Origin of the sequence: Burkholderia sp. Ac-20365 (assembly GCF_017104715.1) — a bacterium.
Lineage (GTDB): Bacteria > Pseudomonadota > Gammaproteobacteria > Burkholderiales > Burkholderiaceae > Paraburkholderia.
The window spans coordinates 115,344-157,937 of record NZ_JAAGPI010000023.1 but is presented as its reverse complement, the minus strand read 5'-3'; the positions used below and the strand labels follow the sequence as shown (position 1 = coordinate 157,937).

Here is a 42,594-nt window from a genome sequence, read left to right as displayed (position 1 = left end):
AGCGGCGCCTCGCGTTGCTCGACTGGGCGCATACGCGCGGCGCGCTCGTCATCGAAGACGACTACGACAGTGAATATCGTTTCGAAGGCAGGCCGCTCGCGGCGTTGAAGAGTCTGGACCATGCGGGCCATGTGATCTATTGCGGCACCTTCAGCAAGCTGCTGTTTCCGGCGCTGCGCATCGCGTATGCGGTGCTGCCCGAGCGTCTCGTCGAGCCGTTCGTGGCGGCGTGGTCATTGACGGGCCGGCACGTGCCGCTCGATCAGCAGGCGACGCTGCACGCGTTCATCGCCGAAGGGCACGCGGGCCGTCACGTGCGGCGCATGCGCGAGCTGTATGGCGAGCGGGCGCAAGCGCTGCACGATGCGGCTCGCCGTCATTGGGGCGGCCTGCTCGCGCTGCCGCCGATCGTCGCTGGTCTGGATGCGCCTGCATTTCTGCCCGCCGGGACGGACGATGCACTTGCCGCACGCCTGGCTGCCGATGCCGGTGTCGAGACGCGGCCGTTGTCGTCCTATGCGATTCAGCGCGCGGCGCCCGCGGGACTGGTGCTTGGTTTTGCGGGTGTCGACGCGGAGGAGATCGACGCGGGCGCGCGTACGCTCGCCCGCGTGCTGCAGAAGATGCTGTACAGGACGTGACGTCGATAATCAGGGTGGCAGCACGAGCGGGCCGCAATTCGAATCGGTGACGAACACGGCGAGCAGTTTCGCGGGCTTCGCGGGATCGGTGTTTTCGACGGAATCGTGCAGGGTGCCGGGCGGCTCGAACCATGTCTGGCCGCTGCGATAGTCGATGGCCGGGCCGCTGTCCAGCCGCGAACGCAGCGTGCCCGAGATCACGTAGGCCGTCACGGCGCCCGGATGCCGGTGCGCGCCTGTGTAAGCACGCGGCGGGAAGTCCACCAGCGCAGTCGTGATGGATTTGCCGGGCACGTTTGCAAGCGGTTCACACGACAGCACGCGCGAGCTTGAAGTCGGGCGCTGGGCGGCTGCATCGGGTGAGGCCGAAGCATCGCTCAACAACGGCGTGCTGCACAGTGCGTCGAGCCATGGCATCGCGGGGCGCGTCGGCAACACGGCGAGCGGCGCGAGCGCAAGCGCGGTGACGGTGGCGAACGTGCGCGCGTGCCTGCCGTTCGTGCTCGTGAACAGGTGAGCGGCATTCATCGCGCTGCGGCCTGTTCGCTTGCGGCGAGGCGCCGCCAGCCGGCGGACCAGCCTAGCTCGCGCTTCGCTTTTTCCGTCGATACGACGGCGTTGTCCTCGGCGATATTGAACACGCCGGCGCGCGCGTGCCGCAGTGCGAGCAGCGCCGCATGTGCCGCGGCATCGACATGGACGGGGCTTGCGCCTTTTGCGTGATCGGCACCGGTGCCGGGGCCATAGAGGTGCCCGTACCGCAGCACCGTGCCGATCAGCGGTGCGGTCAACACCTGCGTCTCCAGCGACACGACGCCGCGCACCGTAACGAGACGGTTGCCTTCGGCGTCCGTGTCGAGCAGGTGTGTTTCGTCGTAGGGTTGCGTGCCTTCGCGATACGCCCACGCAATGCTCTGCGCGACGAAGCGCTTGCTGCCCGCCTCGCGCGCCGCTGCAATCAGATTGCGGGTGCCTTCGTCGCGGATCCGCGCATTGGCAGCGACGGCCTGTGCCATTTTCGCGGGATCGAGTGCAGGCGGCAGGTCGGTCAGCTGGTGGATCACTGCTGCGGGGCGGATGCTCCGCAGTGCGTCGGCCAACTTGCGTGCGTCGAACACGTCGACGATCACGGCGGTCGCGCCCGCGCGTTCGATCTGCGCCGCGCGCTCTGCGCGGCGCGTACTGCCATAAACGGTGTAGCCCGCATCGACCAGCAGCGGTACGAGTGCGTTGCCGATCGCGCCCGCCGCGCCTGCCACGAATACTGTCGCGTTCATTCCGATCCTCTCCATGTGTGCCGGGCTTCGAAGCCCATAGTGGGAGATTACGAATGAAAATGGATGATAGAAAGATCCATTATCGACAGATTCATTGAGCCATTATCAATTGCGCTGCAAAGCAGACGGCGGCTTCGGTAGCAGCACGCTTTCGCGTGCCGCACGGAAGCCGCCGTGCAGAAACGTTCAGCTACGCTTAGAACTTGTGACGGATGCCGAGGTTGACCATTTCCTGATGGCTCGTGCCTGCATAGCCATACGAGCCAATCGACGCCTGCGCGTCGGTGATCGTGTTGGTGTTTGCGTCGCGCGTCTGGCCGCTGGCGTGCTGATACGCAGCCGTCATATAGAGATCGGTGCGCTTGGACAGGTTGTAGTCCGCGCCGAGCGAGACCTGATGGTACGTCGCCGACGTATCGCCGTTCGAGTGCGTGTAGCTATAGCCGACGCCCACCAGCGTCGCCGAGTTCACCTGATAGTTCACGAAGCCCTGACCTGTGTTGTAGCGCTCGTTGGAGCTGAAGATCGAGCTGTCGTCGCGGCGATACTGCGCGTTGCTGTAGCCGAGACCGAACGTGAACGAGCCGGCCGTGTACTGGCCGGCCACGCGTGCAATGCCGATCGAGTGAGCCGTCTGGTAGCCGAGGTTCACCGGGCCGTCGAACGTGCCGTCGGACGTGCTGTTCCAGGTCGTGCGAATGCCTTCCGATGCCGGGCTGTTGGTCGTGTAGTAATAGCCGGCAGCAAGCCCGATCGGGCCATTGTTGTAAGCGACGGCACCCGAATACGACTGCTCGGAACCCGTGCTGCCCGCCACGCCGCCAAACGAATACATCGCTTCGAATTGCAGGCCTGCGAAAACGGGTGACGTGTACTTCACGGCGTTGTTCACGCGGAAGCTGTTGTCGTAGTTGTCGACGTCGCCGGCTGTTGCGAATGCGCTGCCGAAGTAGTTGTCGGCCGTGATGCCTTGCACGAGATCGATCAGCGGATCATATTGACGGCCAAGTGTAATGGAACCGTATTGATCCTGCGTCAAGCCGACATAGGCCTGACGGCCAAACAGGCGGCTGCCCTGGCCCATCTTGCCCGTGCTCGGATCGAAGCCGCTTTCGAGTTGAAAGATCGCCTTCATACCGGCACCCAGGTCTTCGCTGCCTTTGAGGCCCCAACGCGTGCCTGACAGATTGCCTGCGCTGGTATTGCCAAGCGACCACAGGCTGTTATTGCCCGATGCGTTGTGAACGTAAGTGATCCCCGTATCGATCGTGCCATACAGCGTAACGCTGGTCTGTGCGTGTGCGGCGCTGGTGGCGGTGGCCAGTGCGGCCAGCGAGATCATCGAGAGGGCAGTGCGCTTCATTCTTCTCTTCTCCTGCGTGTGGTAAAGCGTTTGAATGATCGAGAGACTAATGGCGCACGCAACAAATGTAAAAAATCCAAAAAAACGGTATTAGTGTTATTCACAACACGAGTTCATGCGATTATTGCGGCCTTATACAAACAGTATTGCGGTGCTTATGTTTATTCAGGCATGGCGTGCTGGATTGTTTTTAGCGGACGAAGATTGAAGCGTATTGCGACCGCTATTTCGCTGCATCATGTTGTGAATGGGAATATTGCGGGAACAACGATAATGAATTGCACGTTGCGGGGTTTATCGTTTCGCGCAATGCTTTAGACTTGCCCGTGTTTCATCCTGTCTGCACGCAGCAGACAACACGCTTGAACGCGGCTTCTCGCCGCGTTTTTTTTCGTCCGCTGTTTTCGTGTGGATGAAGCGTAGCGCCGCGCACGAAGGGCTCGCGCGCGGTATGGAAAGACGTCAGCCCTGATCGCCGCCGCCCACGGGCAGCACGGTGCCCGTGATGTAGGACGCTTCGTCTGAAGCGAGAAAGAGAATCGCGCCGACCTGTTCGTCGATGGTGCCGTAACGATGCATCAGGCTGGTGGCTTTCGTCTGGTCGACAATGCCCTGATACCAGAGCGCTTCCTGTTCCGTCTGCTGTTCGGTGTTGCGCGGCACGCGGCGCGGTGGCGCTTCCGTGCCGCCCGTTGCAACCGCATTGACGCGGATGCCGTCGGCCGCATGCTCGAATGCGAGGCTGGCTGTCAATGCGTTGACGCCGCCCTTCGATGCCGCATAGGGCACCCGATAAATGCTGCGCGTTGCAATCGACGACACATTGACGATTACGCCGCCCTTACGTTCGATCATCGAAGGCAACGCGGCGCGGCAACACCAAAGCGTTGGAAACAGCGAGCGACGCACTTCCGCTTCGATCTGCGCTTCATCGTATTCCTGATACGGCTTGGCCCAGATCGTGCCGCCGACATTGTTGATCAGCACGTCGATGCGTCCGAATGCGCCGAGTGCCGCATCCGTCAGCTTGCTCGCGCCTGCATACGTTTCCAGATCGGCGATCACGGCGATGCAGCGCGCGCCCGGCGCAGAGATTTCGGCTGCGACTTCATGCACGAAATCGGAGCGGTCGCACAGCACGACCGTCGCGCCTTGCCTCGCGGCCGTGACCGCGACGCTGCGTCCAATACCTTGCGCCGCGCCCGTCACGACGACCACTTTTCCTGCGAAGCGTTGATTCATGATGGTCAGGCCGCGTTGGTGGCAGAGAATTTTTCGTAGTGAAAGCTTGCGGGCGTGACGCCGATATCGCCGAGCCAGCCACGCACCGCATCGACCATCGCAACAGGACCGCACAGATACACGTCGACGTCGCCGCCGTTCAGCCACGCGGGGTCGACATGCGCGGTCACATAACCTTTGAGCGGGTGATCGCTCGAAGGATCGACGACACAGGTCCGGTATTCGAAGTCCTGCAATTTGCCTTGCGCGTCATCGAGCTTGGGCAGCGCAACGAGATCAGTGTCGCTGGTCACGCCGTACACCATGCGCACGGGCTGCTTTGCGGTGTCTTTTGCCGCGAGCACGTCGAGCATCGACAGGAACGGTGCGATGCCTGTGCCGCCCGCGAGAAACAGCACGGGCCGCGTCGCATCGCGCAGATAGAACGCCCCATACGGACCGGAGAACGCGACGCGTTGCCCCGGCTGCGCATGCTCGCTCAGATACGTGCTCATCTTGCCTTCAGGCACGTTGCGCACGACGAACGACACACGCGATTCGCCAGGCGCCGAGCTGAATGAATAGGAACGCGACAGCTCACTGCCCGGTACCTCGACATTCACATACTGGCCTGCGAGAAAGCTCAATTGATCGGGTGCATCGACATCGATAGAAAATTCGATGGTCGAGTCGGACAGTTTCTGCACGTTGGCGAGCGTGCCTTCGTGACGCGCAACGCCCGTCTTGCATGCCGTCGATGAAGCGGGCACACGGATCACGCAATCCGAGCGCGGACGCGTCTGACATGCGAGCACATAACCTTGCGCGGCTTCTTCCGGCGTCAGCGCGTCTTCGATATAACTCGATTCAGGCAGATCGTACGAGCCCGATTCGCAGAAGCCGCGGCACGTGCCGCATGCGCCGTCGCGGCAATCGAGCGGGATGTTGATTTTTTGCCGGTACGCTGCGTCCGACAAGGTTTCATTGTCGCGGCATGTGATGAAGCGCGTGACGCCGTCTTCGAACTGGAGTGCGATGCGATGTTCCATGAACTGCTCCTGTGCTGCGGATTGCTGCTCGTGCTGCTGCCCAATGTGGCGAACGATGTAGCGGACGATGCAGCGCTCAGATGTGATAGATGTCGATGACCTGATTGATGTAGTCGTTCTTCAACACGACGTACTTGTTCAGGATGCGCGGTGACGCGCCATTGAAATCGATCACATAACGCGACATGCCGAAATAGCTGTAATTGGTTTTGTAGCGATGGCTCAGCGTGTGCCAGTTAAAGCGCACGGTGCAGACGCCATCGTCGTTGCTCTCAAGTTCTACGTTGCTGATGTTGTGGCTCGTGCGCGTATCGGGAATCGTCGCGCTCGATCGCTCGGTCTTGATGCGGAAGATGCGGTCTTCGAGGCCCTGGCGGCTCGGGTAGTAGATCAGTGAGATTTCGCGCTGCGGATCCGTGATCAACTGGTCGGTGTCGTCCCACGACGGCATCCAGAACACGGCGTCCGGGTGATACAGCTCGAGCCACTCATCCCATTGCTCGTCGTCGAGCAGGCGTGCTTCGCGGTACAGAAACGTCTGGATATCCGTGAGTGCCGGCGCAGTGATAGTCGTGCTCATGCCGCGCTCCCTTCTTTCGCGAGTGCATCGCGGATCGTTTCGACCCAATAGCGGTGCTGGATGGTGTAGAGACCTTCGTCCTCTGTCTTGACGCCGCTGAGCAGCGGCTTGAGACCGATCTTCTGCGCGCCTTCGTCCGCGCCTTCGATCCAGTGCGTCGAGCCGCGGCACATGTCGTTCCATTCGACCGAGCGTGCGGCATAGCCTTGCTGGCATGCACGGAATTCTTCGAGATCGTCGGGCGTCGCCATGCCGCTCACGTTGAAGAAGTCTTCGTACTGGCGGATGCGGCGTGTGCGCGCTTCATCGGATTCGCCCTTGGGCGCGATGCAGTAGATCGTCACTTCCGTCCTGTTCACCGACAGCGGCTTGAGCACGCGAATCTGCGAACCGAACTGATCCATCAGATACACGTTCGGATAGAGGCACAGATTGCGCGAGTTCTGGATCATCCAGTCCGCGGTTTCGCTGCCGCACCGTGCGGCGAATTCATCGCGGCGGGTGAAATTGGGGCGGTCTTCGGGATTGGCCCAGCGCGACCAGAGCAGCATGTGACCGTGTTCGAACGCGTAGAAGCCGCCGCCTTGACGGCCCCAGCCGCCTGCGTCCATGGCGCGGATCTTGTCTTCGGCAGCGTTCTTTTCCTTGCGCTGGTTGGTCGTCGCCGCGTAATTCCAGTGCACGGCCGACACGTGATAGCCATCCGCGCCGTTTTCGGCCGTCAGCTTCCAGTTGCCTTCGTACGTGTACGTCGACGAACCGCGCAGAACTTCGAGACCGTCTTCCGATTGATCGACGATCATGTCGATGATGCGCGCGGCCTCGCCGAGAAACTCGGTGAGCGGCTTCACATCGGGATTCAGGCTGGCGAACAGAAAGCCGCGATAGCTTTCGAAGCGCGCGACTTTCTTCAGATCATGCGAGCCTTCGTGGTTGAAGCATTCGGGATAACCCGCACCTTCGGGGTCTTTCACCTTGAGCAGCTTGCCGCTGTTATTGAAGGTCCAGCCGTGGAAGGGGCAGGTGAAGGTCGCTTTGTTGCCGCGCTTGTGACGGCACAGCATGGCACCGCGATGCGTGCACGAGTTGACGAGCGCATTGAGTTCGCCCTGGCGGTTACGCGTGATGACGACGGGCTGACGGCCCATCGTGGTCGTGAAGTAGTCGTTGTTCGACGGGATCTGGCTTTCGTGCGCGAGGTAGATCCAGTTGCCTTCGAAGATGTGCTGCATTTCCAGCTCGAACAGCGCTTCGTCCGTGAATGCGCTGCGGTGCAGGCGATAGTCGCCACGCGCGGTGTCTTCGACCAGATAGTCGTCGATGTGCTTGAGCTTCGGACTGCGGTCCGGGTAGATGGGGATCATCACGTGTCTCCTGTACGGGGTTTGTCGCAACCCGAAAGGTATAATTTGTGAGGGCGCTGCGTGTGAGTGAAGAGTAGTTGGCGGACATACGGTGCGTCCAACACTGATTTAGTATCAGTTCAATATCCAAGGGGTATCGTCATGGAGCTGCGCCATCTGCGTTATTTCGTCGCCGTGGCTGAGGAGCGCAACTTCACGCGGGCTGCGCAACGTCTGCACATTGCGCAGCCGCCGCTGAGCCGGCAGATGCAGCAGCTCGAAGATCTGCTCGGCGTGCAGCTGTTCGTGCGCAATTCGCGGCCTGTCGAATTGACGGATACGGGGCGTTTTTTCTACTCGCACGCGGTGCAATTGCTGGCGCAAACGGCCGAGCTCGAATCGATGACGCGGCGCGTGGGGAAGATCGAGCGGAGTCTTTCTGTCGGCTTTGTCGGCTCGACGCTGTACGGGATGTTGCCGAAGATCATCCGGCGCTTCCGTACCGAGCACAGCGCGGTCGAACTGACGTTGCACGAAATGTCGACGATGGACCAGATCAAGGCGCTGAAGGAAGGCACGATCGATGTCGGGTTCGGGCGCATTCGCCACGAGGACCCGAGTATCAGGCGGATCGTGTTGCGCGAGGAGCGGATGATCGTCGCGTTACCGCTGGGGCATTCGTTATCGGAGTTGAAGCCGGTTTTGTCGCTGCACGATCTGCTCAATGAGACCTTGATTATTTTCCCGAAGGCGCCGAGGCCGAGTTACGCGGATCAGGTGTTGGCTGCGTTTCGCGATCGCGGGTTGGAGCCGGCTCGAATCTACGAGACGCGGGAGTTGCAGATAGCGTTGGGGCTGGTCGCCGCCGGCGAGGGGATTTCTGTTGTGCCGAGTAGCGTTTATGGTCTTAAACGCGATGATGTCAGCTATGTCGAGCTTGATGATTCCAATCTGGTTTCGCCGATTATCATGAGTATGCGAGTGATGGATGAGTCAGAAGATTTGACTCAGATGCTAGAGCTGATTTATCGCCTCTATGAAGAGGCTCAGATGGAGTATTTGCCGCCGCATGAGGGCGGGTAGTGGTTTGGTTTTGGTTTTTGCTTTTGCTTTTGCTTTTGCTTTTGCTTTTGCTTTTGTCTTGCGACGCTGGGGTGGTTGCGCCTGACTTTACGCTGGCATCCGCGATATGACTTACCCCTTCACGCGTTGCCCCTGTGCGGGGCGGCACTTACTTTCTTTGCCGCCGCAAAGAAAGTAAGCAAAGAAAGCGGGCTAACACCGCCCGTTCTGGTTCTCGCCTGAGGGCCCCCAACAGTTCCTCCGCTTCAAACGGCGTTCTGCCATTCAATGCCCGTTGCCAGCGCCTTTGAATCGGTGCCTCACCCGCTTCACACTCCCGCGTTACCACACGTGCCATCAGATTGCCCACGTTCTATAGCGGCAAACTGTGTGTAGGCTTTCGCGGCGTACACACATCACTCCGGACTGGAAAACACGATCGGTGTCGTAAGAGCGCTGCCGGGTGAAGCACTACGACCTACACACAGTTTGCCACCTGGGCGGCGCAAACCATTCGCTGCCGCTGGCGGTGCTATGGGTGTTTGAAGTGGGTGAGGCGTTCATTCGAAGCGCGGGCAACGGGCGGAGACTGAGAAGTTGCCGTGTGAAGTGTAAGAACCGTTGGGGGCCCTCAGGCAATAACAAGGGCTGGCGGTGTTAGCCCGCTTTCTTTGCTTACTTTCTTTGCGGCGGCAAAGAAAGTAAGTGCCGCCCCGCACAGGGGCAACGCCTGAAGCAGGCAAGACAAATCGCGGATGCCAGCGACACCAAAAGCAAACCACAAAAAAAGCACCGCAAAGCCAAATCAAACAACCTCAAGCATGCACAGTAACAGCACCAGCAAGAGAATTAATCACTGCATGCGCCAACGGCGCAACCTGTTTCCGGCGCTCGCGCGTAGGCGCGGTCCCAAACGCATCACGATAGCTCTTACTGAAATGGCAAGCAGACTGAAACCCACAAGCCATGGTGATATGCATGATCGACATATCAGTCTGAAGCAAAAGCTCGCGAGCGCGCCGAAGCCGCAAGGTCAGATAGTAATGAGTCGGCGTCATCCCAAGATGCTCCCGGAACAACCGCTGCAACTGCCGCTGAGACATATTGGCCAAACGAGCCAGCTCCTCACGAGAGAGTGGCTCCTCGATATTGTTCTCCATCAAAGCGATAACTTCGAACAATGACTTGTTAGCGGACCCAAGCCGCGCCACCAACGGCATACGCTGCTGCGCAGAATTATCCCGCACATGCTCGACAATAAACTGCTCGGCAATCTGGGTCACCCGCGGCGTCCCCACGCGCGCCGCGATCAGATTCAACATCATGTCCAGCGGCGCTACGCCGCCAGTACATGTCACGCGATCGCGGTCGATCACGAAGAGTTCTTTCAGGAAACGGGTGTCGGGAAACTCTTCCTTGAGCGCCGACATGTTCTCCCAGTGAATCGCACACGCATAGCCCGCCAGCAAGCCCGACTTTGCGAGTGCATAAGTGCCCGTGCACAGGCTGCCCAGCGCAACACCCGCACGCGCAAAGCGGCGCAATGTCGATAGATGTTCGGGTGTGGTTTCGCGCTGCACGTCGATGCCGCCGCACACGAACACGATGTCCGGCGTGCCCACGCACTCGGCCGGGCCGGTGTCGACGGACAAACCATTGCTCGCGGTGACAGAGCCGCCATCAGGGCTGATGATCGACCAGCGGTAGAGCGTCTGGCCACTCAGGTAGTTGGCCATGCGCAGCACTTCGATCGCATTCGTAAACGCGATCATCGTGAAGTTGGGCAGCGGCATGAACGCGAAGTGCGACAACGACGCGGTTCGATCGGGCGACATGGTTCGGGCGTTCCTTCAGCTCGATGTTCTGTTACGGCCGAGTGGGGAAACGGCCTTTCTTATTCTGCGAGTGAGCGCAACAAGCATGCCATACGGCTAAACCCTGGCTGGATAAGGACCATGCGGCAGTGCATTCGCGCGATCGCACCGTCGCTGTGCAAGCTCCGCACTCTCCGCGAGCCCGTTGCGCTCTGATGCGGTGCCATGCCCGCCCGCCGGGCCGTCATCGGATCGCTGCAACGCACCATGACCAGAGCACTTCAATTTCAGCAATTGAAGTCGCGATTAAGCACGACCGGTCGCTTCTTGCCAACTTGTCCAAAACGGACTTGCATGGCGGAAAAGGCAAAGAACGCGTCTGAAATCGTAAATTGACCCGGCGGGCGAAAGACAAGAATAGAGCCGTCGGTGCAAGTGGTGCAAAGCCAGTCCAGTCAAGGGATAGCGCGGAATTGGACAGTTGGCCTCGCACGCTGTTTTCGCTTTTCAGCCACCAGTGCTCAACTGAAAGTCAACTGAACGGAAGCCATGTCGAACGCCAACCCTTTCTTCTCGCAGACCCTCGCCGAGCGCGACACAGCCGTGCGCAAGTCGGTGCTCAAGGAACTCGAACGCCAGCAGTCGCAGGTCGAACTGATCGCATCGGAAAACATCGTGTCGCGCGCGGTGCTCGAAGCGCAAGGCTCGGTGCTGACGAACAAGTACGCGGAAGGTTATCCGGGCAAGCGCTACTACGGCGGCTGCGAGTTCGTCGATGAAGTGGAAGCGCTGGCCATCGAACGCATCAAGAAGCTCTTCAACGCCGGCTTCGCCAACGTGCAACCGCACTCGGGCGCACAGGCGAACGGTTCCGTGATGCTCGCGCTGGCGAAGCCGGGCGACACGATTCTCGGCATGTCGCTCGATGCAGGCGGCCACCTGACGCACGGCGCGAAGCCGGCGCTGTCCGGCAAATGGTTCAACGCGGTCCAGTACGGTGTCGACCGCGAGACGATGCGCATCGACTACGACCAGGTCGAAAAGCTTGCGCACGAACACAAGCCGTCGATGATCATCGCCGGCTTCTCCGCTTATCCGCGCCAGCTGGACTTCGCGCGCTTCCGTGCGATTGCCGATAGCGTCGGCGCGAAGCTGATGGTCGATATGGCGCACATCGCCGGCGTGATCGCCGCGGGCCGTCACGCGAATCCCGTCGAGCACGCGCACGTCGTGACGTCGACCACGCACAAGACGCTGCGCGGCCCGCGCGGCGGCTTCGTGCTGACCAATGACGAAGACATCGCTAAGAAGATCAACTCGGCCGTGTTCCCTGGTCTGCAAGGCGGCCCGCTGATGCATGTGATCGCGGGCAAGGCGGTTGCATTCGGTGAAGCACTCGAAGACAGCTTCAAAACTTATATCGACAACGTGCTGGCCAACGCACAGGCGCTCGGTGAAGTACTGAAAGAAGGCGGCGTCGATCTCGTCACGGGCGGCACCGACAACCATCTGCTGCTCGTCGATCTGCGCCCGAAGGGTCTGAAGGGCGCGCAGGTCGAGCAGGCGCTCGAACGCGCGGGCATCACCTGCAACAAGAACGGCATTCCGTTCGACACGGAAAAGCCGACGGTCACTTCAGGGATTCGCCTCGGTACGCCGGCAGGCACGACGCGCGGCTTCGGCGTCGCGGAGTTCCGCGACATCGGCCGCCTGATTCTGGAAGTGTTCGACGCACTGCGCACGCATCCCGATGGCGATGCCGCCACCGAACAGCGCGTGCGCCGTGAGATTTTCGCGCTGTGCGAACGCTTCCCGATCTACTGAGCCGCGCAATCAATACGAAAGCCCCACAGCTACGGAGTCAATCATGAGTACCCTTCACGACAGCAGCATCATCATCGACGGTCTGAACATTTCGAAGTTCGAGCGCTCGGTATTCGAGGACATGAGAAAGGGCGGCGTCACGGCCGTCAATTGCACGGTTTCCGTGTGGGAAGACTTCCAGAAGACCATCGACAACATCGCGGAAATGAAGCAGCAGATCCGCGAATACAGCGAGATTCTCACGCTGGTGCGCACGACGGACGACATCCTGCGCGCAAAGAAAGAGAATAAGACCGGCATCATTTTCGGGTTCCAGAACTCGTATGCGTTCGAGGACAACCTCGGCTATATCGAAGTGTTCAAGGAACTCGGCGTGAACGTGGTGCAGCTTTGCTACAACACGCAGAACCTCGTCGGCACCGGCTGTTATGAACCGGACGGCGGTCTTTCCGGTTATGGCCGCGAAGTGATTCAGGAAATGAATCGCGTCGGCATCATGGTCGACCTGTCGCACGTCGGCGGCAAAACGTCTTCCGATGCGATCGCCTGCTCGAAGAAACCCGTTACGTACTCGCACTGCTGCCCGTCGGGTCTGAAAGAGCATCCGCGCAACAAGAGCGACGAACAGCTGAAAGAGATCGCCGATGCAAATGGCTTTGTCGGCGTCACGATGTTCGCGCCGTTCCTCAAGCGCGGCCCGGACGCGACTGTCGAAGACTATCTGGAAGCGATCGAATACGTGATCGACGTAATTGGCGAAGACAAGGTCGGTATCGGCACCGACTTCACGCAAGGTTATTCGACTGAGTTCTTCGACTGGATCACGCACGACAAGGGCCGCTATCGCCGCCTGACGAATTTCGGCAAGGTCGTGAACCCCGAAGGCATCCGCACGATCGGCGAATTCCCGAACCTGACGGCCGCGATGGAAAAGGCTGGCTGGAGCGAATCGCGCATCAAGAAAGTCATGGGCGAGAACTGGCTGCGCGTATTCGGCGAAGTCTGGAACGGCTGATAGACACCTGAGAGAACAAAGGAACCTGCAATGCAACCGCAACTGCCCATCGACGTCGATCCGAATACGGGTGTCTGGACCACTGACGCGCTGCCGATGCTGTACGTGCCGCGCCATTTCTTCACGAACAACCACGCTGCTGTCGAAGAAGCACTCGGCGTCGAAGCGTATGCCGAGATTCTCTATAAGGCCGGCTACAAGTCCGCTTATTACTGGTGCGACAAGGAAGCGAAGCAGCACGGCATCAGCGGCATGGCCGTGTTCGAGCACTACCTGAACCGTCTGTCGCAGCGCGGCTGGGGTCTGTTCAAGATCATCGAAGCCGACCCGGCGACGGCGCACGCGAAGATCGAACTGCGCTATTCGTCGTTCGTGCTTCAGCAGCCGGAGAAGAGCGGCAAGCTTTGCTACATGTTCGCGGGCTGGTTCGCAGGCGCAATGGACTGGGTCAACGACACGACGGAAGGCGGCAAGAATGCGCCGCGCAGTCAGTCGAAAGAAGCACAGTGCGCGGGCGAACATCACAACCATCAGCACGATCACTGTGTATTCGAAGTATCTCCGCTTGCTGCATGAAAGAAGTACAGACACGCGGCGGTGCGCTGAAAAACAGCGCCGGCTGCGTGACTGAAACAACAGACTGAATCGAACCCGCCCGAGGTCGCCCGCAATGCGTTACCCCAATCTGTTCAAGCCTTTGACGCTCAATCAGTTGACGCTGCGCAACCGCATCGTCAGCACGGCACATGCCGAGGTATATGCCGAACCGGGTGGCTTGCCCGGCGACCGCTATATCCGCTACTACGAGGAAAAGGCCAAGGGCGGTGTGGGCCTCGCCGTATGCGGCGGCTCGAGCCCGGTGTCGATCGATAGTCCTCAGGGCTGGTGGAAGTCCGTCAACCTGTCGACGGACAAGATCATCGATCCGCTGTCGCGTCTTGCCGAAGCGATGCATCGGCATGGCGCGAAGATCATGATTCAGGCAACGCACATGGGCCGCCGCTCGGCGTTTCATGGCGAGCACTGGCCGCATCTGATGACGCCTTCCGGCGTGCGCGAACCGGTGCATCGCGGTAACGCAAAGATCATCGAAATCGAAGAAATCCGCCGCATCATCAGCGACTTTGCAGCAGCTGCGAAGCGCGTGAAAGACGCGGGCATGGACGGCATCGAAATTTCGGCTGCGCACCAGCATCTGATCGATCAGTTCTGGAGCCCGCGCACGAATTTCCGTAACGACGAATGGGGCGGCTCGCTCGAAAACCGTCTGCGTTTCGGCGTCGAAGTGTTGACGGCCGTGCGTGAAGCTGTGGGCAAGGACTTTTGCGTCGGCCTGCGCATGTGCGGCGATGAGTTTCATGAAGACGGGCTCAATCACGAGCAACTGAAGGAAATCGCGCAGGCGATGTCGGAATCCGGTTTGATCGATTACATCGGCGTGATTGGTTCGGGTGCAGATACGCACAACACGCTCGCCAACTGCATGCCGCCGATGGCGCTGCCGCCCGAGCCGTTCGTGCACCTCGCGGCAGGCATCAAGTCGGTCGTAAAGCTGCCCGTGATGCACGCGCAAAGCATTCGCGATGCAGGGCAGGCCGAACGTCTGCTCGCCAGCGGCATGGTCGATCTCGTCGGCATGACGCGCGCGCAGATCGCCGATCCGCATATGGTCATCAAGATCCGCGATGGCCGCGAAGACGAAATCAAGCAGTGCGTTGGCGCGAACTACTGTATCGACCGCCAGTACAACGGTCTCGATGTGCTGTGCGTGCAGAACGCAGCGACTTCTCGCGAAGCGACGATGCCGCATGTGATCGAGAAAACGCGTGGGCCGCGCCGCAAGGTGGTCGTGGTCGGCGCGGGTCCGGCGGGACTGGAAGCAGCGCGTGTCGCGCGCTCACGCGGTCACGATGTCGTGCTGTTCGAGAAGAGCGACGCCGTTGGCGGTCAGATCATGCTGGCCGCGAAGGCGCCGCAACGTGAGCAGATGGCGGGCATCGTGCGCTGGTTCGATATGGAAACGAAGCGTCTTGGCGTCGACCGGCGTCTGGGCGTCGAAGCCGACGAGAAGATGATTCTCGCCGAGAAGCCGGACATCATCGTGCTTGCCACGGGTGGTACGAGCTTCACGCATCAGGTGCCGGCATGGGGCGTCGACGAAGGCCTCGCCGTGAGTTCCTGGGACATCCTGTCGGGCAAGGTCGAGCCGAAACAGAACGTGCTCGTGTATGACGGCGTGAGCACGCATGCTGGCGCGGGCGTGGCCGACTTTATCGCGAGCCGCGGCTCGAAGGTCGAGATCGTGACGCCCGACGTGAAAGTGGCCGACGACGTTGGCGGCACCACGTTCCCGATTTTCTATCGACGTCTCTATGCGCAAGGCGTGATCCACACGCCGAACTACTGGCTCGACCGTGTGTACGAGGAAGACGGCAAGAAGATCGCCGTGATCCGCAACGAGTACACGGAAGAACAGGAAGAGCGCGCGGTCGATCAGGTCATCATCGAAAACGGCAGCACGCCGAATGACGCGCTGTACTGGAAGCTCAAGCCGGAATCGGTGAATCGCGGTCAGGTCGATGTGCACAAGCTGTTTGCTTCCGAGCCGCAGCCGTCGCTCTCCGAAGAACTCGGCAATGGACGCTTCCTGCTGTTCCGTGTCGGCGACTGCATTTCGATGCACAACATTCACGGCGCGATCTATGACGCGCTGCGTCTCTGCAAGGACTTCTGACGATGAGCCCGGCGTTTCTCATCACCGCGTTGTTGTGGATATCGGTCGCCGGCCTTGCGTTCGCGGTCGCAAAACGGGCGGCTTACTGGCGTCTCGGACGGGCAACGGCGGCCGGCGCATTCGGCTGGACCAATCTGCTGACCATCCCGAAGCGCTATTTCGTCGATCTGCACCATGTCGTGGCGCGCGATCCGTACATCGCGAAGACGCACGTCGCGACGGCGGGCGGTGCCATTGCAGCGTTCGCGCTGGTGTTCATCAACTACGGTCTCGCGATTTACTCGCCGTGGCTCGACCGGCTGATTTTCCTGGCCGCGTTGATCATGCTGGTGGGCGCCGTGTTCGTATGGCGTCGCCGCGCAGCGAAGGATGTGCCTGCGCGTCTGTCGCGCGGTCCGTGGAATACGCTGCCCTGGTTGCTTGGTTCGTTCGCGCTTGGATTGCTGCTGTACACGCTGTTGCCGGCTTCGGCGATGTCGGCGGGTCTGGCTGTCATTTTCGCGCTGCTGATCGCAACGGGCGCCTTCGCGATGACGTTTGGCGCGGCGCGTGGCGGCCCGATGAAGCATGCGCTGGCAGGTCTGCTGCATCTCGCATTCCATCCGCGTCAGGAGCGTTTTGCGGCGGAAGGCGATGTGCGTCGCGAGGCGGCCGTTCCGCCGACGGCACTGAAAGCGCCCGTGCTCGAACAGAACGAATACGGCGTCGGCAAGCCTGTCGAATTCCGCTGGAACCAGTTGCTGAGCTTCGATGCGTGCGTGCAGTGCGGCAAGTGCGAAGCGGCCTGTCCCGCGTTTGCTGCTGGTCAACCGCTGAATCCGAAGAAGCTGATTCAGGATCTTGTGACGGGCATGGTGGGTGGCACGGATGCCGCGTATGCGGGCAGCCCGACGCCTGGCATCAAGGTCGGCCAGCATGGCGGCGAGCCGCAGCGTCCGATTATCTCGAGCCTGATCGAAGCCGATACGGTGTGGTCATGCACGACCTGCCGCGCCTGTGTGCACGAATGCCCGATGCTGATCGAGCACGTGGATGCAATTGTCGACATGCGCCGCAACCAGACGCTCGTGCACGGCACGGTGCCGGGCAAAGGCCCCGAAGTGCTCGCGAATCTGCGCGAAACGGGCACCATGGGCGGCTATGACAAGGCAGCGCGTTACGACTGGTCGGTCGATCTGAGCTCGCCTGTCGCGCAACCCGGCCAGCCTGTCGATGTACTGCTGGTCGCCGGCGAAGGCGCATTCGACATGCGCTATCAGCGCACGTTGCGCTCGCTCGTCAAGGTGTTGAACAAGGCTGGCGTGAAGTACGCGGTGCTCGGCTCGCAAGAGACGGATACCGGCGACGTCGCGCGCCGTCTCGGCGATGAAGCCACGTTCCAGCGCATGGCAAAGCAGATGATGGGCACGCTGTCGACGCTGAATTTCAAGCGCATCGTCACCGCCGATCCGCACGTGATGCACAGCCTGCGCAACGAATACCGCGCGCTTGGCGGCCGTTACGAAGTGCTGCATCACACGACGTTCCTCGCGGAACTCGTCGCGAGCGGCAAGCTGTCGCCGAAAGCCGTCGCGGCATTCAACGACAAGACGATCACGTATCACGATCCCTGCTATCTGGGGCGCTATAACGGTGAAACGGAAGCGCCGCGCCAGTTGCTGAAGACGATCGGTATCAAGGTCGTCGAGATGGAGCGTCATGGCAAGCGTGGCCGTTGCTGCGGCGGTGGCGGCGGTGCGCCGCTGACGGATATTCCCGGCAAGCAGCGCATTCCCGATATCCGCATCAACGATGCGCGCGCGATCAACGCCGATGTCGTGGCCGTGGGTTGCCCGAACTGCACGGCGATGCTCGAGGGTGTGGTGGGTCCGCGTCCCGAGGTGCTCGATGTGGCTGAACTCGTTGCCGCTGCGCTGGAGTGAACGATGAATACGAACATCAAACGTATCGATCCGCGCCGGCCGTTCGTCATCACGGCAGCAGGGCTGAAGCGCATCACGCTCGGTGCGGAGCATGTCGAGGGCGCATCGAATGATCACGCGCTGCATGCTGGCGCGCACGGCCATGCCGCAGCCAAAACGCTGCGCACGACACAGACGCCGCAACGCACCTTGCTCGTGGTTGCGCACAGCGACCGAGGCGGTCTCGACGATCATGCACGTCAGGCGCTCGCTGCTGCCGCGCTGATCGCGGATGCAGGCACGCAAGTCGCGCTGCTCGTGCTCGGCGAACTGAAGGACGACGCCGCTGCGCTCGGCGCGGACAAGGTGATCGAACTGCCGTCGTTCGACCGCCGCACGTTCGCGCCAGAACGCGAGGTGCAGGCCGTCGCTGCGTGTGTTGCGCAGCTTGCGCCTGCGCATATCTTCATGCCCGATAACGCAACGGGCGATGGCGATCTCGGTCGTCGCTATGCGGCGCTGGCAGGTGCGAGCATCGCGACACATGTCGTGCAGATCGACGCTCATAACGTGTCGACTTACGCACAGGCGAAGAAGGCTTACGCAACGCGTGCGCTGCCTGATGTCGTTCTGCTCGCTGCAGGCGCAGTCGACACGCGCCTGCCGTTCGTCGGCGCGGGCGAGCATGTCGAACTCACTGCATTCGCGCAAACGAACGAGACGCCGAATAGCGTCTACCGCGATCTCGGCATCGAGGAAATCGACGCCGCACAAGTCGCACTGGAAGAAGCGGACTTCATCGTGTCGGCGGGTAATGGTGTGACGGACGTGGCGACCTTCGAAAAGCTCGCCAGCACCTTTGGCGCGGCGATCGGCGCAAGTCGCGTCGCCGTCGACAACGGCATGTTCACCCGCGACAAGCAGATCGGCGCGACGGGCAAGACCGTCGAGGCGAGCGTCTATATCGCGTTCGGTATTTCGGGCGCCGTGCAGCACTTGCAGGGCATCAAGGATTGCCGCCACGTGATCGCCGTGAACCTGGACGGCAGCGCGCCCATCGTCAAGCGCGCGAATCTGACGATCATCGGCGATACGCAGGCGACCATCGCGTCGCTGATCGACGAAATCAATCGCGCGCGTTCCGGTCGTCCGGCTGCGGCTGCGCCTGTCGTGAACCAGTTCGTCGAAGGAGTCGCGGCATGAACGGCAAGCTTGAAAAAATCGCGGTACTGGTGTCGGTCGGCAAGCATCCGGTCAGCGGTGTCGCACGCTATAGCCGCAACGATGCCGCTGCGCTCGAAATCGGCCGCCAGCTGTCGAGCCAGAACGCGGCGCGGCTCGACGTGCTGCATGCGGGCGATCCGGGTAATCCCGCACTCGAAGAGTACCTGGCGCTTGGCGCAGAACGCGTCGAAGTGCTGACGTGCAGCGAAAACGGCGATGCCGTCGGTCTGCTTGCAGGCCGTCTGAAAGGTTATGACCTCGTGCTGACGGGCACGTGCGCGGAAGGCGCGTTCGACAGCGGCATGCTGCCGTACCGTCTCGCGGACGCGCTGCGCGTGCCGCTCGTCGGCACGGCGGTCGACGTCACGGTAGCGGGCGGCCGCGCAACGGTGCGGCAATTCCTGCCGAAAGGCGTGCGCCGCCGCGTGGAAGTGGCGCTGCCCGCAGTCGTCGCCGTGCATCCGCTCGCGACCGTCACGCCGCGCTACGCTTACGCGCGCCTGCGCGCAGGTTCCGTCCAGCCGCAGCGCGTGGAGGTAGCCGCCGATGCCGAAGCCGCGCAATGGACGCTCGCGCCCGTCACGCGCAAGCCGGTGCGCCTTGCCGCCGCCGAGAAGCGCTCGGGGCATGCCCGCATGCTGTCCGCGACGACCACGGAAAGCCGCGGCGGCAGCGTCGTAATTGAAGGGACTTCGGTCGAAAAAGCACAAGTGATACTCGGCTATTTGCGCGAGCATCAACTCATCGATTACTGATATTGCGCCGCACCCACACGGCCTCGGAATCCGGAGCACACATGAAAGTATCGGCAGACATTCGCGCGCTGGTCGATCGGCGCAAGAAGGGTTACAGCCTCGAAGCACCGTTTTACGTGAGCGAAGACATTTTCGCGCTCGATATGGACGCAATTTTCCGCCAGCACTGGATTCAGGTCGCCGTCGAGCCGGATGTTCCGGAACCGGGAGATTACGTCACCATCGAACTGGGCCACGATTCGATCCTGATCGTGCGCGACGACGACATGCAGGTGCGCGCATTCCACAACGTCTGCCGCCATCGCGGCGCGCGCCTGTGCAACGAGGACAAGGGTTCTGTCGGTAACATCGTTTGCCCGTATCACAGCTGGACCTACAACCTGTCGGGCGACCTGATGTTCGCCGAGCACATGGGCGACGAGTTCGACCGTTGCAAGCATAGCCTGAAGAGCGTGCATGTCGAGAACCTCGCGGGTCTGATTTTCGTTTGCCTCGCGGAACAGCCGCCTGTCGATTTCGCTGTGATGCGTGCCGCGATGGAGCCGTATCTGCTGCCGCATGATCTGCCGAACTGCAAGATCGCCGCACAGATCGACATCATCGAAAAGGGCAACTGGAAGCTCACGATGGAGAACAACCGCGAGTGCTACCACTGCGTCGCGAACCATCCCGAGCTGACCATTTCGCTCTATGAATACGGCTTCGGCTATCAGCGTTCACCGGCGAATGCCGATGACATGGACGCATTCGAGCGCACCTGCATCGAGCGCGCGAAGCAATGGGAAGAGATGGATCTGCCGTCGGTTGAAATCGACCGGTTGTCGGATGTGACGGGTTTCCGCACGCAGCGTTTGCCGCTCGATCGCAGCGGCGAATCGCAGACGCTCGATGCGAAGGTTGCGTCGAAGAAACTGCTGGGCGAATTCGAACGCGCGGATCTGGGCGGCCTGTCGTTCTGGACGCAGCCGAATTCGTGGCATCACTTCATGAGCGATCACATCGTGACGTTCTCGGTGATTCCGCTTTCCGCGGGCGAAACGCTGGTGCGCACGAAATGGCTCGTGCACAAGGACGCGGTGGAAGGCGTCGATTACGACGTGGCCAATCTGACGGCCGTGTGGAATGCGACCAACGATCAGGACCGTGCGCTTGTCGAGTACTCGCAGCGTGGTGCGACGAGCAGCGCATACGAGCCCGGTCCGTACTCGCCGTTCACGGAAGGGCTGGTCGAGAAGTTCAGCGACTGGTATGCGCGACGCGTTGCTGCGCATATCGACAGCACGGCGACGGAGCCGCGCACGATCAACATCAAGGCCGTGTAAAGAAGGCTGCAGGGAAAACCAACGGATGCCTGGCGGCAAGTGGAGCAAGCAATGATGCGTGATGCAGCAACCTTCGAACCCGTCGAAAGCCGCGTGACGAAGCCTGAATTCTGGAGTGCGTTGCCGGCGCGCTGGACGAGCGACGTCGAGGAAACGCTGGAGTGCTGCCAGGTTCGACAGGAAACGCACGACGTGAAGAGCTTTTTCTTCCGGTCGCCGGAAGGCCGTGCGTTTGTCTTCGAGCCGGGCCAGTTCATCACGCTCGAGCTGGATATCGAAGGCGAGACGATCAACCGTTGCTACACGATTTCTTCGTCGCCGACGCGGCCGCACACGATTTCGATCACGGTGAAGCGAGTGCCGGGCGGCAAGGTATCGAACTGGCTGCACGAGAACCTGCAGGCGGGCGCGCGAGTGCGCGTGCTTGGCCCGGCGGGCGAGTTTACGTGCGCGCGGCATCCGGCGCGGAAGTATCTGTTTTTGTCGGCGGGATCTGGCATTACGCCGTTGATGTCGATGAGCCGCGCGCATCATGAACTGAGCGAAGATCGCGATATTGTTTTTGTGCACAGCGCGCGTACGCCGGACGACATTATTTTCTCGCGTGAGCTTGATCTGATTGCTTCCAATCAGGTGAATTTCCGCACTTCATTTGTTTGTGAGCGGGTGGGTGGCCGGACCAACTGGCCGGGTGTGACTGGCTTTTTGACCTTGCCGCTGCTGAAGCTGATTGCGCCTGATTTTATGGAGCGGGAGATTTTTACCTGCGGTCCAGCGCCTTATATGCAGGCAGTGCGTGATCTTCTTGATGAGGCCGGGTTTGATCGCAAGCAGTATCACGAAGAGAGTTTCTCATTCGAGACCTTGATTGCGACTGAGCCTGAGGTTGCGGCGGAAGTGCTCGAGGCCGAAGAGAAGGCCAATGGTGCGCAGACTTTTGCTGTGAGCTTCGCTCGGAGTAACCGGTCGATTGAATGCGGTTCTACGCAACATGTGCTGGATGCGGCCCGTCAGGCCGGGGTTCGGTTGCCGGCTTCCTGCACTCAGGGTATGTGCGGGACCTGCAAGGTGAAGCTCGTTTCCGGGCAGGTGGAGATGAAGCATAACGGTGGGATCAGGCAGCGGGAGATTGATCAGGGGATGGTGTTGTTGTGTTGCAGTAAGCCTCTTAGTGATCTTGTAGTGGATAAGTGATTTTTTTGTCTGCGACGCTTTCTTTAGTGGTCTGCTTGTGGTTTCGCTGGCATCCGCGATTTGCTTCTGGTTTGCTAGCGTTGCCCCTGTGCGGGGCGGCACCTACTTTTCTTTGCCGCGGCAAAGAAAAGTAGGCAAAAGAAAGCCGCTAACACCGCCAGCCCTTGTGTTTGCCTGAGGGCCCCCAACGGGTCTTATGCTTCACGCGACAACGCCCTTGTTGATGCTCGTTACTAGCGCTTTGAATGAATGCCTCACCCACCCCAAAAACCCGTAGTGCAGCAAATAGCAGCGAATGGTTAATGCCGCCCAGGTGGCAAACTGTGTGTAGGTTGTAGTGCTCCACACGTCGTCGATCCTACGACGCCGATCTGCTTTTCACTTCGAAGTGGAGCGCATAAGCCGCGAAAGCCTACACACAGTTTGCCGCTATAGAACTTGGGCAAATTGATCGCGCGTGCGGTGACGCGGGAGCATGAAGTGGGTGAGGCGCCTGGTCAGAGCGCTGGCAACGGGCAGCGAACAGGAGGTTGTCGATTGAAGCGGAAGAACTGTTGGGGGCCCTCAGGCGGTGGTCAAGAATTAGCGGTGTTAGGCCGCTTTCTTTGCTTACTTTCTTTGCGGCGGCAAAGAAAGTAAGTGCTGCCCCGCACAGGGGCAACGCATGCGCCGCGTAGGCGCTAACGCGGATGCCAGCGAAAGCAAAAGCAAACCCAGCGTCGCAGACACCAAAAACGCCAAGTCGCATACAGACAAGTAAACGTCGCAAACCCGACCACCTCATGCATTCTGGTTAGCGATTCTAAAGTCACACCGCGCCACGCGGCCACAAGGAGATCGACCATGAAGCACCTTAAAAAACTGATGTTATGCGGGGCGCTGCTCGCAGCGATGAGCGCAGTGGGAATGGGCACCGCGGCAGCGGACACCAAACCGACCATCAAGATCGGCTACGTCGAAGGCTGGGATGACAGCGTCGCTACCTCTAACGTCGCCGCCCAGATCATCGAAAAGCGTCTCGGCTATCCGGTTCAACTCGTGCCCGTCGCGGCAGGCATCATGTGGCAAGGCGTTGCACGCGGCGACCTCGACGCGACCCTTTCCGCATGGCTGCCCGTCACGCACGGCGCGTACTGGGATCAGTTCAAAGGCAAGGTGCAGGACCTGGGAGCCAACTATAACGACGCAAAGATCGGCCTGATTGTCCCCGCCGACGTGCCGGAAAAAACCATCTCCGATCTCCAGGCACATAAGGCCGACTTCGGTGGACGTATCGTCGGCATCGACGCCGGCGCAGGCGTGATGAAGAAAACCTCGGACGCAATCAAGGCCTATAACCTCGACTATCAATTGATGCCGAGCTCGGGCAGTGCAATGACTGCGGAACTTGCGCGCTCGATGAATGCCAATAAACCTGTGATCGTCACAGGATGGATACCGCATTGGATGTTCGCCAAATGGAAGCTGAAGTTCCTGGAAGACCCGAAGAAGGTGTTCGGTGAATCCGAGCATGTGGATAGCGTCGTCAATCCGGGCCTGGATACAAAGGCACCTCAAGTCGTCGCGTTTCTGAAGAAGTTCCAATGGAAGCCGGGCGAAATCGACAGCGTCATGCTGGCGACAGAGAACGGCGCCAAGCCTGCCGACGCAGCCGGATCGTGGATCGCCGCACACGGCGACCGCGTGAACAGCTGGGTAGGCGGAGCACAATAACCGTCCTTCTTTAACGCGTTCTGACGAGCGTTGTTGTGGTGATGCGGATGCGCTGCGCGCGTGTCCGTATCGTCGATGTATCTGGTTATTTGTGTTCCAGCCAGCGCGCAGGCTCTTTCTAATAGACGGAGACTCTGGATGGATCAGGCAAGACTGCGTTCACGCAGTAGCGAAAGTACTACCGACGGCGCCGCACATGAAGGCCATTCGCTGCAACGCGGCCTCACATGGAAGGATGCATTCTGGGTGACGAGCGGCGTGCCAGGCGGCGTGCTGTTTACGATCGGCGGCGTGTCCGCAACGATCGGTCAACCCGCATGGGCCATATGGGTCGCTGCGATCCTGATGGGCCTGATTCAAAGCGCCACGTACGCTGAAATTTCCGGGCTTTTCCCGCACAAGTCGGGCGGTGCGTCCGTGTATGGCGCGATGGCCTGGGTGCGCTATAGCAAGACCATTGCGCCCGTTTCCGTGTGGTGCAACTGGCTCGCCTGGTCACCGATGCTCGCATTGGGTACGGGTCTCGCCGCCAATTACGCGCTCTCCAGTCTCTATGCGCCCGATGCCGCCATCAATACATGGCGTCTGACGCTGCTCGATCTCAGCTTCATCAAGCAAGGGCTTTCGCTGCGCATCAACGCGACGTTCATCATCGCGGCGATCTTTCTTCTCATCACGTTCAAGTTGCAGCATAGCGGTGCGTCGAAAGCGGCGAAGACGCAGCGCATTCTCGGCATCGCATCGCTGGCGCCGCTTTTGATCGTGGGTATCGTGCCGTTCGTGACGGGCGATGTGCCCGCCGCGCATCTGTGGCCGCTGCTGCCGCTCGGGCACGACGCGCAAGGCAATGTGACGGCGTCGACGTTCGGCTCATGGAATGGCGCGGGCATCACGATGGCGTTCGGTGCGATGTTCATGGCGGGCTGGGCCGCGTACGGCTTCGAAACGGCCGTCTGCTATACGCGTGAGTTCCGCAATCCACGCACCGATACCGTCAAGGCCATTTTCTGGTCTGGTATGGCGTGCCTCGTCGTCATGACGCTGGTGCCGCTCGCGTTTCAGGGCGTGCTGGGCACCAAAGGCATGCTCGATCCGAAGATCGCCGACGGCACGGGTGTCGCGGCTGCGATGGCGCATATGGTGGGCGGCGGCGCGATCGTGTTCGATGTGGTGGTCATCATGCTGATGCTGACCATCCTGCTGATCGTGATGACGTCGATGATGGGTTCGTCGCGCACGTTGTATCAGGCATCTGTCGATGGCTGGCTGCCGAAGTACCTGTCGCACGTCAACGAGCACGGGTCGCCCACGCGCGCGATGTGGACCGACCTCGGCTTTAATCTGATCCTGCTGCTGATGTCGGACTACATGACGGTGCTGTCGATCTCGAACGTCTGCTACATGATCTTCGTGTTCCTCAATCTGCAATCAGGCTGGATTCACAGGCTCGATCGCGCGGATGCGGACCGTCCGTTCCGCTGCCCGACGTGGCTGCTCGCAGCGGGCGCGCTATGCGGCTATCTGGATCTCGCGTTCATCGGCGCGGGTGCGGATATGCAGGGCATGGGCACGATGCGCAACGGACTGATCGCGATGCTGCTGATCGTGCCTGTGTTCATGTTCCGCCATTACGTGCAGGATCGCGGCCGTTTCCCTGCGCGCATGCAGCAGGATATGGAATGGCAGGGCGGCTTGCGTCCCGCCGGACTGCGCGGATTGCTGCCGTACGCGGCGTTGCTGCTAGCCGTGTTCGTTGTGTGGTTCTCGCACTATCTGGCGAAGCCGTTCGTTTGATCGTTTGAGCATGACGAAAGCCGCCGCGTCTGCAATGCAACGCGGCGGTTTTTGCTTTCAGCGCATTTAGAGCACGACAGTCCGATCGCCGTTGATGAACACGCGCCGCTCGACGAACGCCTTCACTGCGCGCGCGAGCGTAATGCACTCGACGTCGCGGCCCACGGCCAGCATGCGTTCCGGTCCGTACGAATGATCGACGCGCTGCACTTCCTGCTCGATGATCGGGCCTTCGTCGAGATCGTCGGTGACGAAGTGTGCTGTGGCGCCGATCAGCTTGACGCCGCGTGCGTGTGCCTGATGATACGGTCGTGCGCCCTTGAAGCCGGGCAGGAAGGAGTGGTGGATATTGATCGCGCGACCCGAAATTTTGCGGCTCGTTTCATCGGAGAGAATCTGCATGTAGCGCGCGAGAATCATGAGCTCAGCGCCACTCGATTCGAACAGCTCGAGAATCTGCGCTTCCTGTTGATGCTTCGATTCAGCCGTAATCGGAAAGTGATGGAAAGGCAGTCCGTGTTGCTCGGCGAGCGGCGCAAAGTCGGGATGATTCGATGCAATGCCGACGATGTCCATTTTCAGTTCGCCCATGCGCCAGCGGAACAGCAGGTCGGCCAGGCAGTGCTCGAGCTTCGACACCATGATCAATACCTTGGGCCGCGTATCGAGGTCGTGCATCGCCCAGTTCATGTCGAAATCGGCGGCGATGGGGCGGAATTCGCGGCGCAAGGAATCGATCTGCAATGCCGCATCGGGCGCGTTTGCGACGCCGTGGAATACGCAGCGTACGAAGAACCGCGTGCTGATGTCGTCGTCGAATACCGTCAATTCGTCGATATAGCAATGATGCCGATCGAGAAAGCCGACGACGGCGGCAACCTGGCCGGCGGCGCTCGGGCAGGAAAGAGTCAGCGCGAACTGCTGGGGACGATCGGTGGCGGGCATGCGAATCCTCTGTCTTCGATATGGGATTCCCGCATGGCCGTGCCAGTCGTCATGCGGCGCAGCGCGGCGCGGCAAGCGGGATGATCAAGTAAATCAGCCCAATTTGCGCGCGCATAGAACCGATGCGCCGTGCTCGTGGTATCGGAACGTCAGGCGTGCGCGTGCTCGCCGAGGTCGATCAGTTCGTTGAACAGCCAGCGCCGGAACAGCGGCACGGCGGCCGGCGCGGGGCGCGCGGGCGGGCAGACGAGGTAGTAGCCGCGTTCCGTCGTGACAGGCGTCTCCAGCAGGCGCACGAGCTGGCCGGCGGCGATCAGCTCGTCGGTGAGCGGCGTCCAGCCGAGCGCGACGCCCTGGCCCATCAGCGCGGCCTGCACGACGAGCGAGTAACTGTTGAACATCATCCCCTGGCTGTCTTCGGGCGCGCTCAGCCCGTTCGCGGCGAACCATGTGTTCCAGGCGAGCCAGCGTTCGGGCTCGGTGGGCTGTACGTGCAGCAATGGCAGGGCGGTGAGGTTGGCGGCGACGCTTGTTGCCGGATGCTGCTGACGAAACGCGGGCGAGCAGACTGGCGTGACGGATTCGGCAAACAGGCGCGTTGACGTGCACGGCGGCCAATGCCCGTCGCCGAATGCAATGGCAAGGTCGGCGTGGTCGCGGTGGGGATCGTAGCCAAGCTGCGACGTGACGATCTTCACGTTGACGCCCGGCATCGATGCCTTCAGGCGCGCCAGACGCGGCATCAGCCAGTAGCTGGCGAAGCCGGCGTCGGTGAGGATGGTCAAGGCGCCGGTGGCGCGGCGCGCGCGGATGTCGGAGGTCGCCTCGCGGATCGTGTCGAGGCCGCTGCGCACGGCTTCGTAGAGCAGGACGCCTTCGGGTGTGAGCGTCACGCCGCGATGGCCGCGCTCGAACAGCGGCGCGCCGAGGTCTTCTTCGAGCTGCACGATGCGCTGGCTTACGGCGGGCTGCGTCGAGCCGAGTTCGCGCGCAGCGGCCGTGAAGCTCGCGAGGCGCGCGGCCGATTCAAAGGCCGATAAAGTCTGCATCGGCGGAAGACGGTCTGGTCCCGGCATAACATCCCCTTATGGGCCGATAAGCGCACGCCACCTTCACAACGGTTTAATGAGCGGCAATAGTGAAGTACGGCGACGCATTGCTGCAATGCGAACGTTGCACGCCGAAGCGCAATCTCACGATTCTAATCCGCCCCGCCCATGAGCCTTAATACAAAGCAGAATATCGTTATCTTGATGGCCGACCAGATGACGCCGTTCGCGTTGCGCGCGTATGGCAATCAGGTCTCGCTGACGCCGCGCATCGACGCGCTCGCCAAAGGAGGCGTCGTGTTCGATTCCGCGTACTGCGCGAGCCCGCTTTGCGCGCCTTCGCGCTTCTCGATGATGGCCGGCAAATTGCCCGCGGCCATCGGTGCTTACGATAACGCCGCCGAATTGCCCGCGCAAACGCTGACCTTCGCACATTATCTGCGTGCGGCGGGTTACCGGACGATCCTGTCGGGCAAGATGCATTTCTGCGGGCCCGATCAGTTGCACGGTTTCGAGGAACGCCTGACGACCGACATCTATCCCGCCGACTTCGGCTGGGTTCCCGACTGGGACCGCCCGGACGTACGCCCTAGCTGGTATCACAACATGAGTTCGGTGCTCGACGCAGGCCCGTGCGTGCGCACCAACCAGCTCGATTTCGACGACGAAGTCACGTACACGTCGCGCCAGAAGCTCTACGACATCGTGCGCGAACGCGCAGCGGGCGGCGACGCACGGCCGTTCTGCCTCGTCGCGTCACTGACGCATCCGCACGACCCATACGCGATTCCGCAGCCATATTGGGATCTGTATCGTGATGAAGAGATCGACATGCCGCGTGTGACGTTGACGCGGGAACAGAGCGATCCGCATTCGAAGCGCCTGCGCGACGTGTATGAAGCCGACCTCACACCGCCGACGGAGCAGCAGATCCGCGACGCGCGGCATGCGTATTACGGCGCGCTCTCCTATGTCGATGCGCAGTTCGGCGCCATTCTCGACACACTCAAGGCTACAGGCCTTGCCGACGATACGATTGTCATCGTCACGTCCGATCACGGCGAAATGCTCGGTGAACGCGGGCTCTGGTACAAGATGACGTGTTTCGAAGGCGGCGTGCGTGTGCCGCTGATCGTGCATGCACCGAAGCAGTATCGCGCGCATCGCGTGGGGGCGTCCGTCTCGCATGTCGACCTCCTGCCGACGCTCGTCGAAATGGCGACGGGCACGCGGCGCACGGAATGGCCCGATTCTGTCGACGGGCAAAGCCTGGTCCCGCATCTGCAGAACGATGGCGGCCACGACGAAGCGATTGTCGAGTACTTTGCGGAAGGCGCAATTGCGCCGATGCTGATGATCCGACGCGGCAAGTACAAGTTCATTCATACGCCAGTCGACCCGGACCAGCTTTACGATCTGGCGAGTGATCCTCAGGAACGCGTGAACCTTGCGGAGGATTCGAATGCTGCGTCACTCGTGGACGCTTTTCGCAAGGAAATCGCGGAGCGCTGGGATATACCTGCACTGCATCAAACGGTACTTGCGAGCCAGCGGCGCCGGCGCTTTCATTTCGAAGCGACGACACGAGGCACGATCCGTTCGTGGGACTGGCAGCCGTTCAACGATGCAAGCCAGCGCTACATGCGCAATCACATCGAGCTGGACACGCTGGAAGCGATGGCGCGTTATCCGCGCGTCGTTACTGGCTAACGGACAGGCAAAAGTGAGAAAACTTCAATACGGGAGTACCACGATGACAATACGCTGGAGAAAGTCGTTTGCGAAAACCGCTTTAGTGGTTGCGGCATGCGGCATGGCATTGATCGGCGCGTCGCAGGCGGCAGAGCCGCAAAGCTGTACACAGGTCCGCATGGCCGATCCGGGCTGGACGGATATCGATGCGACCAATGCGGTGGCGGGTGTGCTATTGAAGGCGCTTGGTTATCAGCAGAACGTGTCGAATCTGTCGGTGCCGATCACATATCAGGGCCTGAAAAAAGGGCAGATCGACGTGTTTCTGGGCAACTGGATGCCGGCACAAGGGCCGCTCGTCAAACCGTTTGTCGATGAACATTCAATCGACGTGGTGCACGCCAATCTGACCAACGCGAAGTTCACGCTAGCCGTGCCGGATTACGTTGCCGCTGCGGGCGTGCATTCATTCGCCGATCTCGTCAAACATGCCGACCAGTTCAATGGAAAGATCTACGGCATCGAGCCGGGCGCGCCTGCCAATCAGAACATCAAGAAGATGATCGGCGACAAGGCATTCGGACTCGGCGAGTGGAAGATCGTCGAATCCAGCGAAACCGGCATGCTGACGCAAGTCGAGCGGGCGGTGCGCGACAAGCAATGGATCGTGTTTCTCGCCTGGGAACCGCATTTGATGAACACGAAATTCCATTTGACGTATCTGTCTGGCGGCGATGCGTATTTCGGTCCGAACTATGGCGGCGCAACCGTGAATACCGTGACGCGTCCGGGCTTTACGGGGCAATGCACCAATCTCGCCAGGCTCTTCCAGCAGTTGACGTTCAATGTCGATCTGGAAAACCAGATCATCACGAATGTGCTGCAAAACAAAGTGGATCTCAACACGGCGGCATTGAATGCGCTGAAGAGCAATCCGGCATTGTTAAATACATGGCTCAACGGCGTGACGACCACGAGCGGCGCAGATGGACTGCAGGCGGTACAGGCGCAACTCGGTATTCACTGAATCGGCATCGCTGGCATTGTCAGATAGCGCGCAGTTCCGCAAGGGACTGCGCGCTTTTCTTATGCGGAACATGCGCTTTTTTTGCGGCATGTCCGAAATCGCCGCGAGCGCGTCGCTAACAGACCAAAGTTCGTCGTGTTTGGTCGAGTTGCCTGAAAAATGGATTTGTACTGTGCATTTATCGTCGTGCGGAGTGCACACGCTGCGGAGTTTTCTTCGCATCCATTTCCCCTAAAAGCCAGGCAAGAGAGAACGATACAATGAAAAAGCTGAATGCCGCAGCACTGACAGGCGTCGCGCTCGCGCTCGCCGGAGTTTCGAATGCGAGTCATGCGCAAAGCAGTGTCACGTTGTATGGCGTCATCGACGCGGGCATTACCTGGGTCAACAATACAGGCGGCTCGCATGTCGTGAAATTCGACGACGGCATTTCGTACGGCAACCGCTTTGGCCTGAAGGGCACGGAAGATCTCGGCGGCGGCTTGCAGGCGGTATTCGCACTCGAAAGCGGCTTTCATCTCGGCAATGGGCAACTGGGCTTCGGCAGTGCGCTGTTCGGACGTCAGGCGTATGTGGGGTTGAAGAACCAGTGGGGTACGCTCTCGTTCGGTAATCAACTGGATATGACGGAAGAGATGGTGTACCTGTACAACGTCTCGGCGTGGGGTAGCGGCTATGCGATTCACCAGGGCGACTTCGACCGTTTCAATGGCGACCGGCTGCCTAATTCGGTGAAGTTCCTGTCGAATGAATTTGCGGGTTTCATGTTCGGCGGCATGTACTCATTCGGCAATGTTGCAGGCGATTTCCATCAGGACAGCGCATGGAGCGTCGGCGCACACTATGCGAACGGTCCGTTCACAATGGGCGCGGCTTATACGCAACTGAACAATCCGCACGGCATCTACGCATTCGATCCGTACGCGATGCTCGGCGTGCATACCTTCCTCGGCCAGCAGACCGTCACCGTTGATCCCGCGACGGGCGCAAGAACCGATCTCTTTTCGACTAATCCGTTTCCCGTCGACAAACAGGGCACCTTTGGCGTCGGTTCGAGCTATGCGATCGGCGACGTGACGTTGATGGGCAACTTCACCTATACGACGATCAAGGGCCTGGGTGTCACGTCGCACATGAAGGTGGGTGAAGGCGGCGCAAGCTGGCAGGTGACGCCCGCATTCAGCGTGATCGGTGGCTACCAGTACACGAACTTCGAAGGGCACCACTGGAATCAGGGCTCGCTCGGCGCGCATTATCTGCTTTCCAAGCGTACGGACGTCTATATTTCGGGCGACTATCTGAAGGCGTCCAGCGGTGTGGATGCGGTGATCGGCTATAGCTTCACGCCGTCCACGACGTCGACGCAAGCCGACGTTCGCATCGGCATGCGCCATTCGTTCTGATCTTCTGGAGTACTTTTTCCGATCGATCTGCTTTGTCCGCAATGGGCAAAGCAGATCGCTTCAAGGCACGGCGGCTTCGCGTGTCGGCGTGGTGCTGCCGCTGGCGCTGTGTCGGAGCGGACTACGGTCACTACGCGGATTCGTACCGAAACGCGCGCGATACGTCCGCGAGAAATGCGAAGGCGACTCGAATCCGCACGCCACGCAGATTGCCGTAATCGACATATCGGTCTGCCGTAAAAGCTCTCGCGCGCGATCAAGCCGCAATTGCAGATAGAAATGCGTTGGCGTGTCCTTTAGCGAGGAACAGAAGAGCCGCTCCAGCTGCCTGCGTGTGACGCCGATTTCCTGTGCGAGATCGGCGGGCGCAAGCGGCTCTTCCATGTTCTGTTCCATCACGCCGATCACCTGAATCAGCTTGCGATTGTGCACGCCGTAACGCGCGGCGATTTCCATACGCTGATGATCCGAGCGCTGCCTTATACGGCTCACTACAAACTGTTCGGAAATCGACGAAGCGAGCGCCGCGCCGTGACTGCGCGAGATCAGGTCGAGCATCATATCGATCGACGCAGTGCCGCCCGCGCACGTAATGCGCCGCGCGCCGATTTCGAATAGCTCTTCGCTGGCCTGCACCGATGGGTAACGTTCGCGGAATGCGGAGAGCGCTTCCCAATGCAACGTCGCGCTGTCGGTTGCACGCAGCAGCCCCGCTTCCGCGAGGATGAATGCGCCCGTGTCGATGCCGCCGAGGGTGGCGTGCGTGCGGTCGAGCCGTTTGAGCCAGTCGCCGAGCGCGCGGCTGTAGTGCGCAAGAGGTTCGAAACCCGCAACGATAAACACCGTTCGCGCGTCTTCTACGTCGCCGAACGCCGCTTCGGCATTCATCGAAATGCCGTTGCTGGCGGCAACAGGCGCGCCGTCCACGCTCAGGATATGCCAGCGATACAGGTTCTCGCGAAAGCGGTTTGCTACGCGCAAAGGCTCGATAGCCGACATGAAGCCAATGGCAGAGAAGCCCGGCAGCAGCAGGAACGAAATGTCTTCGGGCATCGCTCGATCTTCTGGATATCAAGGGGACCGGATTCGTCGAATCCGGCGAGCGTAGCAAGTGCCATGCAATGCGGCAAGTTGAAAAAATTCCACTCGCATTTGGCGCAGCGCACAACGCGCGCGGTGCATGCTGGTTTTCCCTCATGGTCGCACGCAAGCAAGAACGGGTCGCTGGCGGTCGATTTTGCCGGATTATGGATTTGTACCTTTAATGCACAGCAAGTCTTTTCAGGTCGTATCACTCGCCACCCGCCACGCGGGCGTTCAAGAACACTAGAGCAGTGTCGAAGGGGATCGTCATGAAGTTGATCAACAAAGCCATATCCGCATGTCTTGCCGGCCTTCTGGCGGCGCTGTCGTTACCCGCGCTCGCGCAAGACCCCGCGAGCTGCCGCGCGGTCCATTTCGCGGATATCGGCTGGACCGACATCACGTCGACGACGGCGCTCGCGTCGACGGTATTCGAAGGGCTGGGCTATCAGCCCGTGACGACGGTGGCGTCCGTGCCGATTTCATTCGCCGGGCTGAAGAGCAAGCAGCTCGATGTGTCGCTGGGTTACTGGTGGCCTGTGCAGGAGAAGGCGATTTCGCCTTTCGTTGACGCGAAATCGATCAACGTTTTGCAACCGCCCAATCTGACGGGCGCCAAGGCGACGTTCGCGGTACCGACGTATGAATACGACGCAGGGCTGAAGACCTTCGCGGATATTGCAAAACATCGCGCGGAACTCGATGGAAAGATTTATGGCATCGAACCGGGTAGCAGCGCGAACGCCGCGATCCAGAAGATGATCGCGACCAATCAGTTCGGTCTGGGTGGTTTCAAGCTGGTCGAATCGAGCGAGGCGGGCATGCTCGTCACCGTGGAACGCGCTGTGCGCGACAAGAAGTGGGTGGTGTTTCTCGGCTGGCAGCCGCATCCGATGAACATTCAGATCGACATGAAGTACCTGAGCGGAAGCGAAGGCGTATTCGGTCCCAACGATGGCGAAGCACGCGTTTATACGCTGACGTCACCGGACTTTCTGACGCGTTGTCCGAATGCGGGAAAGCTCGTGAGCAATCTGCGCTTCACCACGCAACTTGAAAACGTCGTGATGCAGTCGGTAATGAACAAGGAGAAACCCGCTGAAGCCGCGAAAGCGTATTTGAAAAAGAATCCGCAAGTACTCGACGAATGGCTCGCAGGTGTGAAGACGTATGACGGCAAGGATGGCTTGCCCGCCGTCAAGGCTTATCTCGGTCTTTGAGAATCGACGCTCAGATACAAAAAGTACTTCTTATAGGAATTGCAAGCATGAACCATGAAGTGATCGTGACCTGCGCCGTCACGGGTGCAGGCGACACCGTCGGCAAGCATCCCGCCATTCCCGTTACGCCGAAGCAGATCGCCGACGCGGCAATCGAAGCCGCGAAAGCCGGCGCGACGGTTGCGCACTGCCATGTGCGCGATCCGAAAACGGGCCGCGGCAGCCGCGATCCGAATCTGTATCGCGAAGTCGTCGATCGCATTCGCTCGGCGAATACGGACGTCATCATCAATCTGACTGCGGGTATGGGCGGTGACCTCGAAATCGGTCCTGGTGAAGATCCGATGCGCTTTGGTGCGGGAACGGATCTCGTGGGCGGCTTGACGCGGCTTGCGCATGTCGAAGAACTTTTGCCGGAGATTTGCACGCTCGATTGCGGCACGCTCAATTTCGGCGATGGCGACTATATCTACGTGTCGACGCCGGCTCAATTGCGTGCGGGCGCGAAACGTATTCAGGAACTCGGCGTGAAGCCGGAACTGGAGATCTTCGATACGGGCCATTTGTGGTTTGCGAACCAGATACTGAAAGAAGGGTTGCTCGATGCGCCGCCGCTGTTTCAGCTTTGCCTCGGCATTCCATGGGGCGCGCCTGCCGATACCGCCTCGATGAAAGCGATGGTCGATCATCTGCCGCCCGGCGCGCAATGGGCGGGCTTCGGCATCGGCCGCATGCAGATGCCGATGGTCGCGCAGGCGATGCTGCTCGGCGGTCATGTTCGTGTGGGACTTGAAGACAACATCTGGCTCGACCGGGGCGTGCCCGCGAGCAATGGCTCGCTCGTCACGCGCGCTATCGAGATTATCGAACGGCTTGGCGGCCGTGCGCTGACGCCGGCGGAAGGCCGCAAGAAACTAGGCTTGCCCGCACGCGGTGAACGGCTGCTCGAAAAGCGTGCCGCAGAACAGTTCGCTTAATGCTTTGAACAATTCCAGAGGATTATCTGCAATGGCAGTGATTACCGACATCAAGACGTTTGCAGCCATCGGCGCAGGCGTAATCGGCAGCGGCTGGGTAGCGCGCGCGCTCGCGCACGGGCTCGACGTCATCGCGTGGGACCCGGCGCCGGGTGCGGAGAAGCAGTTGCGCGACAACGTTGCAAATGCATGGCCCGCGCTCGAACGTGTGGGGCTCGCGGCGGGTGCTTCGCAGGAACGGCTGCGCTTCGTGAAGACAATCGAGGCGTGCGTCGCGCAAGCAGACTTCATTCAGGAAAGCGCGCCCGAGCGCGAAGAACTGAAGCTTGCGCTGCACGAGCAGATCAGCCGCGCCGCGAAGCCGAATGCGATCATCGCTTCGTCGACATCGGGTTTGCTGCCGACCGATTTCTACGCGCGTGCGTTGCATCCTGAACGATGCATCGTCGGGCATCCGTTCAATCCGGTGTATCTGTTGCCGCTCGTCGAAGTACTGGGCGGTGAGCAAACGGCGCCGTCGACCATCGATGCGGCGATTGGCATCTACGCTGCCCTCGGCATGCGACCACTGCACGTACGTAAGGAAGTGCCGGGCTTCATCGCTGATCGTCTGCTGGAAGCGTTGTGGCGCGAAGCACTGCATCTGGTCGACGAAGGTGTCGCGACGACGGGCGAAATCGACGATGCGATCCGTTTTGGCGCGGGCATTCGCTGGTCCTTCATGGGGACGTTTCTCACCTATACGCTCGCGGGCGGTGACGCGGGCATGCGCCATTTCATGCAGCAATTCGGCCCCGCGCTGGAGTTGCCGTGGACCAAACTCGTCGCACCGAAGCTGACGGATCAGCTGATCGATCGCGTGGTGGACGGCACGGCTGAGCAGGTTGGCGAGCGTTCGATCAAGCAGCTCGAACGGTATCGCGACGAATGCATCACGAACGTGCTGTCGGCGATTGCCGAAACGAAAGCGCGTCATGGTTTGCGTGCAGACGAATAAGCTCGCGTAATATCTGTGCCTGCGCGGGCATCGAACGCGATGCCCGCGCACAGCACCTCATTCAACGCGACGGAGACATTCGCCATGCCGCGACATGCGGACCTGCCTGTGTATCACGACGTCGTGCGCGCCGAGTGGGTCGATTACAACGGCCATCTGCGCGACGCGTTCTATATGCTGATTTTCAGCTTCGCGACCGATGCGCTGATCGACCAGATCGGCCTCGACGATACCGTGCGCAAGGCGCGCGGCCGCTCGATCTATACGCTCGAAGCGCACATCAACTATCTGCACGAAATCAAGGAAGGGACGAAGGTGCAGGTCGACATGCGTCTGCTCGCGCATGACGCCAAGCGCATGCACCTTTACCTCGAAATGTACGCCGGTGACGGTGACGAACCCGTCGCGGCGGGCGAGCAGATGCTGCTGCACGTCGACACCAGCGGCCCGCGTTCGGCCGTATTCGACAGTGACGTCGAGGCACGCGTGCATGCGCTCGTCGATGCTCAAGCCTCGCTGCCTGCCGCGCAGTACGCGGGGCGCGTGATCGGTTTGCCGGGGCAAACGCGCAGGTAGCGCCGCTGGCGCCCGTGTGCGTACCGTGTGCATAATCGGACAACGAAAAGCGGAGAGCGCGCGACATGCTTGAACCGGAGATGATTGCCTTCATCGAACGCATGTCGCGTTTCTATCCGGACGATCGCGCCGCGTCGACGCTCGCCGATCAACGGGCGAACTATGCACGCGCAGCCGCGGCCTTCACGCCGCCGTTACCCAGCGGCGTCACGACTCATGACGCGCCGTTCACCTCGCCCGATGGCCACACGTTCAATGTGCGTCTCTATGCACCTGCCCAGCGCACGCGATCGACGGGCACAGTGCTGTTTTTTCATGGCGGCGGGTTCGTGGTCGGATCGCTCGACAGTCATGACCTGATTACGGCGCGCATCGCCGCGGATACGGGGCTGCACGTGGTGGCCGTTGATTATCGGCTTGCGCCCGAACACCCCGCGCCTGCCGCTCACGACGATTGCCTCGCAGTCACGCGTGCCGCGCTCGACGGCAGGCTGCCGTTTGATCAGTTGCCGCATTCTCTGCAACTGGCTGGCGACAGTGCGGGCGGCACGCTTGCCGCGAGCGTCGCGCTGCGTCTGCGCGACGAGGGGGTGAAGGGCGTGCGCGGCGTCGCGCTCGTCTATCCGATGCTCGGCATCGAGCCGCAATTGCCCGCGCGCGATACGGAAGCCACTGCGCCGATGCTCACGCTTGCCGATGTGCGGCGCTACGGCGCGCTGTACTGGGGCGACAGGGCGCGCGATCACGCATGGACCGTCCCGCTCGACACCTCACACTATGAGGGATTGCCGCCGACGCTTGCGATCGGCGTCGAGCACGATCCGTTGCGCGACGACGCGCGCGTGTTCGCCGAACGCATTCGCGCGGCGGGAGGGCAGGCGCACGCGCCTGTCGGCGTCGGCCTCGTGCATGGATCGTGGCGGGCACTGGCGACGAGCCCGGGCGTGCAATGGATGCATCGCGAGGTGTGCCGGTTCCTTGCCGGGCACGCGGCAGACTGAATGGAAAACCCCGTCGGGAACTCCCGCTCCCGATTGTTGCCAGAAACGTCGGTTATGCGGCGAGCGCGTGTTCGAGCACTTCGGCCGCGATCATCGCGGAGGCGTTGGCCGGAGCGGGGCGTTCGGCCGGCTTGAAGACGGCATCGCCGCGGCGGATCTTGCGGCGCGAAACGGCGCAGGTGCCCGACGTATGCGCCGAGCGGCGGCGCCAGCGCTGCTCCCCGTAATGGCAGCGGCCGGGTTCGACCCAGCGGATCACCAGCGTCGTGTCAGAGTGCTCGAGAATCTCGATGCGCAACCCGTTGGCGCCCGTCAACGGCAAACACTCCAAGGTCGTCATGGTCGGCTCCGTAGTTGTGGTGTGCCGAATGTAGTCCCGCGCGCGCGTGAGAGCCATTGTGCCCGCGTAGAAACACTGTTCCCGATTCCGCAATAATGAGATAGCGACCATGCACGGGAACGGTAATAAGCCGATTTGCGGGCTGTCATATCGATTACATACAAATATGCAACGAACTGTTGTATGAAAGGCGGAAAAGGGCTGGATCAGATGCCGTGCCCTACGGGCGTGAGCGTCATCCTTTAAGATGAACGGTTCGGCAGCCAGCGGCGGGTGTGCTCCGGCATTGCGCATGCTCAGATCCGCTGAAGGACATTGCACGCATCGTCATGCGATGGCCGGTTGTTGACGACGCATCGAATCCACTTACGAGGTCACATGAACCAGCGCCCGCCCGACGTTCCATCCGAGGCCGACATGCCGAATCGCCGCAAGATGCAGCGGATCGCGTCCGTCGGCCTGTATGCCGTGATGGTGGCGCTGGCGATCTGGGTGATCCGCGACTTCGTGCCGGCCATCGCCTGGGCCTGTGTGATTGCGATCGCGCTGTGGCCGGCGTTTCACCGGATCGAAGAGCACAAGATGTTCAAGGGGCGTTCGACCTTGCTCGCCACCGTGCTGACGATCGTGATCGGCCTCGTGTTCCTGCTGCCTGTCGGGATCGGCATTGCGCAGGCGGCGGCTGAGGCGCACGACGTGATCGACTGGGCGCGCAACGTCCAGGAAAACGGCATTCCGCTGCCCGATTTCGTTCAGCATCTTCCGTGGGGCGCGGCGCAAATTGCGAGCTGGTGGCAGGACAACCTGGCGCAGCCGCTGCGCGATTCGCCTGCGATGAAGGGCTTGCACGGCGGTGCCGTCGTCACATTCGGGCGGCACTTCGGCGCGCGTGCCGCGCATGCGCTGATGCTGTTCGGCTTCATGCTCGTCACGCTGTTCGTGATCTTCCAGGCTGGGCCCAAGCTGTCGGGCGAACTGATGAAGGGCGTGCGGCGTGCGTTCGGCTACGACGGCATGCATCTCGTCGAACGGATGGCCGCGGCCGTGCGCGGCACGGTGTCGGGGCTGGTGGTGGTCGGGATCGGCGAGGGCGCGCTGCTGCTGCTCGCCTATATGCTGACGGGCGTGCCGCACGCGGCGCTGCTCGGTTTCGTGACCGCGATTGCCGCGATGCTGCCGTTTTGCGCGCCTATCGTGTTCTGTGGCGCGGCACTTTGGCTTTTCATCGAGCAGGGCGCGCTGATGCCGGCGATCGGTCTTGCGGTGTTTGGGTTTGTCGTGGCGTTCGTCGCCGAGCACTTCGTGCGGCCCGTGCTGATCGGCAACTCCGCGCGGCTGCCGTTTCTGCTCGTGCTGTTCGGGATTCTGGGCGGCGCGGAGACGTTCGGGCTGCTCGGCTTGTTCGTCGGCCCGGCGCTGATGACGGTGCTGATGGTGTTGTGGACCGAGTGGGTCGAGCGTTAATCAACCGGGTCCACGCGTGTCTTTGGGTGCGGCCGGTAGCGCCGTTCAGGCCGGCCCCGATCCGCGCAGACGCAGCGTGAGCACGCGCGAGATCGGCACCGAAACCTTTGCAACTGCGAGCAGCGAGCCGATTGCGACGGCATCGGCGAGCAGACCGAGCGGCACGTTCAGATAGCCGTCGGTGGCCGTATAGAGCAGCGAGTCGACGACAAGCGAAATCACCGTTCCTGCGACAAAGCACACCAACCCTCTGCGGCCGACAAGCCCGATCCACGGCAGGCGCTGCGCAAGCGTGCGCGCCCAGCCGATGCGCACCATATTTGCCACGATCCATGCGATCGCGAGGAAATTCATCGCGCGCAGCCACGACAGATTCTGCTTCAGGCTGCTGTCGAGCGGACCCGCTTCCACGAACAGCTTGAACCACGCTGCCGCCGCGACGATGCCGCAGGCGAGCACCGTTACCAGCCAGCCATAGCGATGCGCGCTCGCGCGTTGATAGACAGGCTGCGTCTGCGCGATCACACCCAGCACGAACATCAGCTGCCACGCGAAGGGATTGAAATCCCATTGCGCGTCTTCCGCGACGGGCAGATGCGGCAGCATCGACGGCGCAATGGCCCACACGGCGAGACTGCCGGCGAGCAGCAGCCAGGGCTTGCTGCGCGCGAGCGGCAGGACGGCGGGCACCGCGAACGCGAAGAACGCGTACATCGGCAGAACGGACGCCAGATATGGCTGACGACGGAACAGCAGGATGTCGCGCAGGACGGCAGTGGGCGTGTCCATCATGTCGTCGAGATCGGTCGTGGCCATGTTGGGCGCGTCGATGCTGAATGCGCTCATCACCGCGCTCACGAGCAGCATCAGGACGGCCGTGATCAGAAACGCCCTGTAGAGCTCGAGTGAGCGCTTGAAGAAGCGGTTGCGCGCGTCGGCTTCCGTGTGGCGCCTTGCCAGCGACGCGTAAGCCGTGGCTGTAGCGAATCCGCCGAGGAACACGAAGACTTCGGCGGCGTCGCACAGCGCGTACGCGTGCAGCGTCGCGCGCGACAGGATGCTGCCGCCAATGTGGTCGACGACGATAAAAAGAAGAACCAGCCCTCGGAAGAAGTCCAGCTCGATCAGACGGTTTTTTGATGTCTGCATGCGTTTTTTCGGCAAAACGCCTCCTGAAACGGTGCGCGAACGGCGCGCAGCGCGGTTTCGATGAGGCGGGAAACGGGTGAGGTATGCGTGGTGCGTATGCGGCCCGGCAGGCATAGGCCTGAAAGGGCTGGCGCGGCCGGCTGGCCGGGTTCCGGGTGGTCTCTGAGGCTTTTGCCCGCTGGGAAACCGGCCAGGGAACCGCCGCACGTCCCCAGATGGACCGACATTATCTCTCAGAGTTCCTCCTGGTTGCATTTTTGGTAAGAAAGTGGTTATGCGCATCGCTTGTGGATCCATCCACGTTTCGAAATATGAGATGGGAATTGGCGAAAACGGTTCGGGTATTGGCCGGAAATCCGGGGGAGGGATTCGTATGCTTCCGGCTCGCTGACACGCGTGACGCGAAGGCGTCGTCGATCGCAGTCCGCTCTGCTGCGCCGTGTCGTCTGGTGTCAGACGGCGGGCCGGGAACGTGATGCGTTTGCTTGTCGGGCGACTGGGTGTGCAGAGACGAGGGTAGACAGATGGAAGCGGTTTGGGATGTGCCACGCAAGGGTGCTGCGCTATGTGGCCGACTCGCAGTGCTCGTTGTGGCATGCGCGGGGCTGGCCAGTTGTGCAATGGCGCCGGGCATGAAGATGAGCGCATCCGCGGGATCCGCGACGAGCGAGGCAGAGAGTCATCCTGGCGCGCAGGAGTCCTCCGTGCAGATCACGGATATAGACGCCGCGCTGATTGCACGGATGAAAGAGGATCTGAAACACGTCAATTCAGGTCTGGCGCAAGGTCTGTTGACGAGCCCGGAGCCTTACACGCTGGGTAGGGGCGATGTGCTGCAAATTACGGTCTGGGATCATCCCGAGCTGGCGCAGGCGCAAATCCCAACGGGGCAAACGACGACGCGGCCCGCCGATCCCATCCCCGGATTCGTTATCGACCAGGACGGCAACCTCGACTTTCCGTATGTGGGCCAGATTCGCGCCGAAGGCCTGAAACCCGAGCAGGTTCAACGGCTACTCGCCAGTGCGCTAAGCCGGGTTTTCGTCAAGCCGCAGGTTACCGTACGCGTTGCTTCCTTTCGTGCGAGGCAGGTCTATATCGACGGCGAAGTGCACGCGCCGGGCACGCTGCCCGTCAACGATATTCCGATGACTCTCTACGACGCCGTCAACAGGGCGGGCGGTTTCTCATCCACGGCCGATCAGAGTCGAATCGTGTTGGTGCGTGCGGGCCATTCCTATCGGCTGGATCTCACGGGAATGTTCGAACAGGGACTCAATCCCGCGCGGATCGTGCTCAAGGACGGGGATCTTCTTCGTGTCCTGGCGCGCGAAGAAAACGGCGTCTTCGTGATGGGTGAAGTGAACAAGCCGGTCAAGGCCGTGCCTATGCGAAGCGGACGCCTGTCGCTGAGTGAAGCGATCGCGCAGGCAGGCAGCCTGAACAACACGACAGCGGATGCATCGCAAGTGTATGTGATTCGCGATTCGATGAGCGCAGATCTGAAGGTGTTCCGTCTCGAAGCGAAGTCTCCCGTTTCGATGATTCTCGCGAATCAGTTCGAACTCAATCCCCGCGACGTCGTTTATGTCGACGCGAATGGACTCGTGCGCTTTTCCCGTGTGCTAAGCCTGCTGCTGCCTGCGATAAATGCGGCATTGACGGGCGCGATAGTAAGCAAATGATCAAGACGATACTGGTCGTGTGCGCCGGCAATATCTGCCGCAGCCCCATGGCGCAATACCTCCTCGACGGGAAGCTTGGCGGCGTCGCGGTGCATTCGGCCGGTCTCGACGCAATGGCGGGATCGTGTGCCGATCCACTTGCAATACGCGTCGCGGCAGA

At 60.9% G+C, this 42,594-nt stretch carries 37 protein-coding genes (1 of these 37 cut by a window edge); 24 read left to right on the top strand and 13 right to left on the bottom strand.

Annotation, left to right across the window (positions count from 1 at the left end):
• The coding region (locus G3O01_RS30035) for a PLP-dependent aminotransferase family protein (protein WP_205810225.1) at nucleotides 1-641 on the top strand (641 nt) is incomplete at its 5' end.
• Nucleotides 642-650: 9 nt separating this feature from the next.
• On the opposite strand, the gene G3O01_RS30030 is transcribed toward G3O01_RS30035, so the two are convergent.
• The 7 genes from G3O01_RS30030 to benA form a co-directional block, all read right to left on the bottom strand.
• Entirely contained in the window at nucleotides 651-1,169 is a 519-nt protein-coding gene (locus G3O01_RS30030; RefSeq protein ID WP_205810224.1) for a cupin domain-containing protein, read from the bottom strand.
• Nucleotides 1,166-1,918 (bottom strand): NAD(P)H-binding protein, encoded by a 753-nt coding sequence (locus G3O01_RS30025; protein WP_205810223.1) that lies wholly within the window; start codon nucleotides 1,916-1,918, stop codon nucleotides 1,166-1,168. Before G3O01_RS30025 ends, G3O01_RS30030 begins: the two co-directional genes overlap by 4 nt.
• A gap of 196 nt (nucleotides 1,919-2,114) precedes the next feature.
• Nucleotides 2,115-3,281: a porin gene (locus G3O01_RS30020; protein ID WP_205810222.1), complete on the bottom strand. Its 1,167-nt coding sequence runs from the start codon at nucleotides 3,279-3,281 to the stop codon at nucleotides 2,115-2,117.
• Between the two features lie 462 nt (nucleotides 3,282-3,743).
• Nucleotides 3,744-4,523: a 1,6-dihydroxycyclohexa-2,4-diene-1-carboxylate dehydrogenase gene (locus G3O01_RS30015; RefSeq protein WP_205810221.1), complete on the bottom strand. Its 780-nt coding sequence runs from the start codon at nucleotides 4,521-4,523 to the stop codon at nucleotides 3,744-3,746.
• A 5-nt stretch (nucleotides 4,524-4,528) separates the two neighbouring features.
• On the bottom strand, nucleotides 4,529-5,551 hold the full coding sequence (gene benC, locus G3O01_RS30010; RefSeq protein WP_205810220.1) for a benzoate 1,2-dioxygenase electron transfer component BenC: 1,023 nt from the start codon (nucleotides 5,549-5,551) through the stop codon (nucleotides 4,529-4,531).
• Between the two features lie 76 nt (nucleotides 5,552-5,627).
• A complete protein-coding gene (benB, locus tag G3O01_RS30005; RefSeq protein WP_205810231.1) occupies nucleotides 5,628-6,119 on the bottom strand; it encodes a benzoate 1,2-dioxygenase small subunit in 492 nt (163 codons plus the stop codon).
• Between the two features lie 8 nt (nucleotides 6,120-6,127).
• Nucleotides 6,128-7,495, bottom strand: a complete 1,368-nt coding sequence (gene benA / locus G3O01_RS30000; RefSeq protein WP_205810219.1) for a benzoate 1,2-dioxygenase large subunit — start codon at nucleotides 7,493-7,495, stop codon at nucleotides 6,128-6,130.
• Nucleotides 7,496-7,636: 141 nt separating this feature from the next.
• Here benA and G3O01_RS29995 point away from each other — a divergent pair, with 141 nt between their 5' ends.
• Nucleotides 7,637-8,557, top strand: coding sequence for a LysR family transcriptional regulator (locus G3O01_RS29995; protein WP_205810218.1), 921 nt, complete (start codon nucleotides 7,637-7,639; stop codon nucleotides 8,555-8,557).
• A gap of 794 nt (nucleotides 8,558-9,351) precedes the next feature.
• Here the strand turns inward: G3O01_RS29995 and G3O01_RS29990 are convergent.
• The gene (locus G3O01_RS29990; protein ID WP_205810217.1) at nucleotides 9,352-10,371 is read right to left on the bottom strand and encodes a GlxA family transcriptional regulator; all 1,020 of its coding nucleotides are present in this window, start codon (nucleotides 10,369-10,371) and stop codon (nucleotides 9,352-9,354) included.
• Between the two features lie 528 nt (nucleotides 10,372-10,899).
• On the opposite strand from G3O01_RS29990, the gene G3O01_RS29985 reads away from it, so the two are divergent.
• From G3O01_RS29985 to G3O01_RS29935, 11 genes are all read left to right on the top strand, one after another.
• Nucleotides 10,900-12,174, top strand: coding sequence for a serine hydroxymethyltransferase (locus G3O01_RS29985; RefSeq protein ID WP_205810216.1), 1,275 nt, complete (start codon nucleotides 10,900-10,902; stop codon nucleotides 12,172-12,174).
• 43 nt (nucleotides 12,175-12,217) lie between these two features.
• Nucleotides 12,218-13,189: a dipeptidase gene (locus G3O01_RS29980; protein ID WP_205810215.1), complete on the top strand. Its 972-nt coding sequence runs from the start codon at nucleotides 12,218-12,220 to the stop codon at nucleotides 13,187-13,189.
• Between the two features lie 30 nt (nucleotides 13,190-13,219).
• A complete protein-coding gene (locus tag G3O01_RS29975; RefSeq protein WP_205810214.1) occupies nucleotides 13,220-13,765 on the top strand; it encodes a DUF5943 domain-containing protein in 546 nt (181 codons plus the stop codon).
• A 94-nt stretch (nucleotides 13,766-13,859) separates the two neighbouring features.
• Nucleotides 13,860-15,923, top strand: coding sequence for an NADH:flavin oxidoreductase (locus G3O01_RS29970; RefSeq protein WP_205810213.1), 2,064 nt, complete (start codon nucleotides 13,860-13,862; stop codon nucleotides 15,921-15,923).
• 2 nt (nucleotides 15,924-15,925) lie between these two features.
• Entirely contained in the window at nucleotides 15,926-17,845 is a 1,920-nt protein-coding gene (locus G3O01_RS29965) for a (Fe-S)-binding protein (protein ID WP_205810212.1), read from the top strand.
• 3 nt (nucleotides 17,846-17,848) lie between these two features.
• On the top strand, nucleotides 17,849-19,027 hold the full coding sequence (locus tag G3O01_RS29960; protein ID WP_205810211.1) for an electron transfer flavoprotein subunit alpha/FixB family protein: 1,179 nt from the start codon (nucleotides 17,849-17,851) through the stop codon (nucleotides 19,025-19,027).
• The gene (locus G3O01_RS29955) at nucleotides 19,024-19,803 is read left to right on the top strand and encodes an electron transfer flavoprotein subunit beta/FixA family protein (protein ID WP_205810210.1); all 780 of its coding nucleotides are present in this window, start codon (nucleotides 19,024-19,026) and stop codon (nucleotides 19,801-19,803) included. Before G3O01_RS29960 ends, G3O01_RS29955 begins: the two co-directional genes overlap by 4 nt.
• Nucleotides 19,804-19,844: 41 nt before the next feature.
• Nucleotides 19,845-21,125: an aromatic ring-hydroxylating dioxygenase subunit alpha gene (locus tag G3O01_RS29950; protein ID WP_205810209.1), complete on the top strand. Its 1,281-nt coding sequence runs from the start codon at nucleotides 19,845-19,847 to the stop codon at nucleotides 21,123-21,125.
• A gap of 51 nt (nucleotides 21,126-21,176) precedes the next feature.
• Nucleotides 21,177-22,319: a hybrid-cluster NAD(P)-dependent oxidoreductase gene (locus G3O01_RS29945; protein ID WP_205810208.1), complete on the top strand. Its 1,143-nt coding sequence runs from the start codon at nucleotides 21,177-21,179 to the stop codon at nucleotides 22,317-22,319.
• A gap of 843 nt (nucleotides 22,320-23,162) precedes the next feature.
• The gene (locus G3O01_RS29940; protein ID WP_205810207.1) at nucleotides 23,163-24,032 is read left to right on the top strand and encodes a glycine betaine ABC transporter substrate-binding protein; all 870 of its coding nucleotides are present in this window, start codon (nucleotides 23,163-23,165) and stop codon (nucleotides 24,030-24,032) included.
• Between the two features lie 138 nt (nucleotides 24,033-24,170).
• Nucleotides 24,171-25,826, top strand: coding sequence for an APC family permease (locus G3O01_RS29935; RefSeq protein WP_205810206.1), 1,656 nt, complete (start codon nucleotides 24,171-24,173; stop codon nucleotides 25,824-25,826).
• Nucleotides 25,827-25,892: 66 nt separating this feature from the next.
• Here G3O01_RS29935 and purU read toward each other — a convergent pair whose 3' ends face one another.
• A complete protein-coding gene (gene purU / locus G3O01_RS29930) occupies nucleotides 25,893-26,771 on the bottom strand; it encodes a formyltetrahydrofolate deformylase (RefSeq protein WP_205810205.1) in 879 nt (292 codons plus the stop codon).
• A gap of 149 nt (nucleotides 26,772-26,920) precedes the next feature.
• Nucleotides 26,921-27,847: a LysR family transcriptional regulator gene (locus G3O01_RS29925; protein WP_205810204.1), complete on the bottom strand. Its 927-nt coding sequence runs from the start codon at nucleotides 27,845-27,847 to the stop codon at nucleotides 26,921-26,923.
• A gap of 141 nt (nucleotides 27,848-27,988) precedes the next feature.
• Between G3O01_RS29925 and betC the strand changes: the two genes are divergently transcribed.
• From betC to G3O01_RS29910, 3 genes are all read left to right on the top strand, one after another.
• Nucleotides 27,989-29,530, top strand: coding sequence for a choline-sulfatase (betC, locus tag G3O01_RS29920; protein WP_205810203.1), 1,542 nt, complete (start codon nucleotides 27,989-27,991; stop codon nucleotides 29,528-29,530).
• A gap of 103 nt (nucleotides 29,531-29,633) precedes the next feature.
• The gene (locus G3O01_RS29915; RefSeq protein WP_241024368.1) at nucleotides 29,634-30,539 is read left to right on the top strand and encodes a choline ABC transporter substrate-binding protein; all 906 of its coding nucleotides are present in this window, start codon (nucleotides 29,634-29,636) and stop codon (nucleotides 30,537-30,539) included.
• Between the two features lie 260 nt (nucleotides 30,540-30,799).
• Complete coding sequence (locus tag G3O01_RS29910; protein ID WP_205810201.1) at nucleotides 30,800-31,942, top strand: porin; 1,143 nt, start codon at nucleotides 30,800-30,802, stop codon at nucleotides 31,940-31,942.
• A 60-nt stretch (nucleotides 31,943-32,002) separates the two neighbouring features.
• On the opposite strand, the gene G3O01_RS29905 is transcribed toward G3O01_RS29910, so the two are convergent.
• Nucleotides 32,003-32,995, bottom strand: a complete 993-nt coding sequence (locus tag G3O01_RS29905; protein ID WP_205810200.1) for a GlxA family transcriptional regulator — start codon at nucleotides 32,993-32,995, stop codon at nucleotides 32,003-32,005.
• Between the two features lie 305 nt (nucleotides 32,996-33,300).
• Between G3O01_RS29905 and G3O01_RS29900 the strand changes: the two genes are divergently transcribed.
• The 5 genes from G3O01_RS29900 to G3O01_RS29880 all read left to right on the top strand — a co-directional run bounded on the left by G3O01_RS29900 (nucleotide 33,301) and on the right by G3O01_RS29880 (nucleotide 37,796).
• A complete protein-coding gene (locus tag G3O01_RS29900; protein WP_205810230.1) occupies nucleotides 33,301-34,245 on the top strand; it encodes a choline ABC transporter substrate-binding protein in 945 nt (314 codons plus the stop codon).
• A 47-nt stretch (nucleotides 34,246-34,292) separates the two neighbouring features.
• The gene (locus G3O01_RS29895; RefSeq protein WP_205810199.1) at nucleotides 34,293-35,222 is read left to right on the top strand and encodes a 3-keto-5-aminohexanoate cleavage protein; all 930 of its coding nucleotides are present in this window, start codon (nucleotides 34,293-34,295) and stop codon (nucleotides 35,220-35,222) included.
• A 31-nt stretch (nucleotides 35,223-35,253) separates the two neighbouring features.
• Entirely contained in the window at nucleotides 35,254-36,219 is a 966-nt protein-coding gene (locus G3O01_RS29890; protein WP_205810198.1) for an L-carnitine dehydrogenase, read from the top strand.
• 84 nt (nucleotides 36,220-36,303) lie between these two features.
• Nucleotides 36,304-36,795, top strand: a complete 492-nt coding sequence (locus tag G3O01_RS29885; RefSeq protein ID WP_205810197.1) for a thioesterase family protein — start codon at nucleotides 36,304-36,306, stop codon at nucleotides 36,793-36,795.
• A gap of 65 nt (nucleotides 36,796-36,860) precedes the next feature.
• A complete protein-coding gene (locus G3O01_RS29880) occupies nucleotides 36,861-37,796 on the top strand; it encodes an alpha/beta hydrolase (RefSeq protein ID WP_205810196.1) in 936 nt (311 codons plus the stop codon).
• A gap of 52 nt (nucleotides 37,797-37,848) precedes the next feature.
• Here the strand turns inward: G3O01_RS29880 and G3O01_RS29875 are convergent, their stop codons facing one another.
• Complete coding sequence (locus G3O01_RS29875; protein WP_205810195.1) at nucleotides 37,849-38,136, bottom strand: DUF3331 domain-containing protein; 288 nt, start codon at nucleotides 38,134-38,136, stop codon at nucleotides 37,849-37,851.
• A 378-nt stretch (nucleotides 38,137-38,514) separates the two neighbouring features.
• Here G3O01_RS29875 and G3O01_RS29870 point away from each other — a divergent pair, with 378 nt between their 5' ends.
• Entirely contained in the window at nucleotides 38,515-39,600 is a 1,086-nt protein-coding gene (locus tag G3O01_RS29870; protein ID WP_205810194.1) for an AI-2E family transporter, read from the top strand.
• A gap of 45 nt (nucleotides 39,601-39,645) precedes the next feature.
• Here the strand turns inward: G3O01_RS29870 and G3O01_RS29865 are convergent, their stop codons facing one another.
• Nucleotides 39,646-40,749, bottom strand: coding sequence for an OpgC domain-containing protein (locus G3O01_RS29865; protein ID WP_205810193.1), 1,104 nt, complete (start codon nucleotides 40,747-40,749; stop codon nucleotides 39,646-39,648).
• Between the two features lie 620 nt (nucleotides 40,750-41,369).
• Here G3O01_RS29865 and G3O01_RS29860 point away from each other — a divergent pair.
• Both G3O01_RS29860 and G3O01_RS29855 read left to right on the top strand, forming a co-directional pair.
• Entirely contained in the window at nucleotides 41,370-42,434 is a 1,065-nt protein-coding gene (locus tag G3O01_RS29860; RefSeq protein ID WP_241024374.1) for a polysaccharide biosynthesis/export family protein, read from the top strand.
• Nucleotides 42,431-42,594 carry the beginning of a low molecular weight protein-tyrosine-phosphatase gene (locus G3O01_RS29855; RefSeq protein ID WP_205810191.1) on the top strand. It continues 274 nt past the right edge of the window, so 164 of the gene's 438 nt are visible here — the first part of the coding sequence; it begins with the start codon at nucleotides 42,431-42,433; the stop codon falls past the right edge of the window. The genes G3O01_RS29860 and G3O01_RS29855 overlap by 4 nt, the downstream gene beginning before the upstream one ends.

What these genes read in the sequence shown, in the direction of transcription:
- G3O01_RS30030 (WP_205810224.1), bottom strand. Translation starts at nt 1,169, where the DNA reads ATGAATGCCGCTCACCTGTTCACGAGCACGAACGGCAGGCACGCGCGC.
- G3O01_RS30025 (WP_205810223.1), bottom strand. Translation starts at nt 1,918, where the DNA reads ATGAACGCGACAGTATTCGTGGCAGGCGCGGCGGGCGCGATCGGCAAC.
- G3O01_RS30020 (WP_205810222.1), bottom strand. Translation starts at nt 3,281, where the DNA reads ATGAAGCGCACTGCCCTCTCGATGATCTCGCTGGCCGCACTGGCCACC.
- G3O01_RS30015 (WP_205810221.1), bottom strand. Translation starts at nt 4,523, where the DNA reads ATGAATCAACGCTTCGCAGGAAAAGTGGTCGTCGTGACGGGCGCGGCG.
- benC (WP_205810220.1), bottom strand. Translation starts at nt 5,551, where the DNA reads ATGGAACATCGCATCGCACTCCAGTTCGAAGACGGCGTCACGCGCTTC.
- benA (WP_205810219.1), bottom strand. Translation starts at nt 7,495, where the DNA reads ATGATCCCCATCTACCCGGACCGCAGTCCGAAGCTCAAGCACATCGAC.
- G3O01_RS29995 (WP_205810218.1), top strand. Translation starts at nt 7,637, where the DNA reads ATGGAGCTGCGCCATCTGCGTTATTTCGTCGCCGTGGCTGAGGAGCGC.
- G3O01_RS29990 (WP_205810217.1), bottom strand. Translation starts at nt 10,371, where the DNA reads ATGTCGCCCGATCGAACCGCGTCGTTGTCGCACTTCGCGTTCATGCCG.
- G3O01_RS29985 (WP_205810216.1), top strand. Translation starts at nt 10,900, where the DNA reads ATGTCGAACGCCAACCCTTTCTTCTCGCAGACCCTCGCCGAGCGCGAC.
- G3O01_RS29980 (WP_205810215.1), top strand. Translation starts at nt 12,218, where the DNA reads ATGAGTACCCTTCACGACAGCAGCATCATCATCGACGGTCTGAACATT.
- G3O01_RS29975 (WP_205810214.1), top strand. Translation starts at nt 13,220, where the DNA reads ATGCAACCGCAACTGCCCATCGACGTCGATCCGAATACGGGTGTCTGG.
- G3O01_RS29970 (WP_205810213.1), top strand. Translation starts at nt 13,860, where the DNA reads ATGCGTTACCCCAATCTGTTCAAGCCTTTGACGCTCAATCAGTTGACG.
- G3O01_RS29965 (WP_205810212.1), top strand. Translation starts at nt 15,926, where the DNA reads ATGAGCCCGGCGTTTCTCATCACCGCGTTGTTGTGGATATCGGTCGCC.
- G3O01_RS29960 (WP_205810211.1), top strand. Translation starts at nt 17,849, where the DNA reads ATGAATACGAACATCAAACGTATCGATCCGCGCCGGCCGTTCGTCATC.
- G3O01_RS29955 (WP_205810210.1), top strand. Translation starts at nt 19,024, where the DNA reads ATGAACGGCAAGCTTGAAAAAATCGCGGTACTGGTGTCGGTCGGCAAG.
- G3O01_RS29950 (WP_205810209.1), top strand. Translation starts at nt 19,845, where the DNA reads ATGAAAGTATCGGCAGACATTCGCGCGCTGGTCGATCGGCGCAAGAAG.
- G3O01_RS29945 (WP_205810208.1), top strand. Translation starts at nt 21,177, where the DNA reads ATGATGCGTGATGCAGCAACCTTCGAACCCGTCGAAAGCCGCGTGACG.
- G3O01_RS29940 (WP_205810207.1), top strand. Translation starts at nt 23,163, where the DNA reads ATGAAGCACCTTAAAAAACTGATGTTATGCGGGGCGCTGCTCGCAGCG.
- G3O01_RS29935 (WP_205810206.1), top strand. Translation starts at nt 24,171, where the DNA reads ATGGATCAGGCAAGACTGCGTTCACGCAGTAGCGAAAGTACTACCGAC.
- purU (WP_205810205.1), bottom strand. Translation starts at nt 26,771, where the DNA reads ATGCCCGCCACCGATCGTCCCCAGCAGTTCGCGCTGACTCTTTCCTGC.
- G3O01_RS29925 (WP_205810204.1), bottom strand. Translation starts at nt 27,847, where the DNA reads ATGCCGGGACCAGACCGTCTTCCGCCGATGCAGACTTTATCGGCCTTT.
- betC (WP_205810203.1), top strand. Translation starts at nt 27,989, where the DNA reads ATGAGCCTTAATACAAAGCAGAATATCGTTATCTTGATGGCCGACCAG.
- G3O01_RS29915 (WP_241024368.1), top strand. Translation starts at nt 29,634, where the DNA reads ATGGCATTGATCGGCGCGTCGCAGGCGGCAGAGCCGCAAAGCTGTACA.
- G3O01_RS29910 (WP_205810201.1), top strand. Translation starts at nt 30,800, where the DNA reads ATGAAAAAGCTGAATGCCGCAGCACTGACAGGCGTCGCGCTCGCGCTC.
- G3O01_RS29905 (WP_205810200.1), bottom strand. Translation starts at nt 32,995, where the DNA reads ATGCCCGAAGACATTTCGTTCCTGCTGCTGCCGGGCTTCTCTGCCATT.
- G3O01_RS29895 (WP_205810199.1), top strand. Translation starts at nt 34,293, where the DNA reads ATGAACCATGAAGTGATCGTGACCTGCGCCGTCACGGGTGCAGGCGAC.
- G3O01_RS29890 (WP_205810198.1), top strand. Translation starts at nt 35,254, where the DNA reads ATGGCAGTGATTACCGACATCAAGACGTTTGCAGCCATCGGCGCAGGC.
- G3O01_RS29885 (WP_205810197.1), top strand. Translation starts at nt 36,304, where the DNA reads ATGCCGCGACATGCGGACCTGCCTGTGTATCACGACGTCGTGCGCGCC.
- G3O01_RS29880 (WP_205810196.1), top strand. Translation starts at nt 36,861, where the DNA reads ATGCTTGAACCGGAGATGATTGCCTTCATCGAACGCATGTCGCGTTTC.
- G3O01_RS29875 (WP_205810195.1), bottom strand. Translation starts at nt 38,136, where the DNA reads ATGACGACCTTGGAGTGTTTGCCGTTGACGGGCGCCAACGGGTTGCGC.
- G3O01_RS29870 (WP_205810194.1), top strand. Translation starts at nt 38,515, where the DNA reads ATGAACCAGCGCCCGCCCGACGTTCCATCCGAGGCCGACATGCCGAAT.
- G3O01_RS29865 (WP_205810193.1), bottom strand. Translation starts at nt 40,749, where the DNA reads ATGCAGACATCAAAAAACCGTCTGATCGAGCTGGACTTCTTCCGAGGG.
- G3O01_RS29860 (WP_241024374.1), top strand. Translation starts at nt 41,370, where the DNA reads ATGGCGCCGGGCATGAAGATGAGCGCATCCGCGGGATCCGCGACGAGC.